General features: G+C 70.2%; 41 protein-coding genes. 30 read left to right on the top strand and 11 right to left on the bottom strand.

From position 1 onward, the window contains the following. Positions 1–215: 215 nt before the first annotated feature. Positions 216–413, bottom strand: coding sequence for a hypothetical protein (locus ACGFU6_RS37270; RefSeq protein WP_393616996.1), 198 nt, complete (start codon positions 411–413; stop codon positions 216–218). A 644-nt stretch (positions 414–1,057) separates the two neighbouring features. On the opposite strand from ACGFU6_RS37270, the gene ACGFU6_RS37265 reads away from it, so the two are divergent. The 7 genes from ACGFU6_RS37265 (at position 1,058) to ACGFU6_RS37235 (ending at position 8,053) form a co-directional block, all read left to right on the top strand. Continuing rightward, positions 1,058–1,744 (top strand): TnsA-like heteromeric transposase endonuclease subunit, encoded by a 687-nt coding sequence (locus ACGFU6_RS37265; protein ID WP_393616995.1) that lies wholly within the window; start codon positions 1,058–1,060, stop codon positions 1,742–1,744. A 47-nt stretch (positions 1,745–1,791) separates the two neighbouring features. Beyond that, positions 1,792–3,807, top strand: coding sequence for a Mu transposase C-terminal domain-containing protein (locus ACGFU6_RS37260; protein ID WP_393616994.1), 2,016 nt, complete (start codon positions 1,792–1,794; stop codon positions 3,805–3,807). After that, positions 3,804–4,862, top strand: a complete 1,059-nt coding sequence (locus tag ACGFU6_RS37255; protein ID WP_393616993.1) for a TniB family NTP-binding protein — start codon at positions 3,804–3,806, stop codon at positions 4,860–4,862. Before ACGFU6_RS37260 ends, ACGFU6_RS37255 begins: the two co-directional genes overlap by 4 nt. After that, the gene (locus tag ACGFU6_RS37250; RefSeq protein ID WP_393616992.1) at positions 4,859–5,836 is read left to right on the top strand and encodes a TniQ family protein; all 978 of its coding nucleotides are present in this window, start codon (positions 4,859–4,861) and stop codon (positions 5,834–5,836) included. Before ACGFU6_RS37255 ends, ACGFU6_RS37250 begins: the two co-directional genes overlap by 4 nt. 152 nt (positions 5,837–5,988) lie before the next feature. Next, positions 5,989–6,513: an SAV_6107 family HEPN domain-containing protein gene (locus ACGFU6_RS37245; RefSeq protein WP_393616991.1), complete on the top strand. Its 525-nt coding sequence runs from the start codon at positions 5,989–5,991 to the stop codon at positions 6,511–6,513. Positions 6,514–6,616: 103 nt separating this feature from the next. Beyond that, entirely contained in the window at positions 6,617–7,375 is a 759-nt protein-coding gene (locus ACGFU6_RS37240; RefSeq protein WP_393616990.1) for a class I SAM-dependent methyltransferase, read from the top strand. Between the two features lie 273 nt (positions 7,376–7,648). Continuing rightward, positions 7,649–8,053, top strand: coding sequence for a DUF3040 domain-containing protein (locus ACGFU6_RS37235; RefSeq protein ID WP_393616989.1), 405 nt, complete (start codon positions 7,649–7,651; stop codon positions 8,051–8,053). 227 nt (positions 8,054–8,280) lie between these two features. Here ACGFU6_RS37235 and ACGFU6_RS37230 read toward each other — a convergent pair whose 3' ends face one another. The 4 genes from ACGFU6_RS37230 to ACGFU6_RS37215 all read right to left on the bottom strand — a co-directional run bounded on the left by ACGFU6_RS37230 (position 8,281) and on the right by ACGFU6_RS37215 (position 13,961). Then, positions 8,281–10,689 (bottom strand): DUF3488 and DUF4129 domain-containing transglutaminase family protein, encoded by a 2,409-nt coding sequence (locus tag ACGFU6_RS37230; protein ID WP_393616988.1) that lies wholly within the window; start codon positions 10,687–10,689, stop codon positions 8,281–8,283. Positions 10,690–10,720: 31 nt separating this feature from the next. Beyond that, positions 10,721–12,106 (bottom strand): DUF58 domain-containing protein, encoded by a 1,386-nt coding sequence (locus ACGFU6_RS37225; RefSeq protein ID WP_393616987.1) that lies wholly within the window; start codon positions 12,104–12,106, stop codon positions 10,721–10,723. Continuing rightward, positions 12,107–13,156: an AAA family ATPase gene (locus ACGFU6_RS37220; protein WP_393616986.1), complete on the bottom strand. Its 1,050-nt coding sequence runs from the start codon at positions 13,154–13,156 to the stop codon at positions 12,107–12,109. 241 nt (positions 13,157–13,397) lie between these two features. Continuing rightward, on the bottom strand, positions 13,398–13,961 hold the full coding sequence (locus ACGFU6_RS37215; RefSeq protein ID WP_393616985.1) for a beta-class carbonic anhydrase: 564 nt from the start codon (positions 13,959–13,961) through the stop codon (positions 13,398–13,400). Positions 13,962–14,362: 401 nt separating this feature from the next. Between ACGFU6_RS37215 and rsmH the strand changes: the two genes are divergently transcribed. From rsmH to ACGFU6_RS37135, 16 genes are all read left to right on the top strand, one after another. Further along, positions 14,363–15,328, top strand: a complete 966-nt coding sequence (rsmH, locus tag ACGFU6_RS37210) for a 16S rRNA (cytosine(1402)-N(4))-methyltransferase RsmH (protein WP_393616984.1) — start codon at positions 14,363–14,365, stop codon at positions 15,326–15,328. A gap of 103 nt (positions 15,329–15,431) precedes the next feature. Next, the gene (locus ACGFU6_RS37205) at positions 15,432–15,980 is read left to right on the top strand and encodes a cell division protein FtsL (protein ID WP_393616999.1); all 549 of its coding nucleotides are present in this window, start codon (positions 15,432–15,434) and stop codon (positions 15,978–15,980) included. A gap of 4 nt (positions 15,981–15,984) precedes the next feature. After that, positions 15,985–17,973 (top strand): peptidoglycan D,D-transpeptidase FtsI family protein, encoded by a 1,989-nt coding sequence (locus tag ACGFU6_RS37200; RefSeq protein ID WP_393616983.1) that lies wholly within the window; start codon positions 15,985–15,987, stop codon positions 17,971–17,973. Positions 17,974–17,991: 18 nt separating this feature from the next. Next, positions 17,992–19,710, top strand: a complete 1,719-nt coding sequence (locus ACGFU6_RS37195; protein ID WP_393616982.1) for a UDP-N-acetylmuramoyl-L-alanyl-D-glutamate--2,6-diaminopimelate ligase — start codon at positions 17,992–17,994, stop codon at positions 19,708–19,710. 4 nt (positions 19,711–19,714) lie between these two features. Then, positions 19,715–21,121, top strand: coding sequence for a UDP-N-acetylmuramoyl-tripeptide--D-alanyl-D-alanine ligase (gene murF / locus ACGFU6_RS37190; RefSeq protein ID WP_393616981.1), 1,407 nt, complete (start codon positions 19,715–19,717; stop codon positions 21,119–21,121). Further along, entirely contained in the window at positions 21,118–22,188 is a 1,071-nt protein-coding gene (gene mraY / locus ACGFU6_RS37185; protein WP_393616980.1) for a phospho-N-acetylmuramoyl-pentapeptide-transferase, read from the top strand. Before murF ends, mraY begins: the two co-directional genes overlap by 4 nt. Beyond that, a complete protein-coding gene (murD, locus tag ACGFU6_RS37180) occupies positions 22,185–23,612 on the top strand; it encodes a UDP-N-acetylmuramoyl-L-alanine--D-glutamate ligase (RefSeq protein WP_393616979.1) in 1,428 nt (475 codons plus the stop codon). Before mraY ends, murD begins: the two co-directional genes overlap by 4 nt. A gap of 114 nt (positions 23,613–23,726) precedes the next feature. Beyond that, entirely contained in the window at positions 23,727–25,169 is a 1,443-nt protein-coding gene (ftsW, locus tag ACGFU6_RS37175) for a putative lipid II flippase FtsW (RefSeq protein ID WP_393616978.1), read from the top strand. A 6-nt stretch (positions 25,170–25,175) separates the two neighbouring features. After that, a complete protein-coding gene (gene murG, locus ACGFU6_RS37170; RefSeq protein ID WP_123526584.1) occupies positions 25,176–26,270 on the top strand; it encodes an undecaprenyldiphospho-muramoylpentapeptide beta-N-acetylglucosaminyltransferase in 1,095 nt (364 codons plus the stop codon). A gap of 50 nt (positions 26,271–26,320) precedes the next feature. Next, positions 26,321–27,115 carry a cell division protein FtsQ/DivIB gene (locus ACGFU6_RS37165; RefSeq protein ID WP_393616977.1) on the top strand — a complete coding sequence of 265 codons (795 nt, stop codon included), beginning with the start codon at positions 26,321–26,323 and terminating at the stop codon, positions 27,113–27,115. Between the two features lie 276 nt (positions 27,116–27,391). After that, positions 27,392–28,606, top strand: coding sequence for a cell division protein FtsZ (gene ftsZ, locus ACGFU6_RS37160; RefSeq protein WP_393616976.1), 1,215 nt, complete (start codon positions 27,392–27,394; stop codon positions 28,604–28,606). Further along, positions 28,603–29,364, top strand: a complete 762-nt coding sequence (pgeF, locus tag ACGFU6_RS37155; protein ID WP_393616975.1) for a peptidoglycan editing factor PgeF — start codon at positions 28,603–28,605, stop codon at positions 29,362–29,364. Before ftsZ ends, pgeF begins: the two co-directional genes overlap by 4 nt. Positions 29,365–29,367: 3 nt before the next feature. After that, positions 29,368–30,096 carry a YggS family pyridoxal phosphate-dependent enzyme gene (locus ACGFU6_RS37150; RefSeq protein WP_393616974.1) on the top strand — a complete coding sequence of 243 codons (729 nt, stop codon included), beginning with the start codon at positions 29,368–29,370 and terminating at the stop codon, positions 30,094–30,096. A 125-nt stretch (positions 30,097–30,221) separates the two neighbouring features. Then, positions 30,222–30,833, top strand: a complete 612-nt coding sequence (locus tag ACGFU6_RS37145; RefSeq protein WP_073735522.1) for a cell division protein SepF — start codon at positions 30,222–30,224, stop codon at positions 30,831–30,833. A 71-nt stretch (positions 30,834–30,904) separates the two neighbouring features. Continuing rightward, positions 30,905–31,189 (top strand): YggT family protein, encoded by a 285-nt coding sequence (locus ACGFU6_RS37140; protein WP_073735521.1) that lies wholly within the window; start codon positions 30,905–30,907, stop codon positions 31,187–31,189. A 49-nt stretch (positions 31,190–31,238) separates the two neighbouring features. Continuing rightward, positions 31,239–32,381 carry a DivIVA domain-containing protein gene (locus ACGFU6_RS37135; RefSeq protein WP_393616973.1) on the top strand — a complete coding sequence of 381 codons (1,143 nt, stop codon included), beginning with the start codon at positions 31,239–31,241 and terminating at the stop codon, positions 32,379–32,381. Positions 32,382–32,744: 363 nt separating this feature from the next. On the opposite strand, the gene ileS is transcribed toward ACGFU6_RS37135, so the two are convergent. Then, the gene (gene ileS / locus ACGFU6_RS37130) at positions 32,745–35,894 is read right to left on the bottom strand and encodes an isoleucine--tRNA ligase (RefSeq protein WP_393616972.1); all 3,150 of its coding nucleotides are present in this window, start codon (positions 35,892–35,894) and stop codon (positions 32,745–32,747) included. Positions 35,895–36,469: 575 nt separating this feature from the next. Between ileS and ACGFU6_RS37125 the strand changes: the two genes are divergently transcribed. Genes ACGFU6_RS37125 through ACGFU6_RS37110 form a run of 4 tightly spaced genes read left to right on the top strand, consistent with a single transcriptional unit; the run spans position 36,470 to position 39,380 of the window. After that, positions 36,470–37,231: a TraR/DksA family transcriptional regulator gene (locus tag ACGFU6_RS37125; protein WP_393616971.1), complete on the top strand. Its 762-nt coding sequence runs from the start codon at positions 36,470–36,472 to the stop codon at positions 37,229–37,231. Between the two features lie 57 nt (positions 37,232–37,288). Next, positions 37,289–37,948: a signal peptidase II gene (gene lspA, locus ACGFU6_RS37120; RefSeq protein WP_393616970.1), complete on the top strand. Its 660-nt coding sequence runs from the start codon at positions 37,289–37,291 to the stop codon at positions 37,946–37,948. Between the two features lie 23 nt (positions 37,949–37,971). Next, positions 37,972–38,913: an RluA family pseudouridine synthase gene (locus ACGFU6_RS37115; RefSeq protein ID WP_123469968.1), complete on the top strand. Its 942-nt coding sequence runs from the start codon at positions 37,972–37,974 to the stop codon at positions 38,911–38,913. Next, the gene (locus ACGFU6_RS37110) at positions 38,910–39,380 is read left to right on the top strand and encodes a GNAT family N-acetyltransferase (protein WP_393616969.1); all 471 of its coding nucleotides are present in this window, start codon (positions 38,910–38,912) and stop codon (positions 39,378–39,380) included. Before ACGFU6_RS37115 ends, ACGFU6_RS37110 begins: the two co-directional genes overlap by 4 nt. 22 nt (positions 39,381–39,402) lie before the next feature. Here the strand turns inward: ACGFU6_RS37110 and ACGFU6_RS37105 are convergent, their stop codons facing one another. Beyond that, entirely contained in the window at positions 39,403–41,718 is a 2,316-nt protein-coding gene (locus ACGFU6_RS37105) for a hypothetical protein (RefSeq protein WP_393616968.1), read from the bottom strand. A gap of 240 nt (positions 41,719–41,958) precedes the next feature. Here ACGFU6_RS37105 and ACGFU6_RS37100 point away from each other — a divergent pair, with 240 nt between their 5' ends. After that, entirely contained in the window at positions 41,959–43,545 is a 1,587-nt protein-coding gene (locus tag ACGFU6_RS37100; RefSeq protein ID WP_393616967.1) for a Na+/H+ antiporter, read from the top strand. A gap of 27 nt (positions 43,546–43,572) precedes the next feature. Here ACGFU6_RS37100 and ACGFU6_RS37095 read toward each other — a convergent pair whose 3' ends face one another. Beyond that, positions 43,573–44,694, bottom strand: a complete 1,122-nt coding sequence (locus ACGFU6_RS37095; RefSeq protein ID WP_393616998.1) for a mechanosensitive ion channel family protein — start codon at positions 44,692–44,694, stop codon at positions 43,573–43,575. A gap of 37 nt (positions 44,695–44,731) precedes the next feature. On the opposite strand from ACGFU6_RS37095, the gene ACGFU6_RS37090 reads away from it, so the two are divergent. Further along, positions 44,732–45,310: a dienelactone hydrolase family protein gene (locus ACGFU6_RS37090; RefSeq protein ID WP_024492661.1), complete on the top strand. Its 579-nt coding sequence runs from the start codon at positions 44,732–44,734 to the stop codon at positions 45,308–45,310. Between the two features lie 60 nt (positions 45,311–45,370). Here the strand turns inward: ACGFU6_RS37090 and ACGFU6_RS37085 are convergent, their stop codons facing one another. The 3 genes from ACGFU6_RS37085 to ACGFU6_RS37075 are packed head-to-tail and all read right to left on the bottom strand — an operon-like array spanning position 45,371 to position 48,347. After that, complete coding sequence (locus tag ACGFU6_RS37085) at positions 45,371–46,186, bottom strand: DsbA family protein (RefSeq protein ID WP_393616966.1); 816 nt, start codon at positions 46,184–46,186, stop codon at positions 45,371–45,373. Positions 46,187–46,238: 52 nt separating this feature from the next. Continuing rightward, positions 46,239–46,961 carry a hypothetical protein gene (locus ACGFU6_RS37080; RefSeq protein ID WP_393616997.1) on the bottom strand — a complete coding sequence of 241 codons (723 nt, stop codon included), beginning with the start codon at positions 46,959–46,961 and terminating at the stop codon, positions 46,239–46,241. A 60-nt stretch (positions 46,962–47,021) separates the two neighbouring features. Then, positions 47,022–48,347 (bottom strand): DUF2252 domain-containing protein, encoded by a 1,326-nt coding sequence (locus ACGFU6_RS37075; RefSeq protein WP_393616965.1) that lies wholly within the window; start codon positions 48,345–48,347, stop codon positions 47,022–47,024. Between the two features lie 188 nt (positions 48,348–48,535). On the opposite strand from ACGFU6_RS37075, the gene dnaE reads away from it, so the two are divergent. Then, on the top strand, positions 48,536–52,072 hold the full coding sequence (gene dnaE / locus ACGFU6_RS37070) for a DNA polymerase III subunit alpha (protein WP_393616964.1): 3,537 nt from the start codon (positions 48,536–48,538) through the stop codon (positions 52,070–52,072). Positions 52,073–52,222 lie beyond the last annotated feature (150 nt).

The raw sequence follows: 52,222 nt of genomic DNA, 5'->3' as shown, positions 1-52,222 counted from the left end.
CGATCACCGATCGCCTTCGAGGACGCCCTCCACCTCACACCAACTACGCTGGCACCTGCCGCATAACCCGTGTTCAGGATTCGGGGTCAAGGCCCGTGGTCTCCTCGCGGGCGTGCGAGGAGACCCCGGAATCTGTGGCAAAGACCTACCCATGGCGTTGCCGCACGACCTACGTCCTTGTTTCTACACCCCCGAGCACCGCCCACGCGGGCCCATCAGGGGGCAGTGGGGACAAAGTGCCCCAGCACCTTCATCCCAAGCTGGGCGGTTCCGAGGAACGACACCCCGCTACTGCAGAGCGCGGCCAGCGGCGACGCCCCCAGCGCAAAGACGACCGCTCCGGCCCCCAGGGCCGCGACGACGGCCAATAGCAGCACGACAGCAATAGAAAGAACCTTGACTCCAGCAGTCACTTATATTCCCTTTCCCCGGCCACAACACGGGTCGCCGAGACGCGACGCCAGGAGGCAGCCGAGCCCCGACCACCCCTGACGACAACGACAGGCATGATCGAAAACAAGTGCTGCCGGCTCAACACCCGAAGGCGGCTGCCTGCTCTGTCGTCGCTTCAACAGGCATATCTGCCGAAGCCTCGGACGTACACAGGGAAAGACTGCCCAACAATCCACTAGGCCGGTGGAATCGATGTACACAATACACCATGTCCGTCAAGAGGTGGCACTGAATTACGCCCGGACGGAACGGAGTTGGTAGTACCCGACCTCGCGCACTTCCGAGACCTGTTCGTCGTTGGGGCAGGCCGCTCGTTTCAGGAAGCCGATCGGCTAACACCATGCTCCGATCGAGGAGGCCGCTGCCTCACATCTATCTCGTACTGCCTCCGACCCAGACCGGGGGATATGGGGTGGGCGCAGCCACCGTACGATCCAGCGCCGTTGTTCCTCGAACCCTGGCTAGCTGTGACCACTCGTCCCAGTGAACGTGGCGAGAATGACGAGTTCTGCGCCGTCCGACTTGCCACCGTTGCCATATGGGTGCACTTCGGGCAGTGACTGGTGGCCTCCCAGGGGCGGGGGCCGGCTATGAGGTTGCGTACGTGGATGAGGGAGGTGGCGAACACCGCATAGCCCTGCACGACGCGCACTTCGTGCCGTTCGAGGAATGCCGTCCTGTGAGGTCGTTCCCGTCGTGGAAGGGGCAGCGCAACTATCCGGGGCTGTGGTGGTCAGCCACACTCGGTCGGCACGTGGGTTACGAGTCCTGGCTGGAGCGTGATCACGCGATACTGCTGGACTTCGACCAGCAGGTCACGGGGTTCGCGTCACAGCCGATGTGGCTCTTTTGGACGGCAGGTGGACGTCGCCGGTCGCACGCTCCGGACTATTTCGCGCGGACATCGGACGGCACCGGACTGGTGGTGGACTGTCGACCTCTGAACCGGATCAAGCCGCGGGACGCGGAGGCGTTCGCCGCGACCGAGCAGGCATGCCGCGAGATCGGCTGGGAGTTCCGCTTGGCCGGGGCACTGGATGGTGTCCTGTTGGCGAACGTCCGCTGGCTGGCAGGATACCGGCACCCCCGCCATTTGGTGGGCGCCGTCGCGGACCGGCTATTGGGTGCCTTCGGCCGCGAGAGAGCCTTGCGTGATGGGGTGGAGCGGGTGGGTGATCCGATCGCGGTCCTGCCGGTGCTGTTCCATCTGCTGTGGTCAGGGCGCTTGGCGGCGGATCTGTCTGTACTGCTGGGTGAGTACACCCTGGTCCGCAGGGCGGAGGCGGCGTGATGGCTGGGCTGTCGTCCCGACCCGGGGTGCTGCGGGTTGGTGACCGGGTGCTGTTCGAGGAGACCGGGCAGACGGTCGTTGGCATCGAAGGCACCGCCGTGCGCCTGCACGGCGACGACGGGCGGGACCAGGTCGTCCTGTTGCCCTACCTGCTGGCCTCGGACAGCTTTGCGCTGATCGGCTCTGCCTCGGACTCGGAGGAGTTTGCCTCGGTCGGGGTCCTGGAGTCGTTGCCGCCTGCGGCAGTGGTCGAGGCCCGGTTCTGGGAACGACATGTGACAGAAGTTGAGTGCGGATTGCCTTGCGATGCCGCACCGGGCAGCCGTCCCCGCCCGGATTACGATCTGGCCCGCACGTCGCTGGCGGAACGGGAGCGGACCAAGGCCGATGAACTGGCGGTGCTTGGGCAGCCGGTGGGGAGGCGGACGCTGCAACGGATGCGGGCCCGCTATCGGGCTCAAGGCTTGTTCGGCCTGGTGGACCGCCGGGCGATGCGCCCTTCGTCTCCAACCGGACGGACCGACCAGCGGGTGATCGACGCGATCGTCCGTGCGATTGGCGAGGAGGCCGACGTGTCCACGGGCACCCGCTCGCGCCTGATGCGGCGAGTCCGGCGGATCCTGGACGACGTGCACGGGCCCGGAGCGGTCCCGATGCCATCCCGGACAACCTTCTATCGCCTGGTCGACCAGCTGTCCGCGGGGCGACATACCTTCGCCGCGGCCACCACCCGGCGGCAGAACGCCAACCGGCCGACAGGCCCCTTCACCCCGACCCTGGCTAGCCGTCCGGGCGAACAGGTGCAGATCGACACCACCAAGCTCGATCTGCTGGCCGTCCTCGACGACGGAACCGTCCGCCGGCCGGAGCTGACCATTGCGGTCGACATCGCCACGCGGTCGATCTGCGCGGCAGTCCTGCGGCCGGAGAGCACGAAGGCGGTGGACGCCGCCCTGCTGTTGGCGAAGATGCTCGTGCCCGAGCCGATGCGACCGACCTGGCCCAAGGCCCTCGCCGCGTCGGCTTCCCGGCTTCCACACGCCCGGCTGATGGCGATCGACGCTCGGTTCGAGCACGCTGCCGCGAAACCGGTGATCGTCCCAGAGACCATCGTCACCGATCACGGCACTGTCTACTTGTCCCGGACGTTCACCTCCGCCTGCCAGCGCTTGGGTATCTCCGTCCAGCTTGCCCACCCCGGCACCCCGACCGACAAGGGCGTCGTCGAGCGAACGTTCTCCTCAATCAACACCCTGTTCTGTCAGTATGTCGCCAGCTACACCGGACGGGACGTCAGCCGGCGCGGCGTCGACCCGGCCCGCAAAGCGGCCTTCAGCCTTGCTGAACTCGACGACCTGCTACAGGAATGGGTCATCGCCGGGTGGCAGATGCGCCCACACGACGGACTGGTACACCCATTCCTGCCCGGTCGGCCCCTGGCCCCCAACGACGCCTACGCGCTCCAGGTCGCCGCCAGCGGCTACCTGCCGATGCCGCTCGGCCCGTCCGACTACATCGAGCTGCTGCCGCTGACCTGGCGGGTGATCAACGACTACGGCATCCGCATCGCCAACCGCACCTACGACGCGTCCGAGTTGGCTGCCTACCGCAGGCAGTCCTCCGGTGTCGCGGTCCAGCGCGGCAAGTGGGAGGTCCACTACGACCCCCACGACCTCAGCCACATCTTCGTACGCAACCACCACCAAGGCGGCTGGATCGCCGCCGAATGGACCCTGCTACCCCTCGTCGCCCGCCCATTCTCCGACGCACTCTGGCGCCAGGCCCGGCGCCAAGTCGTCGAACGCGGCCAGGACGGCGACGACCAGACCGCCGTCGCCAGGGCCTTGGACGCGCTGCTGCGACGGGCAGAACGACAGGCGGGCGAGTCCCGCCAAATTCCGCCTTCCAGGGCGGGGGCGACGCCTGCGGCGATCCCACTGCGGACGGCCTCGGAACTCGATATGGACAGTGGCGACGACCCGGAGGAGACCTCTCCCACGGAGCTGGCCAAGGTCATCCCGTTCGGCGTCTTCGACCCCTTCAGCGAGGAGGACTACCGGTGACCGCGACCGAGACGGCCGACCGTGAGTTCCCCCTGACCACGAAGGAGGGATGGAGCCGATTCGTCCAATACGCTCCGGTCAGCGCACCCCTGCTGGACCGCCCCGCGCTGCTGGCCCTGAGCGATATCGAGCGCGAGCTCTACGATGAGGCCCGGGCCGAGCATCACACCCAGCTGTTCGTCGCGAAGACCCCGACCATGATGGAAGTGATCCGCACCGGTCGGGAGCTGACCCTCCTCAACCGTCGCCAGGTCTCCGCCCGCCGCGGCCTGATCGTCTCCGGCGAGGCCGGCACCGGCAAGACGACCGCGATTACCCAGCTCGGCAAGGCCCACGAACAGCACGTCCGTCGCCGCCTGCCCGCCGACTGCGGGCCCCGGCAGCCCGTCGCCTATGTCACCGTCCCCCCGGCCGCCACCCCGAAAATGCTCGCGATCGAGTTTGCCCGGTTCCTAGGCATCCCCCTGTCGCGCCGCATGAACCAGACCGAGATCACCAACGCGGTCTGCGAGGTCCTGGCCGAACTGCGCTGCGAACTGGTCCTAGTCGACGAGATCCACAACATCTCGCTCACCACCAGGTCCGGCGCAGAAGTCTCCGACCAGCTCAAATACCTCTCAGAGCGGATTGCGGCCACGTTCGTCTACACGGGCATCGACGTCGAGTCCGCAGGACTGTTCGCCGGCACCCGCGGCAAGCAGATCGCCGGACGCTTCGTCAGCATCCACGCCGAACCGTTCACCATCGCTACCCCCGCCCATAGTCAGGAATGGCTCGCGCTGCTGGCCACCATGGAACAGTCCCTGCGACTTCACCGACACACTTCCGGGATGCTGGCCACCCACGCGGACTTCCTCTACCAGCGCACCTCAGGCATGATCGGCAGCCTCGCGCACCTGATCAGGGCCGCGGCCCTGCGGGCTATGACCTCCGGCACCGAGAAGATCACCAAGCAGCTGCTGGCAGAGATCCCCCTCGACACCGCCGCCGAGACGAGTGCACCGCTCAGCGCGCGTTCGCGCCGAGCCCGCACCGCACAGAGACGCGCCGGATGAACCGCGACGAGCACGCTCCTGAAGCCCTGACACCTGCAAGAAGCCTGACCATCCCCGTGCGTCCTTGGGGAGGTGAGTCCCTACCCTCCTACGTCGCCCGTCTCGCGCATGCCAATCGCACTCCGCATACGGCTCTCTGGCGGCACATCGGAGTGCCCTACAGAGCCGGAGCAAGCAGCACGACGCTGCCCTGGGAAGCCACCCTCAACCAGCCTGCCGCCGCACGACTTGCCGTCATGTCCGGGATTCCCGTCGAGCGGTTACGCAAGGCTCTTCCCGCACTCTCCTGGTCAACCCGCGAGGCATCGGCGCTACCCACCGACGTCCCCACTGTCTGGATGCGCCAAGCTCATTCACCCAACGCGGTGATCTGCCGGCAGTGCACCGTCCGCCGAGGCGTCAGCGCCGAGGTCAGAGCGCACTTGGCCCTGCCCGACATCGTGTGTCACCGCCACTACGTATGGCAGTCACCCGAGCCTCGGGACATCTCCACGGTCCCCGAGATCGGACGAGCACAGCGAAAGCTTCGCAAGTTCCGGAATGCCCACGGTAGCCACATCATGGCCTGCTGCATCCGAGACGCCCGCTGGATCATCGGCGGCTGGGCCAGCATCCCAAGCCGAGAGCCGCTATTCGAAGACCTCTGGCAACACCGCCGCATGAAGCTGGGCCTGCCCCACTGGTTCCGCAGCTGGGACCTGACCACCCACATCATGGCCCACCCGGAAATCGTGACCCTCGCCTCGGCGCTTGCACCGATCTACCTCGACACGGGTTACCTCCAGCGCCCCGGCTTCCGGGAGTGGGAGTTCAAAGCACACCTGCGATCCCGTCTCGGCCTGGACCCCCGGCGCAACCCCACGGGCGACCCCATCAACAAGTTCTTCTACACGGTCCAGATGGACCGGGCCCGCTGGCGGAACCCCAAAAGCGCCATGATCACGGAGACAGCGACACCGCGAACCGCTCAGTGATCATGGCGAACCCCAGCCCAGAAGACACCCCTCTCGCCACCCTCACTGAGAAAGAACACCAGGTCAGGCAGTGGCCGAGGCGAATTGTCAGTGGTGGCCGTCACGATGGATACAGACGGCCACCGAGCCGTTACGAGACAGGAGGTTCTGTCATGGCCCACTCGTCCGCAGCAGCCGCCCCGCGACGCCGCGCAGACGGCCCTGCTCCCTCACCGACCGGCCCGGCGCACGACGTCCACCCCGTTCTCCGGCGCGCCGCGGCGCCGCCCGCCGCTCTCGATCTCCTCGCCAAGGCCCGCGCCGGCCTCGAAGAGGCAGCTGTTCTCGACGTGCCCAACGAGCGGTATGCCACCGCTCACCTCGCCGCGCTGCGCGCCGCCGCCGCTGTCCTCGCCGTCCGGGGCCGCCCCGAGACCTCCCGGCGGCGGCGCGAGCGGATCCGCAGCACCTGGGAGGTCCTCCCGGAGCTCGCCCCCGAGCTGACCGAGTGGAGCGCGCTGTTCGCCTCGGGGGCCCGGCGCCGGGCGCGCGCCGAGGCGGGCATACCCGGTGCGGCCGGCCGGCGCGACGCGGACGATCTGCTGCGGGACGCCGCGATGTTCCTGCGCCTGGTGGAGCGGCTGCTGGTCCTCCAGCCGGTGCTCCCGCAGCCCCGCGGGGAGCGCTCCGACGAGTGATGGCGGTGCGGGCGGCGCGAGGCAATAGGGTGGACGCGACCTGTCACCTGCGCTGTTCACGCTCCGCCCTCAGCGGCGGCACCGTGCCGAGGAGTCAACTGCCGTGTCGGACCAGCTGCGCCCCCGCGCCTCCCTCCGTACCGCCGTGGTCTGGGAGGTCCTCAAGGACGCCCTCGACCGCCGGGTCAAGGCGACCGGCAGGGACGCCCTGGACGTACTGGACACCGGTGGCGGTACGGGCAACTTCGCCGTGCCGGTGGCCCGCCTCGGCCACCGGGTGACCGTCGTCGACCCCAGCCCCAATGCCCTCTTCGCGTTGGAGCGCCGCGCAGCCGAGGCCGGAGTGGCCGACCGGGTCCGCGGTGTCCAGGGCGACATCCTCGGCCTGTTCGACGTGGTCGAGCGCGGTGGCTACGACGCGGCGCTCTGTCACGGCGTCCTGGAGTACGTGGACGACCCCGCCCAGGGCGTGCGGAACGCGGTGGACGCGCTCCGCCCCGAAGGCGCCCTCAGCCTGCTCGCCGCCGGGCTGGGCGGGGCGGTCCTGGCCCGTGCGCTCGCCGGTCACTTCACCGAGGCCAGGCAGGCGCTCAGCGACCCGGCCGGCCGCTGGGGCGAGGGCGACCCGATGCCCAGGCGGTACACGGCCGAGCAGCTCACCGAGCTGGTGTCGGCCGCCGGTGCGGAGGTCGGCGCGGTGCACGGCGTGCGCGTCTTCGCGGACCTCGTTCCGGGCGTCCTGGTGGACACCGAACCCGGAGCGATGGAAGCCTTGCTCAAGCTGGAGACGGCGGCCGCCGAACTGCCGGCCTTCCACTCGGTGGCGACCCAGTTGCACGTTCTGGGTGCCAGGCAGTCCTGAGTCACCGGCCCCAGCGCGGCTGATCAGCAACGCAGCAGCAGACGGAGTACGGCCCAGCAGCCCCGATCAGCGCCTGAGCCCCGTATGATCGGGGGACACCATCCGGCATGACGGATCGGAGGTTGGGGAATCAACGCCTCAGCAGCTGAGCCGTCGTGGCGGCCCGGACTGGTTGATTGGCAATGAGGGCGGGTTTCACGGGGACGATTCCCTGCCTATCCTGGAAGGGCCGCATACCGGCCGCCCCCCGCGGCCGACGACGAGGAGGACTCCGTGCCGCTCTCGGAGCACGAGCAGCGAATGCTCGAGCAAATGGAGCGAGCGCTGTACGCCGAAGATCCCAAGTTCGCGACAGCGCTCGAGGGAAGCGGGCTGCGTACGTACACCCGGCGACGGGTCTACCAGGCAGTTGCTGGCTTCCTGGTGGGTATCGCGCTCCTCATGGCCGGAATGGTCGCCCAGCAGATCTGGATCAGCGTGGTGGGGTTCCTCGTCATGCTGGGCTGCGCGGTGCTCGCGGTCACGGGTTGGCGCAAAGCACCCAAGCCCGGTGAGCAACAGGCAGCCGGGACCGGGACCGGAGGCGGGGGCGAGCGTCGACAGCCCAAGCAGCGCCGGACCGTGATGAACAGGATCGAGCAGCGGTGGCAGCGCCGCCGCGATGAGCAGGGCCAGTAAGCGCTTCAAACACTTATGGGTGAGGGGCGGCCGCATTTCTGCGGCCGCCCCTCACACGTGTCTCCGCCCCCCGGCGAACGCCGGCGCCCCTGACGCGTGCTCGGAGCCGAAGCCGGGCGCCGGGACCGGCCGGTCCCACGGGACATCCTCAATCGCGGGCTTGAAGCGCCGCCGGGAGAGCTGAGCCCCGCCCGGACGCCGGGCGGGGCTCAGCTCTCCCGGCCCGGTCAGCCCTCCTGGCCGGACGGGCGCCGCAGCCACGCCGGGCGTCGGGGCAGGTGCCACCGGGAGGTCAGGGCCGTGCGGCGGTCCGAGGCCGCCCACACCACCCGTACGGCCGATCGCGGTGCCACGACCGCGCGGAGCCGGACGAACCCGCCGGCCGAGGCCCGCAGCGCGGCCCGCACCGCCCGCACGTCCTGCGAGAGCCCTGCCTCGGGCCTCGGCTCCGGAGCGTAGAGAACCTGCTCCACCGCGCTCGCCACCCGGTGCACCGCCTCGGCCCCGTCGGTGCCGAGCCGTCCCAGCCGCACGAGGCGTTCCGCCGCCCTGCGCGGGGTCAGGGACTCGTCCGGGGTGATGCCGTGGTCCCACGCCGTATCGATGATCTCCCGCCAGGCCGCCAGCGTTCTGGCGGTCGCGTCGCCGGGCGTACGCCCGGCGGAGAAGCTCAGCCGGCGGGCCCGTGCCCGGATCCGCCAGAGCATCGGCAGCGTCGGCAACAGCAGTACGAGCAGCACCAGCAGGGTGACGCCGAGCACCGTGCCCGTCGGCGTACCCGAATCCGTCGGGCCCACCGCTCCCGGCGCCACCGTGCTGCCGCACTCGCCCTGCTTGCGCGACTGCGCCGGGCAGCTCTCCGAGGCGGACGGAGCGACCGGCGTGGCGGCCGAAGCACCCGTCTCCGGGTGGTCCGGTCCGGCCGGATCGCCGGAGGGAGTGTCCGGCAGGGTGTACGAGGGGGCGGTGCCGCGCGAGGGGGTCGGCTCGAAGCGGGTCCAGCCGACGCCCTCGAAATACAGCTCCGGCCAGGCGTGCGCGTCGCGCAGCCCGACCGACATCGAACCGTCCGGCTGCCCGGTGCCCGGAGTGAAGCCGATCGCCACCCTGGCCGGGATGCCGAGCGTCCGGGCCATCGCGGCCATCGTGAAGGAGAAGTGGACGCAGAAGCCCTCCTTTTCCTTCAGGAAGCGGCCGATCGCCGCGCTGCCGGTGCCGGAGGTCACCGAGGTGTCATAGGTGAACCCGCCGTCCGAGGCGAAGTAGTCCTGCAGCTTCACCGCCTGCTCGTAGGCGTTGCCGGCGCCCCGGGTCACCTTTTCGGCCGTCTCCTTGACCACCTGCGGCAGCGAGCGGGGCACCTGGGTGTACTCGCGCTGGAGGGCGGCCGGGGCCGGTCCGGCGTTGGCGAGCTGGTCCGATGTCGGCTGCACGACCAGGCTGGAGACCTGGTACTGCGCCCCCTTGGTCGTCTCCCCGCCGTCCCCGACGAGGGTGCGGCCCTCGGACTCGTACCGCCAGCGCCCGCCGACCCTGACCTCGGTCGCCGGATAGGGGAGGGGCAGATAGGTCTGCTGGTACGAACTGGACGCGGAGATGTTCGAGCTGATCTCCGTGACCGCGACCTCGGGGGACAGGCCCCCCGGGCTCGGCAGCCGCTTCGGCACGTCCTTCAGCCGGCGGGTGGAAGCCCGCCATTCGTTTCCGTTGAACTGGTCCAGCGCCAGGATCCGCAGATAGAAGTCCTGCGGACTGTTGGAGTTGGTGCGGTACGACATCACCTGCCGGTTGTCCGGCTGGTTGAGGTTGTTCTGCAGGGAGACGAGCGGGTTCACCGCGGAGATGGTGCCGCCACCGCCCCCCTTGCCGTTGCCGGCCCCCGAGCCTGACAGCAGACCGCTGTCGAGGGCGGGCAGCGCCGCGGGAACGACCAGCGCGATGCCCAGGGCCAGCGCGCCGATGCGGCGTCCCGTGCGCACCGGGGCGAGCGCTCCGCCGCCCGAGAGGCCGCCACCGACCGGACCGCCCCTGGGGCCGGCCGCCCCGGCGAAGACGCGTCCCCACTGCGAGAGCCGGTCGCGGCCCTCGGCCAGCAGCAGGAGCAGGTAGCCGCAGGCGGCGAGGATGAACCACAGCCAGTCCGCGCCGCCGTCGGACAGCCCGGCCGCGACGGAGTACAGGGCCAGCAGCGGCAGCCCGGCCGGCGCGGCGCTGCGGAACGTCACCGCCAGCACGTCCACCGCCAGGCCGACCAGCAGTACCCCGCCCACCAGCATCAGCCGGATGCCCGCCGTGGCCGGCGCCGGAATCGCGTACCGGCTGACGTCGTCGGCACCGGTCGAGAGCAGGTCCGAGAGCGTCAGCACCGTCTGCGGCCCCGGCAGGAACCCCGCCAGCGCCTGCTCCCGGGCGAACGCCACGGTGAGCAGCATCAGCGTGACCAGCATCTGCGAGGCGACGGTCAGCAGCCGCGGCAGCGGCACCCGCCGGCCCAGCGCGCCCACCCCGTACTGGATGGCCAGCAGGAACGCCGCCTGCACCATCCAGCTGACCGGGTCGACCAGCGGCAGCATCGAACACGCCGCCATCAGCGTCGCCGCATAGGCGCACAGCGCCAGCCGACCACGACCGCTCATGCCCGTCCCCCCATGACCAACCTCCGGAGATTCATGACCAACCACCGGAGAAACCTGTCGTGCCGCCCGTCGTGCCGCCCACGGCCGCGGACTGGCTCAGCGAACCGAGATGGCTCGCCTGCTGCCACAGCCCGGCGAGGTCGGTGCCGGGCTTGACCGCGACCGCCGTCCACCCGGAGTCACGCAGCAGCCGCAGCCGCTGCTCGGACGCCGCCTCGGTGGACGGCGACTCACCGTGCACCCAGGCGTCGCTGTCCAGCACGAACGCGACGGCACCACCGCTGCGCTGCCGCATCCGGGCGGCCACCGCCGCCTGTTCCTCGTCCAGATCGCCCAGGAAGGCGATCAGCAGGCCCTCGTTGCCGCCGCGCAGCACGTCGTACGCGCGGGAGAGGCCGCCCCCGTCGGAGTTGTCCACCTCGGCGAGGGTGTCCATCATCAGCCCGGCGGCGGCCGCCGGGTCCTGGCCCGAGCCGGCGAAACCGCCCGCCCCCTCGACCGGGAGCGCGCTGCCCTCGTCCGTCAGGAGCCGGACGGAGAAGCCCCGTTCCAGCATGTGCATCAGCGCGGAGGCGGCCCCGGACACCGCCCACTCGAACGCCGAGTCGGGCCCCGCCCCCTGGTAAGCGATCTGCCGGGTGTCCAGCAGCACTGTGCACCTGGCCCGCTGCGGCTGCTCCTCGCGGCGCACCATCAGCTCGCCGTAGCGCGCGGTCGAACGCCAGTGGACGCGGCGCAGATCGTCGCCGTGCCGGTAGCCGCGCGGGATCACGTCGTCCTCGCCGGCCAGCGCGAGCGACCGCTGCCGCCCCTCGCCGTACCCGGTGGACTCGCCCGCCAGCCGCACCGGCGGCAGCGGTTCGGTCCGCGGGATGACGACGAGGGAGTCGTACGCGGTGAACGAACGGGTCAGCTCGCACATCCCGAACGGATCGCTCAGCCGCAGCTGCAGCGGACCGAGCGGGTAGCGCCCGCGCAGATCGGACCGCACCCGGTAGGACACCTCGCGCCGGCCGCCCGCCTCCACCCGGTCCAGGACGAAGCGGGGCCGCGGGCCGAGCACGTAGGGCACCCGGTCCTGGAGCATCAGCAGGCCGGTGGGCAGCCGCGAGACGTTGTCCATCCGCAGGTGGACCCGCGCCTCGGTGCCCGCGGACACCCGGGACGGCGACAGCCGCCGGGTCCCCGCGACCCGGTAGCGGGTCCGGAAGAGCACCCCCACGCAGACCAGCGGCAGCACCGCGAGCAGCAGTCCGACCCGCAGCAGATCCCCCTGGCCCAGCACGTACGCGCAGACCGCGGCGGCGATACCGGCGGCGAGGAAGGACCGGCCACGCGTGGTCAGCCCGCTCAGAGCGGCCCGCAGACCCCCCTTTTCGTCGCTGTCGTCCATCGCGGCGGACCCCCCGGCACTCATTCAGAGCCGCCGTACGCCGGGCTGCTGCCGGGTGTCGTACGCGGCGCCCGGCTGATGCGGCGGCGCCGGGACGGACGCACCGCCCGCGGCGGTCGGCACCGGTGTCTGCTGGAGGATCTCCAGCACCACCTGCTCGGCGGTGCGGCGGTTCAGCTGGGCCTGAGCGGTGGGCAGCAGCCGGTGTGCGAGCACCGCGGCCGCCAGCCCCTGCACGTCGTCCGGCAGGCAGTAGTCCCGGCCGCTCAGCGCCGCGGTGGCCTTGGCCGCGCGCAGCAGGTGCAGGGTGGCGCGCGGCGAGGCGCCGAGTCTGAGATCGGGATGGCTGCGGGTGGCCCCGACGAGCTGCACCGCGTACCGGCGGACCGCGTCGGCGACGTGGACCGTCCGCACGGCCTCGATCAGTTTCGCGATGTCGTGCGCGTGCGCCACCGGCTGGAGGTCGTCCAGGGGCGAGACGCCGCCGTGCACGTCGAGCATCTGGAGCTCGGCCTCCGGGCTGGGGTAGCCGATCGACACCCTGGCCATGAACCGGTCGCGCTGGGCCTCGGGCAGCGGGTACGTGCCCTCCATCTCCACCGGGTTCTGGGTGGCCACGACCATGAAGGGGTCGGGCAGTTCGTAGGAGTGCCCGTCGATCGTGACCTGGCGCTCCTCCATCGACTCCAGCAGCGCGGACTGGGTCTTGGGCGAGGCGCGGTTGATCTCGTCGCCGATCACGATCTGGGCGAAGATCGCACCGGGTTTGAACTCGAACTCGCGGCGCTGCTGGTCGAAGATGGACACCCCGGTGATGTCGGAGGGCAGCAGGTCCGGTGTGAACTGGATGCGCCGCACCGAGCAGTCGATGGACCGCGCCAGCGCCTTGGCCAGCATGGTCTTGCCGACGCCGGGCACATCCTCGATCAGCAGATGTCCCTCCGCGAGCAGCACGGTCAGCGAAAGCCGTACGACCTCAGGCTTGCCCTCGATCACACTCTCCACCGACCTGCGCACCCGCTCCGCTGTGGTGGTCAGATCTGTGAGGCTCGCTCGATCGTCATAGGTCGTCACCCGGCCCTCCTCGGCCCTGCCCCACGCTCACCAGGAGCACGGGATTCCCCAGTCACGGTCCGGTGCTCCTGTACGGCCCGGCCCACCCCGAATACGGACACCGCGCCGGACGAGGTCCGACGGGGTGTCACACCCGCATTCTTGTTGCCGTTACCGCTTCGTGTCACTCGCGTGTGGATAACTGGGGCCGATATGTCGCATTGGGTGGGGTTTTAGATGCCCGAAAGGGTCTTTCCTGAGGTCAGGAAGCCGGAAGGATCTCGCGCAGCAGGCCGGTGGTCACGTCGAAGACGAAGCCGCGCACATCATCGTTGTGCAGCAGGAACGGCGAGGTGCGCACCCGCTGGATCGACTGCCGGACATCCTGGTCCGCGTCGGTGTACGCCTCCACGGCCCAGACGGGGCGCTGGCCGACCTCCACCTCCAGTTCCTGACGGAACTCCTCGGTGATCGACTCCATGCCGCAGTTGGTGTGGTGGATCAGTATCACGCTGCGGGTGCCGAGGGCCCGCTGGCTGATGGTCAGCGAGCGGATCACGTCGTCGGTGACCACGCCGCCCGCGTTGCGGATGGTGTGACAGTCGCCGAGCGCCAGCCCGAGCGCCTTGTGCAGGTCGAGCCGGGCGTCCATGCAGGCGACCACGGCGACGCGCAGCACCGGCTTCGCGTCCATGCCGGGATCACTGAACTCGGCGGCGTACTCGGTGTTCGCCCCGACGAGGCGGTCGGTGACCGTGCCGTCGGGGCGGGCCCGGTCTGCGGCGGACGTGGACGGCTCGGCGGGGGACTGCGCGGAAGTCGACATGAACAAGACGTTAGCCCGGCTCAGCTGCTCCGGCGTGGCGTGGAAGCGGACAAAGAACGTCAACGGTGTTTGTTGTGAGGTAACCCACAAGCCTCACACCGAGTCACCCGGCCGGGTGAACAAAGGGAGGGCCGACGCGCTGCCGGGTTGATTGATCGGGAATCGATCGAATGGCAGGGTGGACCAGGACCGGCTGCAGACCGGTCTAAAGTGACGGGAAGTTACCGACACCCTGCACATTCCGAAGTTTCCCCGTGTGCGCGGCGTACGTACGGCCCGGCCCTCTCCCGCTCGCCGGTCGGCTGACGCCCCTTCCCCGGCGCCGGCGGACCTCCCCTTCGCGAGCGGGCGGGGACCAGGCCGTACGTGCCGCCACCCGGGACCTGAGCCTGAGAGGGCGCATGAGCCAGACCCGACACGTCCCGGTGATGCTCCAGCGGTGCCTGGACCTGTTGGCCCCGGCTCTTGAGTCACCGGGCCCCAGGCCGCCCGTGGTCGTCGACTGCACGCTGGGCCTCGGCGGACACAGCGAGGCGCTGCTCTCCGCCTTCCCGAGCGCCCAGCTGATCGCCCTGGACCGGGACAAGGAGGCGCTGCGCCTCTCGGGTGAGCGGCTCGCCCCCTACGGCGACCGCGCGACCCTGGTGCACGCCGTCTACGACGAACTGCCCGAGGTGCTCGACCGGCTGGGCGTCCCCGAGGTCCAGGGCATCCTGTTCGACCTCGGCGTCTCCTCCATGCAGCTGGACGAGGCCGACCGGGGATTCGCGTACGCCCAGGACGCCCCGCTCGACATGCGGATGGACCAGACGACCGGCATGGGCGCCGCCGAGGTGCTCAACACCTATCCGCCGGGCGAACTGGTGCGGATCCTGCGGGCGTACGGCGAGGAGAAGCAGGCCAAGCGGATCGTCTCGGCCGTCGTCCGCGAGCGCGAGAAGGAACCCTTCAGCAACAGCGCCCGGCTCGTCGAGCTGATCCGCGACTCGCTGCCGCAGGCCGCCAAGCGGACCGGCGGCAACCCCGCCAAGCGCACCTTCCAGGCCCTGCGCATCGAGGTCAACGGCGAGCTGACCGTGCTGGAACGGGCGATCCCGGCCGCGGTGCGCAGCCTCGCCGTCGGCGGGCGCATCGCCGTCCTCTCGTACCACTCGCTGGAGGACCGGCTGGTCAAGCAGGTGCTCGCGGCGGGCGCCGCCAACACCGCCCCGGCCGGACTGCCGGTCGTCCCCGAGCGCTACCAGCCCCGGCTGAAGCTGCTGACCCGGGGTGCCGAGCTGCCCACCGAGGAGGAGGTCGCCGACAACCGGCGGGCCGCCCCCGCCCGGCTGCGCGGCGCCCAGCGGATCCGGGCGGAGGAGCGATGAGCCCCCGGGACCCCGGCGGGCGGACACGGGCGAGGGACGGGGCGGTGCGGTGAGCAGAGCGGCCGGGCAGTTGAAAGGGCGTGCGGCACGGCTCAGCCGGCTGATGCCGGCCGGGCCGAGCAACGCCGCCCGGACCCCCTTCGTCCTGCTGGTCGTCCTGCTCCTGGGCGGCGGCCTGATCACCCTGCTCGTGCTGAACTCCGCGCTCAACGAAGGATCGTTCCGGCTGAGCGAGCTGAAGAAGCGGACCACCGACCTCACCGACGAGCAGCAGGCCCTCCAGCACGACGTCGACAGCTCCGCCGAGCCCGACGCCCTGGCCCGCCGGGCCCGGGAACTGGGCATGGTCCCCGGTGGCAGCCCGGTCTTCCTCGGCCCCGACGGCAAGGTCAGGGGCGTGCCCTCGGCCGCCACCGCCGAACCGGCCCCCGCGCCGCCGCAGAAGGCCCCCGCGCCGCCGCAGCCCCCCGCGAGCGCGCCGCCGCCCTCCGTCACGCCCGGCCCCACCCCCTCGGGCAGCACGTCCGCCGCAGCCGGCACCACAGCCGCCGGACCGAGCACCTCCGCGGCCACTCCCGACGCGGCCGGGCCGAGCGCGCCCGCGGCCCCGCGAACCCCGTCAGACCAGCCCTCCACGAGCCCCGGCAGGTGACGCAGTGCCTTCCAAGGAACCACCGCGCCGCCGGGTCCCCGGCCCGACGCGCCCCCGCTCCGCGGCGCCCCGTTCCGGCCGCCCCCGCCCCGACGCGCGACGGCGGCCCTCCTCCCCGGTCGCGCGCAGGCCGACGCAGCGCAGCCGCTCCGGCAGGCCGCTGCGGCTCGGCAGCCCGCGCCCCCGGCTGCGGCTGGTCAGCCTCGCCCTGACGCTCGTCATGATCGCGTTCGTCGTCCGGCTCCTCCAGGTCCAGGCGGTCGACGCCAACGCGTACGCGGCCAAGGCCGACAAGAACCGCTACCTCAGCTACACCGTCGCTGCCGAGCGCGGCGAGATCACCGACCGCAGCGGCATCGCGCTGGCCACCAGCGTCGACGCGTACGACATCACCGCCGACCCCAAGATGTTCACCCCGGCCGACAGCAAGGCCCCGGACGCCCCCCAGCAGGCGGCCGCCCTGCTCGCGCCCATCCTCGGCGCCGACGCGGCCGAGCTGACCAAGAAGCTCGCGAAGCCGAAGAGCCGGTACGCGGTGCTCGCCCGCCGGCAGACCCCGCAGGTCTGGAAGCAGATCAAGGACCTCAAGTCGGTCTTCGCCGAGAAGGCCGACAAGGACAAGGCGGCCGGCGGCCCCGGAGCCAATGTGCTCGCCGGTGTCTTCCAGGAGGCGACCACCAAGAGGGTCTACCCCAACGGCGGTCTCGCCGCCGGGATACTGGGTTACGTCAACGCCGAGGGCAAGGGCGCCGGCGGCCTGGAATCGCAGCTGGACAAGGAGCTGGCGGGCGAGGACGGCGCGATCAAGTACGCCCAGTCCGGCGGCCGCCGGGTGCCCACCGCCGGCACCAAGGAGGTCCCGGCCGTCGCGGGCTCCGACATCGAGCTGACCATCGACCGCGACATCCAGTGGGCGGCCCAGAAGGCCATCTCCGAACAGGTGAAGAAGTCCAAGGCCGACCGGGGCTACGTCGTCGTCCAGAACACCCGGACGGGCGAGGTCCTCGCCATGGCCAACGCCCCCGGGTTCGACCCCAACGACCTCTCGCAGGCCGACGCGGCGTCCCTGGGCAACGCCGCCCTCCAGGACGTGTACGAGCCCGGCTCCACCAGCAAGGTCATGTCCATGGCCGCGGTGCTGGAGGAAGGCGCGGCCACCCCCGGCACCCACGTCACCGTCCCCAACCGGCTGCACCGGGGCGACCGGCTCTTCAAGGACGACATCGACCATCCCACCTGGTACCTGACGCTCAACGGCGTACTGGCCAAGTCCAGCAACATCGGCACCATCCTGGCCGCCGGACAGCTCGGCAAGACCCAGGCCCAGGCCAACAAGACGCTCTACTCCTACCTGCGCAAGTTCGGCATCGGCTCACCGACCGGACTCGGCTACCCGGGTGAGACCCCCGGCATCCTGGCCAAGCCGCAGGACTGGTCGACCTCGCAGCAGTACACGATCCCGTTCGGCCAGGGGCTCTCGCTCAACGCCATGCAGGCCGCCTCGATCTACTCCACCATCGCCAACGGCGGGGTCCGGATCGCCCCGACCCTGGTGCGCGGCACCAAGGGGGCCGACGGCCGCTTCACCACCGCTGACGCCCCCGAGCAGTCCCGGGTGGTCAGCGAGAAGACGGCGAAGACACTCGCGAAGATGCTGGAGTCGGTGGTCGGCGACCAGGAGGGCACCGGCACCAAGGCGAAGATCCCCGGCTACCGGGTCGCGGGCAAGACCGGTACGGCCAACCGGGTCGATCCGGTACGCGGCGGCTACCACGGCTACACCGCCTCCTTCGCCGGCTTCGCCCCCGCCGACGACCCCCAGATCACCGTCTACTGTGCGATCCAGAACCCCACCAAGGGCGGCTACTTCGGCGGCCAGATCTGCGGCCCCATCTACAAGCAGGTCATGGAATTCGCCCTCAAGACCCTTCAGACCGCGCCGTCCGGCAGCGAGCCGGCCAGGCTGCCGGTGTCCTTCAAACCCGGCGAGTGAACTCGGGGAGACCATCCAGTGACAACCATCACCCCTGATCCCGGGAACCGGAACGGGAACCACCGCGACCCCGGCCCCTCACTTCGCGAGAGGCCGGGTGCTCCCGGTACGCTCACCGCCGTGCCCCACGCTGAACAGTCCCGAACCACCCATAAGGACGCCCCTGTGAACTACCCGGGAGCGCCCCGCCCGGATCGGCTGCGGCCGACCACCCTGGTTACGCTGGCAGCCCGGCTGGGAGTCGAACCGCCCGGCACCGGCGAAGTCACCGGCATCACCCACGATTCCAGGGCCGTACGCCCCGGAGACGTGTACGCGGCTCTGCCGGGTGCCCGCCTGCACGGCGCCGACTTCACCGCCCAGGCGGCCGGCCTCGGCGCCGCCGCCATCCTCACCGACCCGGCGGGCGCCGAACGCGCCGCCGCCACCGGCCTCCCGGTGCTGGTCACCGAGGACCCGCGCGGCCGGATGGGCGAACTCGCCGCCGAGATCTACGGACAACCCGGCACCGACCTGCTCCAGATCGGCATCACCGGAACCTCCGGCAAGACCACCACCGCCTACCTCATCGAGGGCGGTTTCCGCGGCGCAGGGCGCAGCACCGGTCTGATCGGCACCGTGGAGATGCGCATCGGCGACGAGCGCATCAAGTCCGAACGGACCACCCCCGAGGCCACCGACCTCCAGGCCCTGTTCGCCGTGATGCGTGAGCGCGGCGTGGACGCGGTGACCATGGAGGTCTCCAGCCACGCCCTGGTGCTCGGCCGGGTGGACGGCTGCACGTTCGACGTGGCCGTCTTCAACAACCTCAGCCCGGAGCACATGGAGTTCCACTCCGGCATGGAGGACTACTTCCAGGCCAAGGCGCGGCTGTTCACCCCGCAGCGCAGCAGGCAGGGCGTCGTCAACTTCGACGACGAGTACGGCCGCAGGCTGATCACCGAGGCCTCCGTGCCGGTCACCACCTTCTCCGCCGAGGGCCACCCGGACGCCGACTGGCGGGCCGAGGACGTCGAGGTCGGCCAGCTCGGCTCCACCTTCACCGTCATCGGCCCCAAGGACGAGCGGGCCACCGCGAAGGCCCCGCTGCCGGGACCGTTCAACGTCGCCAACACCCTGGCCGCGATCGTCACCCTCGCCGTCGCGGGCATCGACCCGCAGATCGCGGCCGACGGCGTCGCCGCGGTGCCCGGGGTGCCCGGCCGGCTGGAGCGGATCGACGCGGGGCAGCCGTACCTCGCACTCGTCGACTACGCGCACAAGACCGACGCCGTCGAATCGGTGCTCCGCTCCCTCCAGAAGGTCACCGAGGGCAAGCTGCACATCGTCCTCGGCTGCGGCGGCGACCGCGACACCACCAAGCGCGGCCCGATGGGAGCGGCCGCCGCCCGGCTCTCCGACACCGCTGTGCTGACCTCGGACAACCCCCGCTCCGAGGACCCGCTCGGCATCCTCGCCGCCATGCTCGCGGGAGCCGCGGAAGTGCCCGTCCACGAACGTGGCGACGTCCTGGTCGACGCGGACCGGGCCGCCGCCATCGCGGCCGCGGTCGGCCGGGCCGGCCCCGGCGACACCGTGATCGTCGCGGGCAAGGGCCACGAGCAGGGCCAGGACATCCACGGCGTCGTGCGCCCCTTCGACGACCGGGTGGTCCTGCGCGAGGCCATCGAGCGGTCCCTGGGACACGAGAGCGCCGCACACCGCGCCCCCACCCACGAGAACAACAGTCAGGGATGACCAAGTGATCGCCCTTTCCCTCGCCGAGATCGCCGAAATCGTCGGCGGGCAGTCGTACGACATACCGGATCCGGCAGCAACCGTCAGCGGGCCAGTCGTCATCGACTCCCGGGCGGTGAAGCAAGGCAGCCTCTTCGTCGCCTTCGCCGGCGAACGCGTCGACGGCCACGACTACGCGCGGCGCGCCGTCGAGGCGGGCGCGGCAGTCGTGCTGGCCGCCCGCCCCGTCGGCGTTCCCGCGATCGTCGTGGACGACGTGGTGGCGGCGCTCGGCGCGCTCTCCCGCGCCGTCGTCGGACGCCTGGGCACCACCGTGGTCGCCCTCACCGGCTCCGCCGGCAAGACCTCCACCAAGGACCTGATCGCCCAGCTCCTGGAGCGCAAGGGCCCCACCGTCTATCCGGAGGGCAACCTCAACAACGAGATCGGGCTGCCGCTCACCGCGCTGCGCGCCACCGAGGAGACCCAGCACCTGGTCCTCGAAATGGGCGCACGCTACATCGGGGACATCTGTTACCTCACCGGACTCGTCCCGCCCCGGATCGGCCTCGTACTGAACGTCGGCACCGCCCATATCGGCGAGTTCGGCGGCCGCGAGCAGATCGCCCAGGCCAAGGGCGAGATGGTCGAGTCCCTCCCCGCGGACGGTCTCGCCGTACTCAACGCCGACGACCCGCTCGTCCGCGCCATGACCTCCCGCACCAAGGCCCGGGTACTGCTCTTCGGCGAAGCCGCGGAAGCGGACGTACGGGGAGAGAACGTGCGGCTCACCGACGACGGCCGCCCCGCGTTCCGCCTCCACACACCCACCGGGTGCAGCGATGTGACCATGCGCCTGTACGGTGAGCACCACGTGTCGAACGCGCTCGCCGCGGCCGCCGTCGCCCATGAGTTGGGCCTGTCCGCAGACGAGATCGCCGATGCGCTCTCCGAGGCGGGCACCCTCTCCCGCTGGCGCATGGAGGTCACCGAGCGTCCGGACGGCGTGACGTTCGTCAATGACGCCTACAACGCCAACCCCGAATCCATGAGAGCCGCGCTGCGCGCGCTGGCCGCCATGGGGAAGGGGCGTCGTACGTGGGCGGTGCTCGGCCAGATGGCCGAGCTCGGCGACGCCTCGCTCACCGAGCACGACGCGGTCGGACGGCTTGCCGTCCGGCTCAACGTCAGCAAGCTCGTCGCGGTCGGGGGCAGAGAAGCCTCCTGGCTGCAACTGGGCGCATACAACGAGGGTTCGTGGGGTGAGGAGTCGGTGCATGTGTCCGACACACAGGCTGCCGTCGACCTGTTGCGCAGTGAACTGCGCCCGGGAGACGTCGTGCTGGTGAAGGCTTCCCGGTCGGTCGGCCTGGAGCAGGTCGTCACGGCACTGCTGGACAGCGCGACCGAGGGTGAGGTCGCCGGCCGATGAGGCAGATCCTCTTCGCGGGGGCCATCGGGCTCTTCCTGACCCTGGTCGGTACCCCGCTGCTGATCAAGCTGCTGGCCCGCAAGGGATACGGGCAGTTCATCCGGGACGACGGCCCGCGCAGCCACGGATCGAAGAAGGGCACGCCCACCATGGGCGGCATCGCCTTCATCCTGGCGACGATCATCGCGTACGTCGTCGCGAAGCTGATCACCGGCGAGGACATGCGCTTCTCCGGCGTGCTGGTCCTCTTCCTGATGGCCGGCATGGGGCTCGTCGGCTTCCTCGACGACTACATCAAGATCGTCAAGCAGCGCTCGCTGGGCCTGCGTGCCAGGGCGAAGATGATCGGCCAGCTGACCGTCGGCATCGCCTTCGCGGTGCTCTCGCTCCAGTTCGCCGACGCCCGCGGCAACACCCCCGCCTCCACCAAGCTCTCGTTCGTCGAGGACTTCGGCTGGTCGATCGGCCCGGTGCTGTTCGTGGTCTGGGCGCTCTTCATGATTCTCGCCATGTCCAACGGCGTGAACCTGACGGACGGTCTGGACGGCCTCGCCACCGGCGCGTCGGTGATGGTCTTCGGCGCGTACACCTTCATCGGGCTCTGGCAGTTCCAGGAGTCCTGCGCCAACGCGGCCACCCTCACCAACCCGAGCGCCTGTTTCGAGGTACGAGATCCACTCGACCTCGCGGTCGTGGCCTCCGCCCTGATGGGCTCCTGCTTCGGGTTCCTGTGGTGGAACACCTCGCCCGCCAAGATCTTCATGGGTGACACCGGTTCGCTCGCCCTCGGCGGCGCGCTCGCCGGTCTGGCGATCTGCTCCCGCACCGAGTTCCTGATGGCGGTGCTCGGCGGCCTCTTCGTGATGATCACGATGTCCGTCGTCATCCAGGTCGGCTCGTTCAAGATGACCCGCAAGCGGGTCTTCCGGATGGCACCGCTCCAGCACCACTTCGAACTCAAGGGGTGGTCCGAAGTCCTTGTCGTGGTCCGCTTCTGGATCATCCAGGGCATGTGCGTGATCGTCGGTCTCGGCCTCTTCTACGCAGGATGGGCAGCCAAGAAGTGAGCAACACGGACTGGCGGGGCAAGCACGTCACGGTCGCCGGACTCGGGGTCTCCGGGATCCCGGCGGCCCGGGTGCTGCGCGGTCTCGGCGCCGTCGTCACCGTCGTCAACGACGGGGACGACGAGCGCTCCCGCACCCAGGCCGCGGAGCTGGAGGCGCAGGGCATCACCGTGCGCCTCGGCGACGGGGCCACCCTGCCCGAGTCCACCGAGCTCATCGTCACCACCCCGGGCTGGCAGCCCGACAAGCCGCTGTTCGCCGCGGCCGCCGAGGCGGGCGTCCCGGTCTGGGGCGACGTCGAACTCGCCTGGCGGCTGCGCGGCCTGGACGGCAGGGAGCCGGCACCCTGGCTCGCGGTCACCGGCACCAACGGCAAGACCACGACCGTCCGGATGCTCGCCTCGATCCTGGAGGCGGGCGGGCTGCGCACCGCCGCCGTCGGCAACATCGGCGTCTCGCTCCTTGACGCGGTCCTCGGCGACCAGGAGTACGACGTCCTGGCCGTCGAGCTCTCCAGCTACCAGCTGCACTGGTCGCCCTCGCTGCGCGCCCACTCCGCCGCCGTGCTCAACCTGGCCCCCGACCACCTCGACTGGCACGGCTCCATGGAGGCGTACGTCGCGGACAAGGGCCGGATCTACGAGGGCAACGGCGTCGCCTGCGTCTACAACGTGGCGGACCCCGCCACCGAGGACCTGGTGCGCGAGGCCGACGTCGAGGAGGGCTGCCGGGCGATCGGCTTCACCCTCGGGACCCCCGGGCCCTCCCAGCTCGGGATCGTCGACGGCATCCTCGTCGACCGCGCCTTCGTGACGAACCGGCAGAAGCAGGCGCAGGAGCTGGCCGAGGTCGGGGACGTGAACCCGCCCGTCCCGCACAACATCGCCAACGCGCTGGCGGCCGCCGCGCTCGCCCGCGCCTTCGGCGTCGCCCCGGCCGCAGTGCGCGACGGGCTGCGCAACTTCCGCCCCGACCCGCACCGCATCGAGCATGTCGCGGACATCGCAGGGGTCACGTACATCGACGACTCCAAGGCCACCAACACCCACGCCGCCGAGGCCTCCCTGGCCTCCTACGACCCCATCGTCTGGATCGCCGGCGGGCTGGCCAAGGGAGCCACCTTCGACGAGCTGGTGACCGGGTGCGCGAAGCGCCTGCGGGGCGTCGTACTGATGGGCGCCGACCGCGCCCTGATCCGCGAAGCCCTCGCGCGACACGCGCCCGAGGTCCCGGTGACCGACCTCGACCGGACCGACACTGGGGCGATGTCCGAGGCGGTCCGCGAGGCGGCACGGCTCGCCCGGCCGGGAGACACCGTACTGATGGCCCCGGCCTGCGCCTCGATGGACATGTTCACCAACTACAACAAGCGGGGCGAGGCCTTCGCGGACGCCGTCCGCGCACTCGCCGCCGAGAGCGCCTGACGGGCCCGGCCTCCGCGCCGTAACGTCCCGGAACAACCGGGTCGTACGGCAGTGCCGCGGGCGCGGGCCCTCGGCACCGAAGCCCCGGGCACGAGCAGTGGAGGGGACAGGACCATGCCGGCCGAAGAGAGCCCTGCCGCACGCGGCAGGGACCGCTCACGGGCGACCGCGGCGACCAGCCGGGCGCTCCGTCCACCCCTCCCGGCGACCGCGGGCGCCCCGCTGCCGGACGGGCTCGCGCTACGCGTCCGGTCGGCTCCCGGCTCCCGGCGGCCCCCCGCCGCCCGCTCCGGGAGCACGGGCGGCCCCCGCACCCCGCGCGGCGGCGGTGTGCGCCGGCTCTACGAGCAGGCACGCCGGGCCTGGGACCGGCCTCTGACGGCGTACTACCTGATCCTGGGTGCCGGGCTGCTCATCACCGTGCTCGGGCTCGTCATGGTCTACTCCGCCTCGATGATCAAGGCGCTGGAGCTCGACAAGCCGGGCACCTACTTCTTCCGCAAGCAGTTCCTGGCCGCCGTCATCGGGGCCGGACTGATGGCGATCGCGGCCCGGATGCCGGTGAAGCTGCACCGCGCCCTGTGTTACCCGCTGCTGATGGGCGCCGTCTTCCTGATGGTGCTGGTCCAGGTGCCGGGGATAGGGATGTCGGTCAACGGCAACCGCAACTGGCTCTACCTGGGCGGCCCCTTCCAGCTCCAGCCGAGCGAGTTCGGCAAGCTCGCCCTCGTCCTGTGGGGGGCCGACCTGCTCGCCCGCAAACAGGACAAGCGGCTGCTGAACCAGTGGAAGCACATGCTGGTGCCGCTGGTGCCGGTCGCCTTCATGCTGCTCGGGCTGATCATGCTCGGCGGTGACATGGGCACTGCGATCATTCTCACGGCGATCCTGTTCGGGCTGCTCTGGCTGGCCGGAGCCCCCACCCGGCTGTTCGCCGGGGTGCTCGCCACCGCCGGGCTGATCGGTTTCGTGCTGATCAAGACCAGTCCGAACCGGATGGCCAGGCTCGACTGCATGGGCGCGAGCGAACCGGGGCCCGGCGGCTCGTGCTGGCAGGCCGTGCACGGTATCTACGCTCTGGCGTCCGGCGGCTGGTTCGGATCCGGGCTCGGTGCGAGTGTGGAAAAATGGGGGCAACTCCCCGAACCGCACACCGACTTCATCTTCGCCATCACGGGGGAGGAACTGGGGTTGGCGGGGACGCTGTCGGTACTCGCCCTCTTCGCGGCTCTAGGCTATGCGGGTATCCGCGTGGCCGGACGCACGGAGGACCCCTTCGTGAGGTATGCCGCGGGAGGTGTGACCACCTGGATCACGGCTCAGGCTGTGATCAACATCGGTGCGGTGCTCGGTCTGCTTCCGATCGCCGGGGTCCCGCTCCCGCTGTTCTCCTACGGAGGGTCGGCCCTGCTGCCGACCATGTTCGCTGTCGGGCTGCTGATCGCGTTCGCGCGGGAGGATCCCGCCGCGAAGGCCGCCCTGGCCATGCGGAGGCCCGGGGTGAGATGGAAGACGATGAGACGGCGCATCAAGAAGCGTTCGTCCGGAGAGCGGTGAATTTCGGTGCATGTCGTACTCGCCGGTGGGGGGACCGCCGGCCACATCGAGCCCGCGCTCGCCCTCGCGGACGCCCTGCGCAGGCAGGACCCGAGCGTGGGAATCACCGCTCTCGGCACGGAGCGCGGACTCGAGACGAGACTCGTACCCGAGCGGGGGTACGAACTCGCCCTGATCCCGGCCGTCCCGCTGCCGCGCAAGCCCACCCCCGAACTCATCACCGTCCCGGGCAGGCTGCGCGGCACCATCAAGGCGGCCGAGCAGATCCTGGAGCGCACCAAGGCGGACTGCGTGATCGGGTTCGGCGGCTACGTCGCGCTGCCCGGCTACCTCGCCGCCAAGCGCGCCGGAGTGCCGATCGTGGTGCACGAGGCCAACGCCCGGCCGGGCCTGGCCAACAAGATCGGCTCGCGGTACGCGCACGGCGTCGCCGTCTCGACCCCCGACAGCAAGCTCCGCGGCGCCCGCTACATCGGCATCCCGCTGCGCCGCACCATCGCGACCCTGGACCGGGCCCGGGTCCGTCCCGAGGCGCGGGCCGCCTTCGGGCTCGACCCCAACCTGCCGACGCTGCTGGTCTCCGGCGGCTCGCAGGGCGCCCGCCACCTCAACGAGGTGGTCCAGCGGGTCGCCCCGCTGCTGCAGCGCTCCGGAATCCAGATCCTGCACGTGGTCGGGCCGAAGAACGAAATGCCGCGCGTGGACAACATGCCCGGTATGCCGCCCTATATCCCGGTACCGTATGTGGACCGGATGGACCTCGCGTACGCCGCGGCCGACATGATGCTCTGCCGCGCGGGCGCGATGACCGTGGCGGAGCTCTCCGCCGTCGGGCTGCCCGCCGCCTACGTCCCGTTGCCGATCGGCAACGGCGAACAGCGGCTCAACGCCCAGCCGCTGATCAACGCCGGCGGCGGTCTGCTGGTGGACGACGCGGCGCTCACCCCCGAGTGGGTGCAGGGCAACGTCCTTCCGGTGCTGGCGGATCCGCACCGACTGTATGAAATGTCCCGCGCTGCCGCCGAGTTCGGCCGCCGGGACGCCGACGACCTGCTGGTCGGCATGGTGTACGAGGCGATTGCCGCACGCCGAGGCGCGTGAGGCGGACGGGTCCGGGGGCGGCGCCCCCGGACCCGGCATAAGGAGCGAGCGTGGCCGGACCGACGACCGCCCAGCGCGGTGCAGGGCAGCAGGAGGACACCCCGGACCGGCCGCCGCGCCCGGGTGCCGAAGGGCGCCGGATGTCCCGGCGGACCAGGCTGATCGTGATCGCGGCGGCCGTGCTGCTGCTCGGCTCGGGCGCCGTCTGGGCGCTCTACGGCTCGTCCTGGCTCCGGACCGAACAGGTCCGGATCACCGGAGTCGACGTACTGTCACCGGCCGAGGTGGAGGCCGCCGCCGCGGTGCCGATGGGGGCTCCCCTCGTCTCCGTGGACACGGACGCCATCGCGGACGGATTGCGCCAGAAGTTGCCTCGTATCGACTCGGTGGATGTCGTACGGTCATGGCCGCACGGCATCGGACTTAAGGTGACCGAACGAAAGCCGGTCCTGTTGGTGAAAAAGGGCGCAAAGTTCATCGAAGTGGACGCCAAAGGCGTGCGCTTCGCCACGGTGGACAAAGCGCCCGGGCGCGTACCCCTGCTGGAACTGACCGCTGGTCAGTCGGCGAGCCTGCGCCGCTTCGGCAGTGACCGGCTGGTGCGGGAGGCGGTCCGGGTCGCGGGCGACCTCCCGGCCGGTGTTGCCGGGGACACCGAGGTCGTGCGGGTCACCTCGTACGATTCGGTCTCCCTCCGGCTCACCGGGGACCGTGAGGTGATCTGGGGGAGCGGTGAAGAAGGTGCTGTGAAGGCGAAAGTCCTCACCGCACTCATGAAAGCCGCTCCCAAAGCAGGACACTTCGACGTGAGTGCACCCACCGCTCCTGCGGTGTCGGGCAGTTGACGCACATTCGGCCTGGCCAGCACCCTGGTTGGTCAGCGCTACGGGTGATCACATAGGGTGAAAAGAAAAACGGGAGGTTCGGCGTGTTCGTTGAACGTGCGCCACTTGTCGACTTAGTGTCCTGTTCGGAAGAGTCCATGAAGCAGACACACTGGTAACCCTAAACTTCAACGTTAGGGTTTGGGTCGGCGTTCGGACCGTCCCAATCGGCATCCGTCGTCGCGGCGGGACTACCGCCAAGCGACGACACGTAACTCGAGGCGAGAGGCCTTCGACGTGGCAGCACCGCAGAACTACCTCGCAGTCATCAAGGTCATCGGTGTCGGCGGCGGTGGTGTCAATGCCATCAACCGAATGATCGAGGTCGGTCTCAAGGGCGTCGAGTTCATCGCGATCAACACTGATGCGCAAGCCCTGTTGATGAGCGACGCCGACGTCAAGCTCGACGTCGGCCGTGAACTCACCCGTGGCCTCGGCGCCGGGGCGAACCCGGCCGTCGGTCGCAAGGCGGCAGAGGACCACCGTGAAGAGATCGAGGAGGTCCTCAAGGGGGCCGACATGGTCTTCGTCACCGCAGGCGAAGGCGGTGGCACCGGCACCGGTGGCGCACCCGTCGTCGCCAACATCGCACGCTCGCTCGGCGCCCTGACGATCGGTGTGGTCACCCGCCCGTTCACCTTCGAGGGCCGGCGTCGCGCGAACCAGGCGGAGGACGGCATCGCCGAACTCCGCGAAGAGGTCGACACCCTCATCGTCATCCCCAACGACCGACTGCTGTCCATCTCGGACCGCCAGGTCAGCGTGCTCGACGCGTTCAAGTCGGCCGACCAGGTGCTGCTCTCGGGTGTCCAGGGCATCACCGATCTGATCACCACCCCGGGCCTGATCAACCTCGACTTCGCCGACGTCAAGTCGGTCATGTCCGAGGCCGGATCGGCGCTCATGGGCATCGGCTCGGCGCGCGGCGACGACCGTGCGGTGGCGGCGGCCGAGATGGCGATCTCCTCGCCGCTCCTGGAGGCGTCCATCGACGGCGCCCGAGGTGTCCTGCTCTCCATCTCCGGCGGCAGCGACCTCGGTCTCTTCGAGATCAACGAGGCCGCCCAGCTGGTGAGCGAGGCGGCGCACCCGGAGGCGAACATCATCTTCGGTGCGGTCATCGACGACGCACTGGGCGACGAGGTGCGGGTCACCGTGATCGCCGCGGGCTTCGACGGCGGACAGCCGCCGGCCCGCCGCGAGAACGTCCTGGGTGCGAACTCCGCCAAGCGTGAGGAGTCCGCCCCGCCGGTCCGGGCCGCCGAGCCCGTGCGCCAGTCGGGCGGACTGGGCTCCGTGCCTTCGCGCGAGGAGACCCCGGTCCAGGCCGAGCCGGTGCCGGTGGCCAACGACAGCCACCTTCCGCCGGTCGCTCCGCCGCACGTCCCGCCGGCCCGTCCCTACCAGGACTCCCAGGCCGAAGAGCTGGATGTTCCGGATTTCTTGAAGTGATAGATCCGCACGACGCAGTGAGCGAAGAGATTTCTGTCTCTTCGGGGGGCGGCGCCCACTTCTCCTTCACCGAAAGGTGGGGAGGGGTGAGCGCCGCCCCGTATGCGGAGCTCAACCTCGGCGGCGCGGTCGGAGACGACCCCGCCGCCGTTCTCGCCAACCGGGAGCGCGCCGCCCGCGGTCGCGGGCTCGACCCGGCCCGGGTCGTCTGGATGAACCAGGTCCACGGCCGGGACGTGGCCGTGGTCGACGGACCGTGGGGCGCCGCCGCCCGGATTCCCGCGGTGGACGCGGTGGTGACCGCGCGGCGCGGACTCCCGCTCGCCGTCCTCACCGCGGACTGCACCCCCGTACTCCTCGCCGACCCGGTCGCCGGGATCGCCGCGGCGGCGCACGCGGGCCGGCCCGGCCTGGTCGCCGGAGTGGTGCCCGCCGCGGTCGGGGCCATGGTCCGGCTCGGCGCGGACCCCTCGCGGATCGTCGCCCGTACCGGGCCGGCCGTCTGCGGACGGTGTTACGAGGTCCCGGCCGCCATGCGGGACGAGGTCGCCGCGAGCGTCCCCGCCTCCTGGTCCGAGACCAGCTGGGGAACCCCGGCCGTGGATGTCACCGCCGGAGTCCATGCCCAGCTCGACGCCCTCGGAATCACGGACCGGCACAAGTCGCCCGTCTGCACGCTCGAGTCCGGCGACCATTTCTCGTACCGACGCGACCGCACCACCGGGCGGCTCGCCGGATATGTCTGGCTGGACGGATAGGGCATGACAGACCGTAAGGCTCAACTCGCGGCGAATCTCGCACAGGTGGAGGAACGCATCGCTTCCGCCTGCGCCACCGCCGGCCGCAAGCGGGAGGAGGTGACCCTCATCGTGGTCACCAAGACCTACCCCGCGAGCGATGTGCGGATCCTGCACGAACTCGGCGTGCGTCAGGTGGCGGAGAACCGCGACCAGGACGCGGCCCCCAAGGCTGCCGCATGTGCGGATCTGTCTCTCACGTGGCATTTTGTCGGTCAATTGCAGACGAACAAGGTTCGCTCTGTGGTGAGTTATGCCGATATCGTGCAGTCGGTGGACCGGGTCAAGCTGGTGACGGCACTCTCCGCACCGGCCGCGCGGGACGCGCGCGAAGGACGTGAACTCGGGTGTCTCATCCAGGTCGCGCTCGACGCGGAGAGCGGTGAGCGGGGTGAGCGGGGCGGTGTCGCCCCCGACGGGGTCGAGGAGTTGGCCGCCGCGATCGAATCCGCCCCGGGGCTGCGGCCTGCCGGTCTGATGACCGTCGCGCCGCTCGCCGGGCCGTTCGCCGGAAGGCAACGGGCCGCGTTCGACCGGTTGATGGAAATCTCATCCCGGCTGCGCGGGAACCATCCGGCTGCCAACATGGTCTCTGCAGGGATGAGTGCGGACCTCGAGGACGCGGTTGCGGCCGGAGCGACACATGTGCGCGTCGGTACTGCGGTACTCGGAGTCCGACCCGGGCTCGGGTAACGTCGCCAAGCAAGTCGGACCACAGCAGAAAATATGGTCATTACCGCCCACGGCGGATAGACCACAGTGGATCGCGGGCACTTGGTGACAGATGCCGATCCACCACAGAGCGGAGGACTCAGAGCATGGCCGGCGCGATGCGCAAGATGGCGGTCTACCTCGGCCTCGTGGAGGACGATGGGTACGACGGTCCGGGGTTCGACCCCGACGACGAATTCGAACCCGAGCCGGAGCCCGAGCGGGACCGGCGCCGGCACCAGCCCGCGCATCAGGTGGAGCGGGAACGGGACGAACCGGTACGAGCGGTACAGCCTCCGGCGCAGCGGGAGCCGGTTCAGATCCCGGCCGAGCGAGAGCGACCCGCCCGAATCGCCCCCGTGGCATCCATCACACCTGAACGCTCGAACTTGGAGAAGAACGCACCGGTGATCATGCCCAAGGTTGTGTCCGAGCGGGAGCCCTACCGCATCACCACGCTGCACCCCAGGACCTACAACGAGGCCCGTACCATCGGGGAACACTTCCGCGAGGGCACTCCGGTGATCATGAATCTCACGGAGATGGACGACACGGACGCGAAGCGACTTGTCGACTTTGCCGCGGGACTCGTCTTCGGTCTCCATGGCAGCATTGAGCGAGTGACGCAGAAGGTCTTTCTGTTGTCGCCTGCTAACGTCGATGTCACGGCGGAGGACAAGGCCCGCATCGCAGAGGGCGGATTCTTCAACCAGAGCTGAGAACACGACACCGGGAACAACCCGGCCGAGAGGCCGGAGCTACGAGAGCCAGGGGAGAGGGAAACGCGAGGATGGGCGTCGCTCAAAGTGTTGTCTACATCGCGTTGATGTGTTTCCTCATCGTGCTGATCTTCCGGCTGGTCATGGACTACGTCTTCCAGTTCGCACGTTCATGGCAGCCGGGCAAGCCGATGGTGGTCGTCCTTGAGGCCACTTACACGGTCACCGACCCACCACTCAAGCTCCTGCGGCGGTTCATTCCGCCGCTGCGTCTCGGGGGCGTGGCACTCGACCTGTCCTTCTTCGTTCTGATGATCATCGTTTCCATCCTGATCAGCGTCGTGATCAGGTTGTGAGCGATACGGTCTTGCCGACTGCCGACGACTACGTAGAGGTGAAGAAGAGATGCCGCTGACCCCCGAGGACGTGCGGAACAAGCAGTTCACGACGGTCCGCCTCCGAGAAGGCTATGACGAGGACGAGGTTGACGCCTTCCTCGACGAGGTCGAATCGGAGCTGACCCGCCTGCTCCGTGAGAACGAGGACCTGCGCGCCAAGCTGGCCGCCGCCACGCGTGCCGCCGCGCAGAACCAGCAGCAGCAAGGCATGCGCAAGCCGGAGCAGCAGGACCGGCCCGGCGCACCGGTGCCGGCCGCCATATCTGGTCCGCCGGTCCAGCAGCAGCAGCCTCCGCAGATGGGTCCGCCCCAGCTGCCCGGTGGCGCTCCGCAGCTGCCCGCCGGTCCCAGCGGCCACGGACCCCAGGGTCCGCACGGCCCCGGTCCGCAGGGCCAGCACGGCCCCGGCCCGATGCAGGGCGGTCCCATGGGTGGCCCGATGGGCGGTCCCATGGGCGGTCACAACCCCCAGCAGCAGATGCAGCAGATGCAGCAGCAGCAGCCGCCGCAGATGCAGCAGCAGGGCCCGGGCGGCGACAGCGCCGCCCGTGTCCTCTCCCTGGCGCAGCAGACCGCCGACCAGGCGATCGCGGAGGCCCGTTCCGAGGCCAACAAGATCGTCGGCGAGGCGCGCAGCCGTGCCGAGGGCCTGGAGCGCGACGCACGTGCCAAGGCGGACGCCCTGGAGCGGGACGCGCAGGAGAAGCACCGCGTGGCGATGGGCTCCCTGGAGTCGGCCCGCGCGACGCTCGAGCGCAAGGTCGAGGACCTGCGCGGCTTCGAGCGCGAGTACCGGACGCGTCTGAAGTCCTACCTGGAGAGCCAGCTGCGTCAGCTGGAGACCCAGGCGGACGACTCGCTCGCCCCGCCGCGGACCCCGGCGACCGCTTCGCTGCCGCCGTCGCCCTCGCTGGCTCCGGCCGGTGCGGGTGCCATGGGCCACACCATGGGCGGCAACCACGGCGGTCACGGCGGCCCGCAGATGGGCGGCAACCCGTCCATGGGCGGTGCGCCCTCGTACGGTGGCCAGCAGCAGATGTCACCGGCGATGACCCAGCCGATGGCGCCGGTGCGGCCGCAGGCGCCGCAGCCGATGCAGCAGGCGCCTTCGCCGATGCGCGGGTTCCTCATCGACGAGGACGACAACTGAACGGCTGTCGCGCGATGAGCGCGTAGCCGTCGGCAGGCTGAGGGCCGGGCCCCGGGGTTTTCCCCGGGGCCCGGCCCTTTTCCGTACGGGGCCGTCCGTACCCGGGGGCTCCGCCCCCGGACCCCCGCGCCTCAATCGCCGGCGGGGCTGGGGAGGGCGCTTCAAACGCCGGAGGGGCTGGAATACGTGGCCTGAGCGCCCCGGGTACGGGAGGGGGCCACCCGCAGTGGTTCGGGCTGCTGGGGCGAATCCAGCCTCGCCGGCGTTTGAGGCGCGGGGGCTGGGGCGGAGCCCCAGGGAACCCGGGTGCGGGAAGGGCCCGGCCGGAGGCGTTCCGGCCGGGCCCTCTCAGGTGGCTGCGGGCTACCGCTGCGTCTTGCGGAGGCGGAACGTGAGGGACAGGCCCTCGTCCTCGAAGGGCTCGCCGTACGCCCCGTCCGCCTCGCCCTGTGCGTAGTCCAGCGCGAGGACCTCGTCCGCGATCAGGGAGGCGTGCTCGGTCAGCGCCTCGGCCGTCGCCGGCGAGGCGGACGTCCAGCGGACGGCGATGCGGTCCGCCACGTCCAGGCCGCTGTTCTTGCGGGCCTCCTGGATGAGGCGGATCGCGTCACGGGCCAGGCCCGCACGCCGCAGCTCCGGGGTGATCTCCAGGTCCAGGGCGACCGTGGCACCCGAGTCGGACGCGACCGACCAGCCCTCGCGCGGGGTCTCCGTGATGATGACCTCGTCCGGGGCCAGCGACACGGTCTCGCCGTCGACCTCGACCGAGGCCGTGCCCTCGCGCAGGGCCAGCGACAGCGCGGCGGCGTCGGCGTTCGCGACGGCCTTGGCCACCGCCTGGACGCCCTTGCCGAACCGCTTGCCCAGCGCCCGGAAGTTGGCCTTCGCCGTCGTGTCGACCAGCGAACCGCCGACCGCGGAGAGGGAGGCCACCGAGGAGACGTTCAGCTCCTCCGTGATCTGGGCCTGCAGCGCGGGGGACAGGCTCTCGAAGCCCGAGGCCGCGACCAGCGCACGGGACAGCGGCTGGCGGGTCTTGACGCCCGACTCGGCACGCGTCGCCCGGCCCAGCTCGACCAGCCGGCGCACCAGCGCCATCTGCGTCGAGAGCGCGGGGTCGATCGCCGACAGGTCGGCCTTCGGCCATTCGGAGAGGTGGACCGACTCCGGGGCGTCCGGGGTGACCGGCGCGACCAGGTCCTGCCAGACCCGCTCGGTGATGAACGGCGTCAGCGGGGCCATCAGCCGGGTGACCGTCTCGATGACCTCGTGCAGGGTCCGCAGCGCCGCCTTGTCGCCCTGCCAGAAGCGGCGACGGGAGCGGCGTACGTACCAGTTGGACAGATCGTCGACGAAGCCCGAGAGCAGCTTGCCGGCGCGCTGGGTGTCGTAGCTCTCCAGCGCCTGGGTCACCTGGTCCACCAGGGCGTTGAGCTCGCTCAGCAGCCAGCGGTCCAGGACCGTGCGGTCCGCCGGGGCCGGATCGGCCGCGGACGGCGCCCAGTTCGACGTACGGGCGTACAGCGCCTGGAAGGCGACCGTGTTCCAGTACGTGAGGAGCGTCTTGCGGACGACCTCCTGGATCGTGCCGTGGCCGACGCGTCGCGCCGCCCACGGGGAGCCGCCGGCCGCCATGAACCAGCGCACGGCGTCGGCGCCGTGCTGGTCCATCAGCGGGACCGGTTCGAGGGTGTTGCCCAGGTGCTTGGACATCTTGCGGCCGTCCTCGGCGAGGATGTGCCCGAGGCAGACCACGTTCTCGTAGGACGACTTGTCGAAGACCAGGGTGCCGATCGCCATCAGCGTGTAGAACCAGCCGCGCGTCTGGTCGATGGCCTCCGAGATGAACTGTGCCGGGTAGCGGCTCTCGAAGATCTCCTTGTTCTTGTGCGGGTATCCCCACTGCGCGAACGGCATCGAGCCCGAGTCGTACCAGGCGTCGATGACCTCGGGGACGCGGTACGCCTCCAGTTGGCAGCTCTCGTGCGAGCAGGTGAACGTGATCTCGTCGATGAACGGCCGGTGCGGGTCCAGACTGGAGAGGTCGGTGCCTGTGAGCTCGCTCAGCTCGGCGCGCGAGCCGACGCAGGTGAGGTGGTCGTCCTCGCAGCGCCAGATCGGCAGCGGCGTTCCCCAGTAGCGGTTGCGGGACAGCGCCCAGTCGACGTTGTTGTTCAGCCAGTCGCCGAAGCGGCCGTTCTTGACCGACTCGGGGAACCAGTTGGTCTTCTGGTTCTCCTCCAGGAGACGGTCCTTGACGGCGGTCGTGCGGATGTACCAGGACGGCTGCGCGTAGTAGAGCAGCGCGGTGTGGCAGCGCCAGCAGTGCGGGTAGCTGTGCTCGTACGGGACGTGCCGGAAGAGCAGGCCGCGGTCGGCGAGGTCCTCGGTGAGCGCCTCGTCGGCCTTCTTGAAGAAGATGCCGCCGACCAGCGGCACGTCCTCCTCGAAGGTGCCGTCGGGACGAACCGGGTTGACCACCGGCAGACCGTACGCCTTGCAGACCAGCAGGTCGTCGGCGCCGAAGGCGGGGGACTGGTGGACCAGACCCGTACCGTCCTCGGTCGTCACGTACTCGGCGTTCACGACGTAGTGCGCCTCGGCCGGGAAGTCGATGAGGGCGAAGGGGCGCTCGTACGTCCAGCGCTCCATCTCGCGGCCCGTGAAGGACTGACCGGTGAGCTCCCAGCCCTCGCCCAGCGCCTTCTCGACGAGCGGCCGGGCGACGACGAGCTTCTCCTCGCCGTTCGTCGCGACGACGTACTCGACCTCGGGGTGCGCGGCGACGGCGGTGTTGGAGACCAGGGTCCAGGGGGTCGTCGTCCAGACCAGGAGCGCGGCCTCGCCGGCCAGTGGGCCGGAGGTGAGCGGGAAGCGTACGAAGACGGACGGGTCGACGACCGTCTCGTAGCCCTGGGCCAGCTCGTGGTCGGAGAGGCCGGTGCCGCAGCGCGGACACCAGGGGGCGACGCGGTGGTCCTGGACCAGCAGGTCCTTGTTGAAGATCTCCTTCAGCGACCACCAGACCGACTCGACGTACTCGGGGTCCATCGTGCGGTAGGCGTCGTCGAGGTCGACCCAGTAGCCCATCCGGGTCGTGAGCTCGGTGAAGGCGTCGGTGTGCCGGGTCACGGACTCGCGGCACTTGGCGTTGAACTCGGCGATGCCGTACGCCTCGATGTCCTTCTTGCCGTTGAAGCCCAGCTCCTTCTCGACCGCGAGCTCGACCGGCAGGCCGTGGCAGTCCCAGCCGGCCTTGCGGCCGACGTGGTAGCCCTGCATGGTGCGGAAGCGCGGGAAGACGTCCTTGAAGACGCGGGCCTCGATGTGGTGGGCGCCGGGCATGCCGTTGGCGGTGGGCGGGCCCTCGTAGAAGACCCACTCGGGGCGGCCCTCGGACTGCTCCAGGCTCTTGTCGAAGACCTTGTTCTCGTGCCAGAAGTCGAGCACTGCGTGCTCCAGTGCGGGCAGGTCGACCTGGGCGGGTACCTGGTGGTACTGCGGCGATGTCATGTGCGGGCTTCCTCCGGCGGACGTGTTCCACTTCCGTCGGAGGGACGAGAACCGGTCGGGTTCCCGCGGTACCACCCTCCTTGGCCCCGGGCTGGTGCCCGTGGCCCCCTCATTAGGGGTGCGAAGCCGGTTCTACTCGCCTTGCGTCCGTGGGCGCGGCCCACTGTCCGAGGCTTTCCTCCGGCGGCTCCGGGTGATCTTCACGACGCGCTCGCCCCCGGGCTCCCACCGTCCCCGGGTCGCTCCTGGCTGCGTACGACGCTACTCGTCCCATCCACGCCTCTCGCTGCGGCCAGTGTACGGGGCCCGGGGTGCGGGGGCCGACCGGTTTGACGGCGGGCTCCGGAGTGACCCGAATGGCCAGACGCTGCGTACGGGGTCCCGGCGGCTCCCGGCGGGGGAGTCGGGGGCGGATTACCCGGCGGGGAGCTGGGCACAACGGATTGAGGCGGGCTGTGATCCGGACACGGGGAGGGGCGAACCGGCGGCGTGCCCCGTTGCCGCGGGGCTGGGGTCGACTTATCGTCCCAGCACGACTCGCGAGCAAGATCACAATGTGTGAAGGGGCCGCGGCCATGGTGGCGAAGAAGACCGCCGCAAAGAAGACGGCGCCAGCGCAATCCACGGGCGCGGCGGCCGGGGAGAAGGCGACGGCGGCCGAGGAGAAGGCGACGGAGAAGGCCGCCGAGAAGGCGGCGCCCAGGAAATCGGCGACCAAGAAGGCGGCGGCGAAGAAGGCCGCTCCGAAGAAGGCCGCGGCTGCGAAGACCGCTGCCGAGAAGGCTTCGAAGAAGGCCGCCGCTGCGGCCACCGGGGCGGCCGAGGCCGCCGAGCAGACGGGAGCCCACAGGGTGGTAGCCAAGAAGAGCGCGGCCAGGACCCGGACCGCCGGCCGGAGCACGGCACCCGTGCCGCCGGCCCGCGCCGCCGCGACCACACCGGGGGAGCTGGCCGTACGGCCGGGCGAGGACCCCTGGACGCAGGAGGAGGTCTCGGCCGCCCGGTCCGAGCTGACCGGCGAGATCGCCCGGCTGCGCACCGAGCTGGAGACCTCGGGCGCCGCGCTCGCCGGGCTGATGCGGGACTCGGGCGACGGGGCGGGTGACGACGAGGCGGACACCGGCACCAAGAACATCACCCGCGAGCACGAGATGTCGCTCGCCGCGCACGCCCAGGAGACGCTGGAGCAGACCGAGCGCGCGCTGGCCCGGCTCGACGCCGGGACGTACGGGCTCTGCGAGATCTGCGGCAAGCCGATCGGCAAGGCGCGGATGCAGGCGTTCCCCCGGGCCACGCTGTGCGTCGAGGACAAACAGAAGCAGGAGCGGCGAGGCTGAGCCCCGCCGCCGTGTCGTACCCTCGTCCTCAGTCGGGAACTAGGTTGAGGGACTCACGTGGCAGAGGCGGAGAGCATCATCGGTACGCCGGACATCCCTGAGGCCGAGGGACACGAAGGAGCCGAGCCGGAGCGGGGCGAGGGAGCCGGTTCCCCGGACGGGCAGGCGGTGGACCCCACCGTCGCCGATGACGGGGACGGCGAGGCGGTGGTCGACCGTTCGGCGGCCACCCGCCGGCGCCGGATCATCCTGCTCTTCTGCGTCGCCGTCCTCGCGTACCTGCTCGACCTGGGCAGCAAGATGCTCGTGGTGGCGAAGCTGGAGCACCAGGAGCCGGTCGAGATCTTCGGCAGCTGGCTCAGGCTCGACGCGATCCGCAACGCGGGCGCCGCGTTCGGGATCGGCGAGGCCTTCACGATCATCTTCACGATCATCGCGGCGACCGTCATCGTGGTGATCGCCCGCCTCGCGCGCAAGCTCTACAGCCTGCCGTGGGCCATCGCGCTCGGGCTGCTGCTCGGCGGTGCGCTGGGCAACCTCACCGACCGCATCTTCCGTGCGCCGGGCGTCTTCGAGGGCGCGGTGGTGGACTTCATCGCCCCCGCGCACTTCGCCGTCTTCAACCTGGCGGACTCCGCGATCGTCTGCGGCGGCATCCTGATCGTGATCCTTTCCTTCAAGGGCCTGGACCCCGACGGCACCGTGCACAAGGACTAGGGCGCGCAAGGCATACTCGACAGGTGAGTACGCATCCCGAGATCCGAACCCTGCCCGTACCCGATGGCCTGGAAGGCGAGCGTGTCGACGCCGCCATTTCCCGCATGTTCGGTTTCTCCCGCACCAAGGCCGCAGAGCTGGCCGCCGCCGGGAAGGTGCAGGTGGACGGTTCGGTGGCCGGGAAGTCCGAACGGGTGCACGGCGGTGCCTGGCTGGAAGTGGAGATGCCGCAGGCGCCCGCCCCGGTGCAGATCGTCGCCGAGCCGGTCGAGGGCATGGAGATCGTCCACGACGACGACGACATCGTCGTGATCATGAAGCCGGTCGGTGTCGCCGCGCACCCGAGCCCCGGCTGGACCGGCACCACCGTCATCGGCGGCCTCGCCGCGGCCGGGTACCGGATCTCCACCTCGGGTGCCGCCGAGCGCCAGGGCATCGTGCACCGGCTCGACGTCGGCACCTCGGGGCTGATGGTCGTCGCCAAGTCCGAGCGGGCCTACACGCTGCTGAAGGCCCAGTTCCGCGACCGGATCGTCGACAAGAAGTACCACGCGCTGGTCCAGGGCCACCCGGACCCGATGAGCGGCACCATCGACGCCCCCATCGGGCGCCACCCCACCCACGACTACAAGTGGGCGGTCGTCGCCGAGGGCAAGCCCTCGGTCACGCACTACGACCTGATCGAGGCGTACCGCGCCGCCAGCCTCCTGGACATCAAGCTGGAGACGGGCCGCACCCACCAGATCCGGGTGCACATGTCCGCCCACCGCCACCCCTGCGTCGGTGACCTCACCTATGGCGCCGACCCGACGATGGCCAAGCGGCTGGGGCTGACCCGCCAGTGGCTGCACGCCGTCCGGCTCGGCTTCGAGCACCCCTCGGACGGCCGCTGGGTGGAGTTCTCCAGCACCTACCCGGACGACCTCCAGCAGGCCCTGGACCGGATCGCGGCGGAGAGCGAATGACCCCCTTCACCACCCGCACGGTCACCGGTGAGCAGGACCGCGCCGCCTGCTTCCAGGTCCGCAAGGACGTCTTCGTCGGTGAGCAGAACGTGCCCGAGGAGATCGAGTACGACGCCTACGACGCGGAAGCGGTGCACGTCATCGCCGTCGCGGCGGACGGTACGGCGCTCGGCACCGGACGGCTGCTGCACGGCCCCGGCACCGAGGCGAAGACCGGCGGCGACCTCACGGCCGGCTCGCTCGGCCGGCTCGCGGTGACCAGCGGGGCGCGCGGCCTCGGGGTCGGCGCGGCGCTGGTGCGGGCCATCGAGGACGCCGGCCGAGAGCTGGGCCTGGCCGCTGTCGACCTGCACGCCCAGACCCACGCGCTCGGCTTCTACGAGCGGCTCGGCTACGTCGCTTACGGCCCCGAGTTCCCGGACGCGGGCATCGCGCACCGGGCGATGCGCCGCACGCTGAACGGCTGAGTCCGCCGGCCACCGCGCCCGGTCAGCCCGGCAGGCCCCACTTCGTCCAGGCCCCGTTCGACGGCACGTCGCGGGGGCCCGTCGCGCTCCGGCGGGCGCCCCTCGGGGTGATCACCGCGGTGGCCCCGCGCGGCAGGGCGACCGTGATCCGGCCCGGCCCGCTCTCCCGCCAGCTCAGCGGGCGGCCACGGCTGTCCCGTACCTCGACCGGGCCCCGCACCGAGTGGTCCAGGGTCAGCGGAGCGCCCGCCTCGCTGTGGACCCGTACCCAGCGCGTCGCGCCGTCCGAGCGGTCGGCGTCCACCAGGAAGGCGCCCTGGGTGCGCAGTGACGCGAACGAGGCGTCGGCCCAGCGCTCCGAGACGGACGGGAACACCTTCACCACGCCCTCGTGTCCCTGCACCACCATGTCGAGCATCGACTGGGCCGCGGACAGCGGGCTCTCCAGGGCGAGGTTCCTGCCCTCGCGGTACATCGTGTTGACCGTCATCCGACAGTCCGCGACCACCTTCAGGCCGGTGAAGAAGGTCAGGAAGTCGAGAGCCTTCTCCGGCTCGGACATCACCGAGTACATCGAGGAGGCGGTCGCGTAGCTGTAGCCGTGCCACAGCTCCCGCATCGAGACCCAGTGGTCCATGGAGCGCCGCATGACCTCGCGGTCCGTGTCCCGGTCCCAGTTCCGTTCGCGCAGCGGGTACAGCCACAGCAGGTGCGAGTGGTGGCGGTGCGAGTCGGCCAGCGGGACGTCCTTGCCGATCATCACCCCGGCCGCCGGGTCCTCGGCGTACGGGGTGAGGCGGCGCTCGATGTCCTGCCAGCGCGCGAGGCGCGGGTCGTCGTTCCGCAGCAGCTCCGTGGACGCGATCAGGGTGCGCACGCCCCAGCGGACGAGCGAGAGGTCGTAGGTGCAGTCCTCGGCGTCGGCGTACTCGGGGGAGCGGGTCTCCAGCAGGTGCAGCCTGCCGTCCGGGCCCTCGTGCAGGAAGTGCGCGTAGAAGTTGACGGCCTTGGCGAGGACCGGGTGCACGACATCGCGCAGGACGGACAGGTCCATCGAGTGCCGGTAGGACTGCCAGACGTTGTGCAGCGCCCAGATGAGGTTGCCGAAGTTGTCGGAGACATGGTCCGAGCCGGGGGCGCCGACGTCGTAGGTGTCGCCCGCGCGCAGCTGCCAGTCGGACGGGTGGCCCAGCGCGTAGCTCTCGCCGTCGCGGTAGGCGGCCGGGACGGAGGCCGGGAGGTTGTGTTCGAAGCGGCGGAACGTGCTGGTCACCGAGTCGAGTTCGGGGTGGTTGGAGCCGTGCACCGGCGCCATGCCTATCTGCACGTTCAGATTCCACCAGACTGCGGTCCAGTTGTTCCCGACCTCGGGGAACCAGGGCCCCCACTCGGAGATCGTCGGACCCCCGGCCCGGGTCGCGGCGGCGAGTTTGTAGAGCTGGAGGACGTAGAAGCTCTGCAGGCGCTTGTCGGGTACGGAGAGGAAGCTGCGCCGGTAGTAGGCGTGCCACCAGCGCCGGTGACGGTCCACCAGGCGGTCCGGGCCCGAGGCCAGGGTGCGGTCCACGGCCCGCAGCGCGTCCGCCGTCGCCTGCGACACCTGGCCGGGGAAGCGGTACACCAGGTGGGTGGCGAGCAGCCGGCCGGTGCCCTCGCGTCGCTCGCGCCAGGCGGTGGTCCAGCCGCCGCCGGCGAGCAGCGGCTGCTCGACGAAGCCGTCGCCGGTCCGGGGGTCCGGGTTGGGCGTGTAGTCCTCGGGCTTCCCGCTGCTGCGGGTGGTGGCGGCCGGCAGCCACTGGAAGGCCCAGGCCGAGGCCTCCTCGCCCGGGGTCGGCCGGGTGGAGACCAGCAGGGCGCTCGTGTCGTTCTGGACGAGGGCGGAGAAGGCCAGGGAGCCGCGGGTGGTGGTGACGGTGCCGCGCAGCTCGGCGTCGTACGGGTCCAGGGTCCAGTCCACGCCGGTGATCTCCCCGGCCAGGGTCAGCGTGAAGTACCCGATGGGCAGCCGGGAGAAGCCGATGCCGCCGCGCCACTGCCCGCGCTGGTCCTGCACCTGGCTGTGGCTGATCATCAGCTTCAGGGTGTTGGCGGACCCGCCCGCGTACAGCTTGGCACCGAGGTAGCCGTTGGCGAGGAACGGGGCCTCCTGCCAGCCGGTGGGGAGGGTGCGCCAGGTCATGGCGGCGTCCCGGACGGTCTTCTCGTGGACGTCGGGACCCGGCCGGCCGGCGGACGCGGTGGTGGCCGAGGCCCATGCGGTGGGGGAGCCGGCGAGCCAGAGCGCGGAAGTGCCGGCTGCGGCCGTGCCGACGAAGTGCCTTCGGGAGAACGCGGTCACGTGGTCTCTCCTGCCAGTCATGTATGTGGTGAGAGTTCTCGTCCCTGAATACGCACGCCGCATACTGCCCGTCCGGCGTGGGCAGCGGAAGAGGACTGACCGCAGAAACATCGGAGGAATGAGCCGTCAGGAGGGCTGCGTGGCGGGGGTGTTGCCCAAATCGCGGACCTCGCATGGCAGGCTGGAACTCCGGATCGGCCGCTCACCGAGGCCGGCTCGCCGCGCTCCGGAAGGCACCTCGTGGACCAAATGGCCCTGTTGCTCCTGCTGTTGCTCGGGGCAGTGGTCACCGTGCCACTGGGGGACCGGCTGGGGCTGCCCGCGCCCGTGCTGATGACGCTCGCGGGCGTCGCGATGGCCTTCCTCAGCTTCGTCCCGAATGTGGACATCCCGCCCGAGATCATTCTTCCCGCGCTGTTGCCGCCGCTGCTCTACGCCTCGGTGCAGCGCACCTCCTGGCGGCAGTTCGCCGCCAATAAACGACCGATCTTTCTGCTGGCCGTGGCGCTGGTCTTTCTGACGACGGCGGCCGTGGCCGCGGTCGCCAACGCCATCGTCCCCGGCCTGCCCCTCGCCGCCGCCGTCGCACTCGGCGCGCTCGTCGCACCGCCCGACCCGGTCGCGGCGACCGCCGTCGCCGGCTCGGTCGGGCTGCCCCGCAGGCTCGTCTCCATCCTGGAGGGCGAGGGGCTGTTCAACGACGTGACCGCGATCGTGCTCTACCACGTGGCGATCGCGGCCGCGGTGAGCGGCACCTTCTCGCTGCCGGAGGCCTTCGGGCTGCTGGCCCTCTCCGCAGTCGTCGCCGTGGCCGTGGGCCTCGCACTGGGCTGGCTCACCATCAAACTCATGGGCCTGCTGGGAGACGCCACACTCCAGGTCGGGCTCACCCTGCTGGTGCCGTTCGTCAGCTACGTCCTCGCCGAGGAGCTGAAGGGCTCGGGCGTCCTCGCCGTCCTCACCACGGCACTCTTCCTCGCCGAGCACACCGCCGACGCCGACGACGTGCTCGGCAGGCTCACCGGCCGCACCTTCTGGGAGATCGTCGACACCCTCGTCACCGGGGTCGCCTTCGGACTGATCGGCCTCGAACTGCACAGCGTGTTCGGGACCGCCGACGGACGGCTGCTGCAGATGACCGGCTGGGGCCTGGCCGTCGTCGGCGTCGTGGCCGGTGTCCGGCTGCTCTACCTGCTGCCCGCGACCTGGCTGGCCAAGCGGCTGCACACCCGCCGCGACTTCAGCGAGGAGATCCCCACCGGCTGGCGGGAGACCGTCGTCATGTGGTGGGCCGGGATGCGCGGGGTGGCGTCGGTGGCACTGGCACTCGCGATCCCGCTCACGACGGACGGCGGAAAGCCGTTCCCCGGCCGCGACGAGATCGTCTTCATCGCCTTCACCGTGATCATGGTCACCCTCGTCTTCCAGGGCCTGACCCTCCCCTGGCTGGTGCGCCGCCTCGGCGTCCGCGCCGACACCGATGTGGAGGCGGCGCTCGAACGGGACCTCGCGATCCGGGCCGCCAAGGCCGCCCGGCAGCGGCTCAAGGAGATCCAGGAGGTCGAGGAGTTCCCCGAGGACGTCGTGGAGCGGCTCCAGCGCCTGGCCTACGACGTGGGGGCGCGGATCAGCCCCGACATGGTCGACAGCGAGCGCCGCGAGGCGTACGCGAAACGCGCCGAGCGGTTCAAGGCGGTCAGCCGCATCCAGCGCGAGATGATGTCGGCCGCCCGCCACGCGGTGCTCTCCGCGCGCAGCGAGGCCGGGGCCGACCCCGAGATCGTCGACCGGGTGCTGCGACAGCTGGACGTACGAAGTCTGCGCTGACCCGCGCCCGCCCCTGTACCGGGCCGGTCAGCCGCGTCCGGTCCTCGGGGCCCTGCCCCGGTCCGTCGCCTTCCCGTTCGGGTGGGTGGCGACCGGCCACCCGTCCTCGGGCGGCAGCGCCGCGGGCGCCGTCGCGATGTGCGGCAGCGCGTACGGATGGTGATCGCTCAGCCAGCCGATCAGCTGCTCCCGGACCGCGCAGCGCACCGTCCAGATGTCGTCCGCGTCCTTGGCCGTGACCACCGCGCGCACCACGACGGTGGAGGGGGTGGTGTCGGTGACGGCCAGCGACCAGTTCCGGCCGTCCCACGCTGCGCAGTCGCCCAGGATGTCCCGCAGCTGGTCGCGCATCGCGGCGACCGGCGCCGAGTGGTCCAGGTGGAAGAAGACCGAACCCGTCATCTGGGCCCCGCCGCGCGACCAGTTCTCGAAGGGCTGGCTGGTGAAGTACGAGACCGGCATCGTGATCCGCCGCTCGTCCCAGGTCCGTACCGCGAGGAACGTCAGGGTGATCTCCTCGATCGTGCCCCACTCGTCGTCCACCACCACCGTGTCGCCGATCCGCACCATGTCGCCGAAGGCGATCTGCAGGCCCGCGAAGAGGTTGCCGAGCGTCGACTGGGCGGCGACACCGGCGACGATGCCGAGCACGCCGGCCGAGGCCAGCATCGAGGTGCCGACCGTCCGCATGGCCGGGAACGTCAGCAGCATCGCGGCGACGGCGATCGTCGTCACGATCGCGGTGACCACCCGCTGGATCAGCGTCACCTGCGTCCGGACCCGCCGCACCCGCGCCGGGTCCTGGGTGTTCGCCGCGTAGCGCGCGTACACCGAGTCCACCACGGCGATGGCTATGCGCAGCACCAGCCAGGCCGAGGCGCCGATCATCACCAGCGTCAGCGCCTGGCCGATGCCCTTGCGGTGGTCGGTGATCAGGTCGAGCCCGGTGTGGGTGTAGCCGGCCCGCAGCAGCGCGGTGCACAACGTGAGCTGGAAGGGAATGCCGCAGCGCCGCAGCAGACCCCACAGCGGTGTCTCGCGATGCCGCCCGTCGGCCCTTCTGAGCAGCAGGTCCACCAGCCAGCCGACCAGCAGCGCGATCGCCACCGAGCCGCCGAGGGTGATCAGCGGACGCAGTACGTTCTCCATCCTGTCGTTCTCCAAGCTTTCGACTGCAACTGGCACCATGGGCCTTATGAACATCATGCTTTTCCACTCGACATACGGTCTGCGCCCCGCGGTGCACGCGGCCGCCGACCGGCTGCGTGCAGCCGGGCACGAGGTGCGCGTTCCCGATATCTTCGCGGGGCACACCTTCGAAACCGTCGAGGAAGGACTGGCCTTCCAGCAGGAGACGGGCAAGGAGGAGCTGCTCAAGCGGGCCGTGCTGGCCGCCGCACCCTACTCCGACTCCGGACTGGTCTACGCCGGCTTCTCGTTCGGCGCGTCCGTCGCCCAGACGCTGGCGCTCGGGGACGCGAAGGCGCGCGGGCTGCTGATGTTCCACGGTACGTCGGACATCGCGGAGAGCGCCTCGGTGGACGAGCTGCCCGTACAGCTGCACGTCGCGGACCCGGACCCGTACGAGACACACGACTGGCTGAACTCCTGGTACCTCCAGATGCGGCGGACCGGCGCCGACGTCGAGATCTACCGTTACCCCGGCGCGGGACACCTGTTCACCGACGCCGAGCTGCCCGACTTCGACCAGGCCTCGGCCGAGCTGGCCTGGAAGGTCGCGATCGGCTTTCTCGCCACGCTGTGAGCACGCGAAGGGCCCCGCGCGACGGACGTGCCGCGCGGAGCCCTTCGGGAGCGGGGCGGATCAGCCCTTCAGTGCCCCGGTGATCGCGGTGTTGAAGTCCTCCACGGACATCGGCGCGTTCTTGTTGTCCGAGCCGGTCAGCGTCTTGCCGTCCATCTTGAGCGTCGGGGTGCCCTGGACGCCGCTCTTGTCGAAGGCCGCGGACATCTTCATCGCCCAGGTGTCGAACTTGCCGTCCTTGACGTTCTTCTCGAACCCGCTGTTGCCCTTCAGCGCGTCCACCGTGTCGGCGACCTTGAGCAGGTACGAGTCGTCCTTGAACTTGTCCTCGGTCTCCGAGGGGTGGTACTTCGCCGAGTAGAGCGCGTACTTGTAGTCGAGGAAAGCCTCGGGGCTCACGTCGAGGGCGGCACCCAGCGCGCTCAGCGCGTTCTTCGAGCCCTCGCCGTTGTCGCTGTTGTCGATGAACGTGGCACCGATGTACTTGACCTTGTACTTGCCGGCGTCGACGTCCTTGTGCACCGTCTCGCCGACCGTCTGCTCGAACGTGGCGCAGATCGGGCAGCGGGAGTCCTCGTACAGCTCCAGGGTCTTCTTGGCGGTCGACTTGCCGACGACGACGGTCGTGCCGTCCTTGCCCGAGGTGTTCTTCGGCACGGTGACGCTCTTCGCGTCGGCCACGTCGTCCCAGTGGTCCGGCTTGTTCAGCTGCATCACGCCGTAGCTGACGCCCGCGGCGATCGCGAGGACGGCGACGATCGAGACGCCTACGACGACCTGGCGGCGGGTCTTGTCCTTCTTGGCCTGGCGGTCGCGTTCGGCGCGCAGCCGCTCGCGGGCGGCGGACTTGTTGGCCTGGCTGTTGCGGTTGCTCATGGTCAGTTCTCCGTGGGGTGCGTGGGTCGTGCGTTGGCAGGGACTCGTGTGCTCAGGCGGTGGCGCAGGCCGAGCGCGGCGGTCCCCTCCGTCCCACGGAGTGCACGAGGAGGCGGGCGGGTGCGTGGGCGTGCGGGCCGCGGGGCGCGGGCCGGACCGGGCGGCGCACACGGTGCCGGGCCGTGCCCGCCACGGCGACCGCGACCAGCAGCGGCCGGAACGCCAGCAGCGCGAAGGCCCCCAGCAGCCCGGCGAGCGCCAGCTCACCGCGGTGCAGCCAGGCCGCCGCGAGCAGCCCGACCGTGACATGGGCGGCCAGCAGCAGCCAGGGCACCAGGGGCCCCGGGGAGGCGAGCAGCGCGGCGGCGCCGTGCCCGGCACCGGTCACCGAGGCCAGCGGGGTGCCGACGCCGGCGAACGACGTCGCGCCCGCGCCCACGTCACCGCCGCCGCAGAACACATCGACGCCCACCGAACGCAGCGGCCCGGTGATCGGACCGCCCGCCGCGCCGTAACAGAGGTGCTGGCCGGTGGTGAAGACGGTGTCGGCGGCCAGCTCCAGCGGTACCAGCAGCCCGGCGATCGCCCCGAAGCCGCGCTCCCGGCCGGCCAGCGCGTAAGCGACGGCGAAGACCCCGCCGGCCAGCACGGCGAGGAGCGGCAGCGGCAGTGGGACCTGGGAGAGCAGCACATGGGACGCAGCCGACAGCGTCACGACGAGCGCTGTGAAGAGCGCCGCGCGTACGAGCCTGAGCTGCGTCCCGGATATGTCCATCGTCGAGGAGTGTCGCATGCGAACCTGTATGCGAGCCCTAAAGTCGCAGGCTCCCTCTGTTCACAACCCCGGGATCCGGCCGTTGCGGAACAGGTCCACGAAGATCTGGTGGTCGGCGCGCGCCCTGGCACCGTAGCTGTGGGCGAAGTCCACCAGCAGGTCCCCGAAGCCCTCCTCGTCCGCCGCGATCGCCGCGTCGATCGCCCGCTCGGTGGAGAACGGCACCAGCGAGTGGCCGCTCTCGTCGTCCGCCGCGGAGTGCATCGTCGCCGTCGCCCGGCCGAGGTCGGCCACGACCGCCGCGATCTCCTCGGGCTCGTCGATGTCGGACCAGTCCAGGTCGACCGCGTACGGCGACACCTCGGCCACCAGCTGACCGGAGCCGTCCAGCTCGGTCCAGCCCAGCCACGGGTCGGCGTGCGCCTGGAGGGCGCGCTGCGAGATCACCGTGCGGTGCCCCTCGTGCTGGAAGTAGTCCCGTACGGCGCCGTCCGTGATGTGCCGGGAGACCGCGGGGGTCTGTGCCTGCTTGAGGTAGATCACCACATCGTTCTCCAGGGCGTCGCTGTTGCCCTCCAGAAGGATGTTGTACGAGGGCAGCCCGGCCGATCCGATGCCGATCCCGCGCCTGCCGACGACGTCCTTGACCCGGTAGGAGTCGGGGCGGGTCAGGCTCGACTCCGGCAGCGTCTCCAGATAGCCGTCGAACGCCGCCAGGACCTTGTAGCGCGTCGCCGCGTCCAGGTCGATCGCCCCGCCGCCGTCCGCGAAGCGGCGCTCGAAGTCACGGATCTCGGTCATCGAGTCGAGCAGCGAGAACCGGGTCAGCGCGCGGGCGTCACGCAGGGCGCCCAGCAGCGGGCCCTCGGCGGTGTCCAGCGTGAAGGGCGGCACCTCGTCGTTCTTCGCGCCCGTCGCCAGTGCGTGGATCCGCTCGCGGTAGGCAGCGGCGTAGACCCGGACGAGTTCGGTGATCTGGTCGTCGCCCAGCGCCTTCGCGTAACCGATCAGGGCGACGGAGGCGGCGAAGCGCTTGAGGTCCCAGGTGAACGGGCCTACGTACGCCTCGTCGAAGTCGTTCACATTGAAGACCAGCCGGCCGTTGGCATCCATGTACGTGCCGAAATTCTCCGCGTGCAGATCGCCGTGGATCCACACCTTGCCGGTGCGCTCGTCGAGATACGGGCCGCCGTGCCGCTCCCGCTCCAGGTCGCCGTAGAACAGGCATGCCGTACCCCGGTAGAAGGCGAAGGCCGAGCCCGCCATCTTGCGGAACTTGACCCGGAAGGCAGCCGGATCGGCGGCCAGCAGCTCACCGAACGCCGTGTCGAAGACCTCAAGGATCTGCTCCCCGCGCTGCGCTGCGCCGGTCTGCGTTTCCGACATCTCTGGGTGCCTCCTGGTACCTGGCGTGCGTGACGACGTACATGACAAATGGGACGGGCGTCCCAGCTTTTCCAACGCGCGACCGTATCCCGTAGTGCCCGTCACCCGTCACCCGTGACCCGGGAGACGTAGACTTCCACGCTGTCCCCTCAAGCCGACATCCTCAGTTTTCCCGGAGGCACAGCGCCGTGACCAAGCCGCCTTTCACGCACCTTCACGTCCACACCCAGTACTCGCTGCTGGACGGTGCCGCGCGGCTCAAGGACATGTTCGAGGCGGCGAACACGATGGGCATGTCGCACATCGCGATGACCGACCACGGCAACCTGCACGGCGCCTACGACTTCTTCCATTCGGCCAAGAAGGCGAATGTGACGCCGATCATCGGGATCGAGGCGTACGTCGCCCCGGAGTCGCGCAAGCACAAGCGGAAGATCCAGTGGGGCCAGCCGCACCAGAAGCGCGACGACGTCTCCGGCTCCGGCGGTTACACCCACAAGACGATCTGGGCGTCCAACGCCAAGGGCCTGCACAACCTCTTCAAGCTGTCCTCCGACGCCTACGCCGAGGGCTGGCTGCAGAAGTGGCCGAGGATGGACAGGGAGACGATCTCCCAGTGGTCCGAGGGCCTGATCGCCTCCACCGGCTGCCCCTCCGGCGAGGTGCAGACCCGGCTCCGGCTCGGACAGTTCGACGAGGCGGTGCGGGCGGCCTCCGACTACAAGGACATCTTCGGCGAGGGCAAGTACTTCCTGGAGCTGATGGACCACGGCATCGAGATCGAGCGCCGGGTCCGTGACGGGCTCCTGGAGATCGGCCGGAAGCTCGACATCCCGCCGCTGGTCACGAACGACTCGCACTACACCTACGCCAACGAGGCGACCGCGCACGACGCGCTGCTGTGCATCCAGACCGGCAAGAACCTCTCCGACCCGGACCGCTTCCGCTTCGACGGCACCGGCTACTACCTGAAGACGACGGACGAGATGTACGCCGTCGACTCCTCGGACGCCTGGCAGCAGGGCTGCGCCAACACCCTGCTGGTCGCGCAGCAGATCGACACCAGCGGGATGTTCGAGAAGCGCGACCTGATGCCGAAGTTCGACATCCCCGAGGGCTTCACGGAGATCACCTGGTTCCAGGAGGAGGTACGGGTCGGGATGAACCGCCGCTTCCCGGGCGGTGTCCCCGACGACCGGCAGAAGCAGGTCGAGTACGAGATGGACATCATCATCCAGATGGGGTTCCCGGGGTACTTCCTGGTCGTCGCGGACTTCATCATGTGGGCGAAGAACAACGGCATCGCGGTGGGCCCCGGCCGTGGTTCCGCCGCCGGTTCGATCGTCTCGTACGCGATGGGCATCACCGACCTCGACCCGATCGAGCACGGGCTGATCTTCGAGCGGTTCCTCAACCCCGAGCGCGTCTCCATGCCCGACGTCGACATCGACTTCGACGAGCGCAGGCGCGTCGAGGTGATCAGGTACGTGACCGAGAAGTACGGCGCCGACAAGGTCGCCATGATCGGCACCTACGGCAAGATCAAGGCCAAGAACGCGATCAAGGACTCCGCCCGCGTCCTCGGCTACCCGTACGCGATGGGCGACCGGCTCACCAAGGCCATGCCCGCCGACGTCCTCGGCAAGGGCATCGACCTCAACGGCATCACCGACCCCAAGCACCCGCGCTACAGCGAGGCGGGCGAGATCCGGGGGATGTACGAGAACGAGCCGGACGTCCAGAAGGTCATCGACACCGCGAAGGGCGTCGAGGGCCTGGTCCGGCAGATGGGCGTGCACGCCGCCGGCGTCATCATGTCCAGCGAGCCCATCGTCGACCACGCCCCGGTCTGGGTGCGGCACTCCGACGGCGTCACCATCACGCAGTGGGACTACCCGCAGTGCGAGTCGCTCGGCCTGCTCAAGATGGACTTCCTGGGGCTGCGCAACCTGACGATCATGGACGACGCCATCAAGATGGTGAAGTCCAACAAGGGCATCGACCTGGAGATGCTCGCCCTCCCGCTCGACGACCCCAAGACCTACGAGCTGCTGTGCCGCGGCGACACGCTCGGCGTCTTCCAGTTCGACGGCGGGCCGATGCGTTCGCTGCTGCGCCAGATGCAGCCCGACAACTTCGAGGACATCTCCGCCGTCTCGGCCCTGTACCGGCCGGGCCCGATGGGCATGAACTCGCACACGAACTACGCCGAGCGCAAGAACGCCCGCCAGGAGATCACCCCGATCCACCCGGAGCTGGAGGAGCCGCTCAAGGAGGTCCTCGGCCTCACCTACGGGCTCATCGTCTACCAGGAGCAGGTCCAGAAGGCCGCCCAGATCGTCGCCGGGTACTCGCTCGGCGAGGCCGACATCCTGCGCCGCGTGATGGGCAAGAAGAAGGCCGACGAGCTGGCGAAGAACTTCGTCCTGTTCGAGGCCGGGGCCAAGAAGAACGGGTTCTCCGACGCCGCGATCAAGGCCCTGTGGGACGTGCTGGTCCCGTTCGCCGGGTACGCCTTCAACAAGGCGCACTCCTCCGCTTACGGCCTGGTCACCTACTGGACGGGCTACCTCAAGGCCAACTACCCCGCCGAGTACATGGCGGCGCTGCTGACCTCGGTCAAGGACGACAAGGACAAGTCGGCGGTCTACCTCAACGAGTGCCGCCGCATGGGCATCAAGGTGCTCCCGCCGAACGTCAACGAGTCCGAGTCGAACTTCGCCGCCCAGGGTGACGACGTCATCCTCTTCGGGCTGACGGCCATCCGTAACGTCGGACAGAACGTAGTGGACTCGATCATCCGGTGCCGCAAGACGAAGGGGAAGTACAGCACCTTCCCCGACTTCCTCGACAAGGTCGAGGCGGTCGTCTGCAACAAGCGGACCGTGGAGTCCCTCATCAAGGCAGGCGCCTTCGACGAGATGGGCCACACCCGCAAGGGGCTCGTCGCCCACCACGAACCCATGATCGACAACGTGGTCCAGGTCAAGCGCAAGGAGGCCGAGGGGCAGTTCGACCTCTTCGGCGGCGGTGAGGAGGACAGCGGCGAGCCGGGCTTCGGGCTCGACGTGGAGTTCTCCGACATCGAGTGGGAGAAGTCCTACCTGCTGGCCCAGGAGCGCGAGATGCTCGGGCTCTACGTCTCCGACCACCCGCTCTTCGGCATCGAGCACGTGCTGAGCGACAAGTCCGACGCCGCGATCTCCCAGCTCATGGGCGGCGAGCACAGCGACGGCGCGATCGTCACCGTGGGCGGCATCATCTCCGGCCTCCAGCGCAAGATGACCAAGCAGGGCAACGCCTGGGCCATCGCCACCGTCGAGGATCTCGCCGGTTCCATCGAGTGCATGTTCTTCCCCGCCACCTACCAGCTGGTCTCCACCCAGCTCGTCGAGGACACGGTCGTCTTCGTCAAGGGGCGGCTCGACAAGCGCGAGGACGTGCCCCGGCTCGTCGCCATGGAGATGCAGGTCCCCGACATCTCGAACGCGGGCACCAACGCCCCCGTGATCCTGACCATCCCCACGGTCAAGATCACGCCGCCCATGGTCAGCCGGCTCGGCGAGGTGCTCAGCAGCCACCGCGGCGACACGGAGGTCCGGATCAGGCTCCAGGGTCCCCGCAAGACCACGGTGCTCCGGCTCGACCGGCACCGGGTGAAGGCCGATCCGGCGCTCTTCGGAGACCTGAAGGTGCTGCTCGGCCCGTCCTGCCTGGCCGGCTGAGCGGTCGTCGGCACACGCACGATCCGTACACGCACGAGAGGGGCGCTCCCGCACAGCGGATGCTGTTGGCGAATGCCCCTTCGTCGTGACGTCGGCCTGATCCATCTCGTTGGTGGGTCAGGCCGACGTTGTGTTTGGGGTGGGCAGATG

Source organism: Streptomyces sp. NPDC048462, from assembly GCF_043200175.1.
Lineage (GTDB): Bacteria > Actinomycetota > Actinomycetes > Streptomycetales > Streptomycetaceae > Streptomyces.
Note: the sequence above shows the minus strand (reverse complement) of the source record. Positions and strands in the feature narration are given on the sequence as shown.

What these genes read in the sequence shown, in the direction of transcription:
- ACGFU6_RS37250 (WP_393616992.1), top strand. Translation starts at nt 4,859, where the DNA reads ATGAACCGCGACGAGCACGCTCCTGAAGCCCTGACACCTGCAAGAAGC.
- ACGFU6_RS37245 (WP_393616991.1), top strand. Translation starts at nt 5,989, where the DNA reads ATGGCCCACTCGTCCGCAGCAGCCGCCCCGCGACGCCGCGCAGACGGC.
- ACGFU6_RS37230 (WP_393616988.1), bottom strand. Translation starts at nt 10,689, where the DNA reads ATGAGCGGTCGTGGTCGGCTGGCGCTGTGCGCCTATGCGGCGACGCTG.
- ACGFU6_RS37225 (WP_393616987.1), bottom strand. Translation starts at nt 12,106, where the DNA reads ATGAGTGCCGGGGGGTCCGCCGCGATGGACGACAGCGACGAAAAGGGG.
- ACGFU6_RS37215 (WP_393616985.1), bottom strand. Translation starts at nt 13,961, where the DNA reads ATGTCGACTTCCGCGCAGTCCCCCGCCGAGCCGTCCACGTCCGCCGCA.
- rsmH (WP_393616984.1), top strand. Translation starts at nt 14,363, where the DNA reads ATGAGCCAGACCCGACACGTCCCGGTGATGCTCCAGCGGTGCCTGGAC.
- ACGFU6_RS37205 (WP_393616999.1), top strand. Translation starts at nt 15,432, where the DNA reads ATGCCGGCCGGGCCGAGCAACGCCGCCCGGACCCCCTTCGTCCTGCTG.
- mraY (WP_393616980.1), top strand. Translation starts at nt 21,118, where the DNA reads ATGAGGCAGATCCTCTTCGCGGGGGCCATCGGGCTCTTCCTGACCCTG.
- ftsW (WP_393616978.1), top strand. Translation starts at nt 23,727, where the DNA reads ATGCCGGCCGAAGAGAGCCCTGCCGCACGCGGCAGGGACCGCTCACGG.
- ACGFU6_RS37150 (WP_393616974.1), top strand. Translation starts at nt 29,368, where the DNA reads ATGACAGACCGTAAGGCTCAACTCGCGGCGAATCTCGCACAGGTGGAG.
- ACGFU6_RS37145 (WP_073735522.1), top strand. Translation starts at nt 30,222, where the DNA reads ATGGCCGGCGCGATGCGCAAGATGGCGGTCTACCTCGGCCTCGTGGAG.
- ACGFU6_RS37140 (WP_073735521.1), top strand. Translation starts at nt 30,905, where the DNA reads ATGGGCGTCGCTCAAAGTGTTGTCTACATCGCGTTGATGTGTTTCCTC.
- ACGFU6_RS37135 (WP_393616973.1), top strand. Translation starts at nt 31,239, where the DNA reads ATGCCGCTGACCCCCGAGGACGTGCGGAACAAGCAGTTCACGACGGTC.
- ileS (WP_393616972.1), bottom strand. Translation starts at nt 35,894, where the DNA reads ATGACATCGCCGCAGTACCACCAGGTACCCGCCCAGGTCGACCTGCCC.
- ACGFU6_RS37125 (WP_393616971.1), top strand. Translation starts at nt 36,470, where the DNA reads ATGGTGGCGAAGAAGACCGCCGCAAAGAAGACGGCGCCAGCGCAATCC.
- ACGFU6_RS37110 (WP_393616969.1), top strand. Translation starts at nt 38,910, where the DNA reads ATGACCCCCTTCACCACCCGCACGGTCACCGGTGAGCAGGACCGCGCC.
- ACGFU6_RS37095 (WP_393616998.1), bottom strand. Translation starts at nt 44,694, where the DNA reads ATGGAGAACGTACTGCGTCCGCTGATCACCCTCGGCGGCTCGGTGGCG.
- ACGFU6_RS37090 (WP_024492661.1), top strand. Translation starts at nt 44,732, where the DNA reads ATGGGCCTTATGAACATCATGCTTTTCCACTCGACATACGGTCTGCGC.
- ACGFU6_RS37085 (WP_393616966.1), bottom strand. Translation starts at nt 46,186, where the DNA reads ATGAGCAACCGCAACAGCCAGGCCAACAAGTCCGCCGCCCGCGAGCGG.
- ACGFU6_RS37080 (WP_393616997.1), bottom strand. Translation starts at nt 46,961, where the DNA reads ATGGACATATCCGGGACGCAGCTCAGGCTCGTACGCGCGGCGCTCTTC.
- ACGFU6_RS37075 (WP_393616965.1), bottom strand. Translation starts at nt 48,347, where the DNA reads ATGTCGGAAACGCAGACCGGCGCAGCGCAGCGCGGGGAGCAGATCCTT.